General features: G+C 39.2%; 46 protein-coding genes (2 of these 46 running past the window's edge). 19 read left to right on the forward strand and 27 right to left on the reverse strand.

What is annotated here, in order from left to right; genetic code table 11:
- Together upp and H5079_RS05455 are read right to left on the reverse strand one after the other, a co-directional pair.
- On the reverse strand, positions 1 to 212 hold the 5' end (the start) of the coding sequence (upp, locus tag H5079_RS05450; RefSeq protein WP_011330005.1) for a uracil phosphoribosyltransferase. 418 nt of this gene lie to the left of the window's left edge; only the first 212 of its 630 coding nucleotides appear in the window; the start codon lies at positions 210 to 212; its stop codon lies off the left edge, out of view.
- 145 nt (positions 213 to 357) lie between these two features.
- Positions 358 to 1,314, reverse strand: a complete 957-nt coding sequence (locus H5079_RS05455; protein WP_086995787.1) for a phosphotransferase — start codon at positions 1,312 to 1,314, stop codon at positions 358 to 360.
- A gap of 513 nt (positions 1,315 to 1,827) precedes the next feature.
- On the opposite strand from H5079_RS05455, the gene H5079_RS05460 reads away from it, so the two are divergent.
- Entirely contained in the window at positions 1,828 to 2,379 is a 552-nt protein-coding gene (locus H5079_RS05460; RefSeq protein ID WP_011330003.1) for an outer membrane beta-barrel protein, read from the forward strand.
- A gap of 119 nt (positions 2,380 to 2,498) precedes the next feature.
- Here the strand turns inward: H5079_RS05460 and H5079_RS05465 are convergent, their stop codons facing one another.
- The 5 genes from H5079_RS05465 to H5079_RS05485 all read right to left on the reverse strand — a co-directional run bounded on the left by H5079_RS05465 (position 2,499) and on the right by H5079_RS05485 (position 11,831).
- Positions 2,499 to 4,754 (reverse strand): acyl-CoA dehydrogenase, encoded by a 2,256-nt coding sequence (locus H5079_RS05465; RefSeq protein ID WP_182683636.1) that lies wholly within the window; start codon positions 4,752 to 4,754, stop codon positions 2,499 to 2,501.
- Between the two features lie 302 nt (positions 4,755 to 5,056).
- Positions 5,057 to 6,085, reverse strand: coding sequence for a zinc-binding dehydrogenase (locus H5079_RS05470; protein WP_011330001.1), 1,029 nt, complete (start codon positions 6,083 to 6,085; stop codon positions 5,057 to 5,059).
- Between the two features lie 9 nt (positions 6,086 to 6,094).
- Positions 6,095 to 7,507, reverse strand: coding sequence for a TolC family protein (locus H5079_RS05475; RefSeq protein WP_182683637.1), 1,413 nt, complete (start codon positions 7,505 to 7,507; stop codon positions 6,095 to 6,097).
- On the reverse strand, positions 7,500 to 10,652 hold the full coding sequence (locus H5079_RS05480) for an efflux RND transporter permease subunit (protein WP_182683638.1): 3,153 nt from the start codon (positions 10,650 to 10,652) through the stop codon (positions 7,500 to 7,502). The genes H5079_RS05475 and H5079_RS05480 overlap by 8 nt, the downstream gene beginning before the upstream one ends.
- Positions 10,653 to 10,661: 9 nt before the next feature.
- The gene (locus H5079_RS05485; RefSeq protein ID WP_182683639.1) at positions 10,662 to 11,831 is read right to left on the reverse strand and encodes an efflux RND transporter periplasmic adaptor subunit; all 1,170 of its coding nucleotides are present in this window, start codon (positions 11,829 to 11,831) and stop codon (positions 10,662 to 10,664) included.
- Between the two features lie 118 nt (positions 11,832 to 11,949).
- On the opposite strand from H5079_RS05485, the gene H5079_RS05490 reads away from it, so the two are divergent.
- Complete coding sequence (locus H5079_RS05490; RefSeq protein ID WP_011329997.1) at positions 11,950 to 12,888, forward strand: LysR family transcriptional regulator; 939 nt, start codon at positions 11,950 to 11,952, stop codon at positions 12,886 to 12,888.
- Between the two features lie 3 nt (positions 12,889 to 12,891).
- Here H5079_RS05490 and H5079_RS05495 read toward each other — a convergent pair whose 3' ends face one another.
- On the reverse strand, positions 12,892 to 13,923 hold the full coding sequence (locus tag H5079_RS05495; RefSeq protein ID WP_041454926.1) for a GGDEF domain-containing protein: 1,032 nt from the start codon (positions 13,921 to 13,923) through the stop codon (positions 12,892 to 12,894).
- 131 nt (positions 13,924 to 14,054) lie between these two features.
- Positions 14,055 to 14,918, reverse strand: coding sequence for a DUF6279 family lipoprotein (locus H5079_RS05500; protein ID WP_182683640.1), 864 nt, complete (start codon positions 14,916 to 14,918; stop codon positions 14,055 to 14,057).
- A 512-nt stretch (positions 14,919 to 15,430) separates the two neighbouring features.
- Between H5079_RS05500 and H5079_RS05505 the strand changes: the two genes are divergently transcribed.
- Positions 15,431 to 16,156, forward strand: a complete 726-nt coding sequence (locus tag H5079_RS05505; RefSeq protein WP_011329994.1) for a tetratricopeptide repeat protein — start codon at positions 15,431 to 15,433, stop codon at positions 16,154 to 16,156.
- A gap of 118 nt (positions 16,157 to 16,274) precedes the next feature.
- On the opposite strand, the gene H5079_RS05510 is transcribed toward H5079_RS05505, so the two are convergent.
- The 10 genes from H5079_RS05510 to dnaK form a co-directional block, all read right to left on the reverse strand.
- On the reverse strand, positions 16,275 to 17,696 hold the full coding sequence (locus H5079_RS05510) for a coniferyl aldehyde dehydrogenase (protein ID WP_182683641.1): 1,422 nt from the start codon (positions 17,694 to 17,696) through the stop codon (positions 16,275 to 16,277).
- A gap of 178 nt (positions 17,697 to 17,874) precedes the next feature.
- Positions 17,875 to 19,350 carry a DASS family sodium-coupled anion symporter gene (locus H5079_RS05515; protein ID WP_182683642.1) on the reverse strand — a complete coding sequence of 492 codons (1,476 nt, stop codon included), beginning with the start codon at positions 19,348 to 19,350 and terminating at the stop codon, positions 17,875 to 17,877.
- Positions 19,351 to 19,361: 11 nt separating this feature from the next.
- Entirely contained in the window at positions 19,362 to 20,321 is a 960-nt protein-coding gene (locus H5079_RS05520) for a porin (protein WP_182683643.1), read from the reverse strand.
- 187 nt (positions 20,322 to 20,508) lie between these two features.
- Positions 20,509 to 21,873 (reverse strand): sigma-54 dependent transcriptional regulator, encoded by a 1,365-nt coding sequence (locus H5079_RS05525; protein WP_011329990.1) that lies wholly within the window; start codon positions 21,871 to 21,873, stop codon positions 20,509 to 20,511.
- The gene (locus tag H5079_RS05530; RefSeq protein ID WP_182683644.1) at positions 21,866 to 23,596 is read right to left on the reverse strand and encodes an ATP-binding protein; all 1,731 of its coding nucleotides are present in this window, start codon (positions 23,594 to 23,596) and stop codon (positions 21,866 to 21,868) included. Before H5079_RS05530 ends, H5079_RS05525 begins: the two co-directional genes overlap by 8 nt.
- A 149-nt stretch (positions 23,597 to 23,745) precedes the next feature.
- Positions 23,746 to 24,009: a hypothetical protein gene (locus H5079_RS05535; protein ID WP_041454922.1), complete on the reverse strand. Its 264-nt coding sequence runs from the start codon at positions 24,007 to 24,009 to the stop codon at positions 23,746 to 23,748.
- Between the two features lie 164 nt (positions 24,010 to 24,173).
- Complete coding sequence (locus H5079_RS05540; protein WP_041454920.1) at positions 24,174 to 24,425, reverse strand: hypothetical protein; 252 nt, start codon at positions 24,423 to 24,425, stop codon at positions 24,174 to 24,176.
- 56 nt (positions 24,426 to 24,481) lie between these two features.
- A complete protein-coding gene (gene ybaK / locus H5079_RS05545; RefSeq protein ID WP_182683645.1) occupies positions 24,482 to 24,943 on the reverse strand; it encodes a Cys-tRNA(Pro) deacylase in 462 nt (153 codons plus the stop codon).
- Positions 24,944 to 25,020: 77 nt separating this feature from the next.
- Entirely contained in the window at positions 25,021 to 26,163 is a 1,143-nt protein-coding gene (gene dnaJ / locus H5079_RS05550; protein ID WP_182683646.1) for a molecular chaperone DnaJ, read from the reverse strand.
- Positions 26,164 to 26,352: 189 nt separating this feature from the next.
- A complete protein-coding gene (dnaK, locus tag H5079_RS05555) occupies positions 26,353 to 28,269 on the reverse strand; it encodes a molecular chaperone DnaK (RefSeq protein ID WP_011329985.1) in 1,917 nt (638 codons plus the stop codon).
- A gap of 254 nt (positions 28,270 to 28,523) precedes the next feature.
- Between dnaK and H5079_RS05560 the strand changes: the two genes are divergently transcribed.
- The 4 genes from H5079_RS05560 (at position 28,524) to H5079_RS05575 (ending at position 32,992) form a co-directional block, all read left to right on the forward strand.
- Positions 28,524 to 29,339 carry an acyl-CoA thioesterase II gene (locus H5079_RS05560; protein ID WP_182683647.1) on the forward strand — a complete coding sequence of 272 codons (816 nt, stop codon included), beginning with the start codon at positions 28,524 to 28,526 and terminating at the stop codon, positions 29,337 to 29,339.
- Between the two features lie 157 nt (positions 29,340 to 29,496).
- On the forward strand, positions 29,497 to 30,726 hold the full coding sequence (locus H5079_RS05565; RefSeq protein ID WP_182683648.1) for a paraquat-inducible protein A: 1,230 nt from the start codon (positions 29,497 to 29,499) through the stop codon (positions 30,724 to 30,726).
- Entirely contained in the window at positions 30,723 to 32,378 is a 1,656-nt protein-coding gene (pqiB, locus tag H5079_RS05570) for an intermembrane transport protein PqiB (RefSeq protein ID WP_182683649.1), read from the forward strand. Before H5079_RS05565 ends, pqiB begins: the two co-directional genes overlap by 4 nt.
- On the forward strand, positions 32,378 to 32,992 hold the full coding sequence (locus H5079_RS05575) for a PqiC family protein (protein WP_011329981.1): 615 nt from the start codon (positions 32,378 to 32,380) through the stop codon (positions 32,990 to 32,992). Before pqiB ends, H5079_RS05575 begins: the two co-directional genes overlap by 1 nt.
- A gap of 16 nt (positions 32,993 to 33,008) precedes the next feature.
- Here the strand turns inward: H5079_RS05575 and H5079_RS05580 are convergent, their stop codons facing one another.
- Positions 33,009 to 33,515, reverse strand: a complete 507-nt coding sequence (locus H5079_RS05580; protein WP_089369217.1) for a GNAT family N-acetyltransferase — start codon at positions 33,513 to 33,515, stop codon at positions 33,009 to 33,011.
- Between the two features lie 334 nt (positions 33,516 to 33,849).
- On the opposite strand from H5079_RS05580, the gene H5079_RS05585 reads away from it, so the two are divergent.
- Positions 33,850 to 35,232, forward strand: coding sequence for a Na+/H+ antiporter NhaC family protein (locus tag H5079_RS05585; protein WP_011329979.1), 1,383 nt, complete (start codon positions 33,850 to 33,852; stop codon positions 35,230 to 35,232).
- Between the two features lie 89 nt (positions 35,233 to 35,321).
- Here H5079_RS05585 and H5079_RS05590 read toward each other — a convergent pair whose 3' ends face one another.
- On the reverse strand, positions 35,322 to 38,204 hold the full coding sequence (locus H5079_RS05590) for an insulinase family protein (protein ID WP_182683650.1): 2,883 nt from the start codon (positions 38,202 to 38,204) through the stop codon (positions 35,322 to 35,324).
- A 176-nt stretch (positions 38,205 to 38,380) separates the two neighbouring features.
- On the opposite strand from H5079_RS05590, the gene H5079_RS05595 reads away from it, so the two are divergent.
- Positions 38,381 to 38,800: an MAPEG family protein gene (locus H5079_RS05595; RefSeq protein WP_182683651.1), complete on the forward strand. Its 420-nt coding sequence runs from the start codon at positions 38,381 to 38,383 to the stop codon at positions 38,798 to 38,800.
- Between the two features lie 71 nt (positions 38,801 to 38,871).
- Here the strand turns inward: H5079_RS05595 and H5079_RS05600 are convergent, their stop codons facing one another.
- Positions 38,872 to 39,612 carry a peptidylprolyl isomerase gene (locus H5079_RS05600; protein WP_011329976.1) on the reverse strand — a complete coding sequence of 247 codons (741 nt, stop codon included), beginning with the start codon at positions 39,610 to 39,612 and terminating at the stop codon, positions 38,872 to 38,874.
- A gap of 249 nt (positions 39,613 to 39,861) precedes the next feature.
- Here H5079_RS05600 and H5079_RS05605 point away from each other — a divergent pair, with 249 nt between their 5' ends.
- Together H5079_RS05605 and ushA are read left to right on the forward strand one after the other, a co-directional pair.
- Positions 39,862 to 40,041, forward strand: coding sequence for a hypothetical protein (locus tag H5079_RS05605; protein WP_041454917.1), 180 nt, complete (start codon positions 39,862 to 39,864; stop codon positions 40,039 to 40,041).
- 82 nt (positions 40,042 to 40,123) lie between these two features.
- A complete protein-coding gene (gene ushA / locus H5079_RS05610; RefSeq protein WP_182683652.1) occupies positions 40,124 to 41,740 on the forward strand; it encodes a bifunctional UDP-sugar hydrolase/5'-nucleotidase UshA in 1,617 nt (538 codons plus the stop codon).
- Between the two features lie 379 nt (positions 41,741 to 42,119).
- Here ushA and H5079_RS05615 read toward each other — a convergent pair whose 3' ends face one another.
- Together H5079_RS05615 and H5079_RS05620 are read right to left on the reverse strand one after the other, a co-directional pair.
- Complete coding sequence (locus H5079_RS05615) at positions 42,120 to 43,067, reverse strand: hypothetical protein (protein WP_182683653.1); 948 nt, start codon at positions 43,065 to 43,067, stop codon at positions 42,120 to 42,122.
- Positions 43,064 to 43,954, reverse strand: coding sequence for a hypothetical protein (locus tag H5079_RS05620; RefSeq protein ID WP_220488943.1), 891 nt, complete (start codon positions 43,952 to 43,954; stop codon positions 43,064 to 43,066). The genes H5079_RS05615 and H5079_RS05620 overlap by 4 nt, the downstream gene beginning before the upstream one ends.
- A gap of 212 nt (positions 43,955 to 44,166) precedes the next feature.
- On the opposite strand from H5079_RS05620, the gene H5079_RS05625 reads away from it, so the two are divergent.
- The 3 genes from H5079_RS05625 to H5079_RS05635 all read left to right on the forward strand — a co-directional run bounded on the left by H5079_RS05625 (position 44,167) and on the right by H5079_RS05635 (position 51,676).
- A complete protein-coding gene (locus tag H5079_RS05625; RefSeq protein ID WP_182683655.1) occupies positions 44,167 to 45,033 on the forward strand; it encodes a S1/P1 nuclease in 867 nt (288 codons plus the stop codon).
- 28 nt (positions 45,034 to 45,061) lie between these two features.
- Positions 45,062 to 48,268, forward strand: coding sequence for a TonB-dependent receptor (locus H5079_RS05630; protein WP_182683656.1), 3,207 nt, complete (start codon positions 45,062 to 45,064; stop codon positions 48,266 to 48,268).
- A 318-nt stretch (positions 48,269 to 48,586) separates the two neighbouring features.
- Positions 48,587 to 51,676, forward strand: coding sequence for a TonB-dependent receptor (locus H5079_RS05635; RefSeq protein WP_182683657.1), 3,090 nt, complete (start codon positions 48,587 to 48,589; stop codon positions 51,674 to 51,676).
- Between the two features lie 56 nt (positions 51,677 to 51,732).
- Here H5079_RS05635 and H5079_RS05640 read toward each other — a convergent pair whose 3' ends face one another.
- Positions 51,733 to 52,164 (reverse strand): MarR family winged helix-turn-helix transcriptional regulator, encoded by a 432-nt coding sequence (locus H5079_RS05640; protein WP_182683658.1) that lies wholly within the window; start codon positions 52,162 to 52,164, stop codon positions 51,733 to 51,735.
- A gap of 166 nt (positions 52,165 to 52,330) precedes the next feature.
- Between H5079_RS05640 and hmgA the strand changes: the two genes are divergently transcribed.
- The gene (hmgA, locus tag H5079_RS05645) at positions 52,331 to 53,632 is read left to right on the forward strand and encodes a homogentisate 1,2-dioxygenase (RefSeq protein ID WP_182683659.1); all 1,302 of its coding nucleotides are present in this window, start codon (positions 52,331 to 52,333) and stop codon (positions 53,630 to 53,632) included.
- 6 nt (positions 53,633 to 53,638) lie between these two features.
- Positions 53,639 to 54,271 (forward strand): maleylacetoacetate isomerase, encoded by a 633-nt coding sequence (maiA, locus tag H5079_RS05650; RefSeq protein ID WP_182683660.1) that lies wholly within the window; start codon positions 53,639 to 53,641, stop codon positions 54,269 to 54,271.
- Between the two features lie 35 nt (positions 54,272 to 54,306).
- Here maiA and H5079_RS05655 read toward each other — a convergent pair whose 3' ends face one another.
- A complete protein-coding gene (locus H5079_RS05655) occupies positions 54,307 to 54,540 on the reverse strand; it encodes a TIGR02647 family protein (protein WP_011329965.1) in 234 nt (77 codons plus the stop codon).
- 294 nt (positions 54,541 to 54,834) lie between these two features.
- On the opposite strand from H5079_RS05655, the gene H5079_RS18420 reads away from it, so the two are divergent.
- Entirely contained in the window at positions 54,835 to 55,047 is a 213-nt protein-coding gene (locus H5079_RS18420; protein WP_310736333.1) for a DUF1496 domain-containing protein, read from the forward strand.
- A gap of 54 nt (positions 55,048 to 55,101) precedes the next feature.
- Complete coding sequence (locus H5079_RS05665) at positions 55,102 to 55,410, forward strand: VF530 family DNA-binding protein (protein ID WP_011329963.1); 309 nt, start codon at positions 55,102 to 55,104, stop codon at positions 55,408 to 55,410.
- 42 nt (positions 55,411 to 55,452) lie between these two features.
- On the opposite strand, the gene H5079_RS05670 is transcribed toward H5079_RS05665, so the two are convergent.
- Entirely contained in the window at positions 55,453 to 57,081 is a 1,629-nt protein-coding gene (locus H5079_RS05670; RefSeq protein ID WP_011329962.1) for a diacylglycerol kinase family protein, read from the reverse strand.
- Positions 57,082 to 57,435: 354 nt separating this feature from the next.
- On the opposite strand from H5079_RS05670, the gene H5079_RS05675 reads away from it, so the two are divergent.
- Positions 57,436 to 57,671: the 5' end (the start) of a sigma-70 family RNA polymerase sigma factor gene (locus H5079_RS05675; protein WP_011329961.1), read on the forward strand. The gene runs 289 nt beyond the window's last position; 236 of the gene's 525 nt are visible here — the first part of the coding sequence; the start codon lies at positions 57,436 to 57,438; the stop codon falls past the right edge of the window.

Here is a 57,671-nt window from a genome sequence, read left to right on the forward strand (position 1 = left end):
TTTTTACCTTTAATATGCTGCACATTTAACTTTGTGCCATCCCAGCTGGTAATTTCGTTATCTTCTAACGGTAGGTTTTGAGTTGCTTCGTAGGTTAATAAAGTACCTACTTCTGAGCACAATTCACGAAAGCTTTTAGTGCTAATTCCATGGGAGCGCATTAAGCCTAATTTATGTTGAACAAGGGGATGAGTTATAACGTGAATAGCCATATTAAAAAAACCTAGTGATAAAATTTGCGATATTTTATAGTAAAAAAGTGCATTTGGCCTGCAGTTTTCGTTAAGTTTTCACAATTGCTGCCAAATAACATTATTTTGACTGATATTAAGGCAATATATCTAATTCAAGCGTTAATTAAATGTGTTTTTTTAACTCACTATTTACGTGAAGCAACATGTAACTGTTTATTTTTTTATGCTCTGGACTCCACCCTGCTAAAAAACGATAAAAATCGGCCCATGCAACACTCCATAAATTGCGCCAATCGTTAATCACTTTACTTGCCTCTACCTTAGGATGATAAACGCCTAATGCTAACTTCAATTCGCTAAAATACCACTCTAAACAACTATCAGCATGCTGATGCAATTGTGTTTCGTTAAAGCAGCTTGTCATAAAATACATCACGTCTATAACCCCAACACCAGCACCTACATATTGAAAGTCGTACCCTAGCACGTGCTGCTGTTTGTTTATGGCAAAATTTGCCAGCTTGGCATCACCATGAATTACTGTTTTATATGCACTATTGCATAATGTCGTATTTAGCTTAGCTGCAACCTGCTTAATAGCTGATTGCTGGAGCTTTGTAAGCTCATCGGGACGCGTACTTAAATGCCAATAATTGCCCTGTGGCCATAACTTTTCAGCCGCGTGAGTAACAGCTTCAATTGTTAAATTAAACGCATGAAAATTCGCTAACCATTTAATAACCTCGCGATAGTCTTGAGGCAAAGCTTGTACATAGCCCTGCTGGGTAAAATCGTTAAACGCCAGCACATATTGCTGATCATTTTGGATTGCGGCTAAACAGCCAATAGCAGCAGCGTTATTAGGTAACTGCTGGCTGCAATCATTATAAAAGTAGTATTCAACATTATAAGATTTACGCTTACGATTAACAGCAAACGCCGTTTGTTTAATCTTTGGGTGATTTATAACCTCAGGAATATTCACCGCCTTTATAACACACGCCTGTCCGTCAAGCTCACAAGCCACTATGCTGCCACAACCACTCCACAATGAAGTCAGCGTAGCCCCCACTTTTATCTGTTTAAACTGTCGCTGTAATAAAGAAAGGTAAAAAGCCATAGCCGCACTTAATTTTAATAAATTTTAGTTAGTTTAACGCAAAGCGTTGTTATTATAAAAAGTGTTATTTAATAGTAAAAACTACTTAAGTGACAAAGAACAATTTTATTTATAAATTTATTTTCATTAACGTTAGCTATTACCTCTATTCATCTTTAAATCAAAAAACAGAAAACAGAAAACAATTAGCAGCATTGCTTTTGCATTCAATACTGTATTAAATTTACAACTAAAATGAGCTGCAATGCTCAATACACGCTCACATACCGCTCACAATTAGTATGATAAGTATCCCAACCACACCACTATTGCAAATAACTCAATAAATACAATAGCTTAACATTAGACACTTGCTTTTGTATGCGCTATTCTCTCGCCGATTTCATCTCTATAACATCATACATGCTGCTTACTTGGTGTAACGGGCTAAATTTTTTAGTCGTTAAAACCTGAATATGCTTTATGAGAATTATCTTTAAATCGTACTTTTAAAATATCAAAATAGGAAAAATAATGAAAAAAACATTCCAGGGAACTTTGCTGCTATCTTCTTTATTACTAGGCTCTTTTGTACAAGCGAATGAGCTAGAACCAGTACCTCAAAAACATTGGAGTATTGGAGCGGGTGCTTACGCGTTCACATTAGCCAATGACAATAGCTCAAGCGAAGATTTGGATTTTAGTGGTTTTAATATAGCTGCTGGTTATGCTGTTAATAATCACTTTCAAATTAGAACTACCTACTTCTCATTAGAAAATGACGATTTTTCAGCGATAGAAAGTGATGGATTCGACCTAATGGCTTACGGTGGTGTGGGTTTGTCTAAAAAAGGCTTTAGGGGCTATGGCGGTGCTGGTTTCTTTTCAGATAAGTGGAGTGCCTTGGGTGAAAATGAGACTATGTCAGGCTTTCAACTTGGTGGCGGCTTAGGCTACAACTGGGGCCCTGCGGCTTTAGATTTTGTTTTAACTCTACGCCAAGCTGATGAATATGAAGATTTTATGTACCGCACAGGCACCTACGTTGCTGTATCGGGTAACTTAACTATTTCTTATTTATTTTAAATAGCTCCTCATTAAGTTACAAAAAGCCCCTCAATTAACTTTTGGGGGCTTTCTTTAAAAACGTAAAAAGCGCCCAAACTACAGGCGCTTACATTGTTGAATTTATTTACACCGGGTGATTACTGGTTTACAACACTTTTAAGTGGGTTAACCGGTTGTGCGTTGTCGTCAAGTAAGTTCATATCAAAATCGAACTCATCTACACGAATCGCTTTTTCGCGCTTAGTGTTGTAATCAATAAGCTGAGTATGTTCAGCTGCTGTAATTACATTAGCCGCAAGTGCGTTATCAAGTGTGATTGAAAAACGAATACCCGCTTTAATTGTTTTAGCACGCAGTGCTTTTTTAACTTTAGCCAACTCACCAAGCGATGCCATTTTAGCTTTGTACGCTTGCTCGTTAATGTAATGTCCATCACCTTTAACTGGCTTAACTAAATGCGTAATTTGCGCTTTAAAGGTCGTATCTAGCTGAGCTTGCTTAGCTAGTTCACGAATTAAGTCGTCGCTAATTTTTGGCATTTTAGTTGAGTAGTTCATGGTAATAAAACGCATGAACTTACGCGTACCACTTGCAGGGAAGTTATCTAAAAACTTGTGCAGCGCTTCTTCAGCACTTTGTAGTGCAAAGCGAGTAGCATAATGAAAATACGGTGCTGCTTGCTCACGTTCACTACTTGATACTTTTTGCTCGTAGTATTTAATTGACGCCATTGCCGCGTATAAAAAGCTCATTACATCGCCTAAACGTGCCGACAACATTTCTGCTTGCTTAAGCTTACCGCCAAGTACAAGTAGTGAGAAATCTGCATATACCGCTAATTTAGCTGACAGTTTATGTGCTGCTTTTTCGTATTCACGCACCTCTGGTAACGTTGAGCTTGCACCTGCTGTAAATGGTAATACACCTAAGCGGAACGCACGTAAGCTGTTTGCTACGCTGTAACTTACTGTTTTACGTAAAATACGGTTAAATTCTTTATCTGCATTTTTATCTTCGCTATGAATTGATTCAACCATAGATTGTAAGTATGGATGACAACGCATTACACCTTGACCAAAGATCATCAGGTTACGAGTAAGAATATTCGCGCCCTCTACCGTAATAGCAATTGGCTGTGCTACATAACCGCTTGCTAGCGTGTTTTGTGGACCATTTTGAATTGCTTTACCCGCTTGAATATCCATTGCAGAGTCGAGTACATCACGGCCCAACTCAGTCATGTGGTATTTAGCAATTGCAGTTACTACCGATGGTTTTAAGCCCATGCCTAAGCCTTCAGTTGTAAGCACTCGCATTGCTTCTTGTAGGTATGTTTTACCTGCTATATCGGCAAGCTTTTCTTGAATACCTTCAAACTGGCCTATTGCTAAACCAAATTGCTCGCGCACAGCAGCGTACTCAGATGCTGATTTAAATGCAACTTGCGCCGTACTTACACCCAGTGCTGGTAATGAAATACCACGCCCTGCGCCTAAACAACTAACTAGCATTTGCCAACCGCGACCAATGTTTTTCTGGCCACCAATGATAAAGTCCATAGGTACAAATACTTTGTTACCACGCGTAGTACCGTTATAAAAACGAATATTCATAGGATCATGGCGATTACCTAACTCTACACCCGGGTGCTCTTTAGGAATAAGCGCACAGGTAATACCTAGGTTTTCTTTGCCGCCAAGCAAACCATCAGGGTCAACAACTTTAAATGCTAAACCCAACACAGTCGCAATAGGCGCCAGTGTAATGTAACGCTTGTCCCACGTAATTTCTAAACCAAGTACTTCTTCACCGTTGTACATGCCTTTAGTAACTGTACCTAAATCTGGAATGCCACCTGCGTCAGAACCCGCTTCTGGGCTAGTTAATGCAAAACATGGAATGTCTGTACCATTTGCTAAACGTGGTAGGTAGTGTGCTTGTTGCTCTTGCGTACCAAAATGCAGTAATAGCTCACCTGGGCCTAACGAGTTAGGTACCATTACTGTTACCGCTACTGCAGAGCTTTTAGTGGCAATAGTGGCTACAATTGTTGAGTTAGCGTATGGGCTGAACTCTAAACCGCCAAACGATTTAGGAATGATCAGCGAGAAGAAACGCTCTTTCTTTAAAAAGTCTAAAATGTAATCCGGTAAATGAATGCCATTTTGAATTTCGGTGTCATCAATCATACCCAACAAGTCTTGCAGTGGGCCATCAATAAAGGCTTTTTCGTCTGCGCTTAATACTGCAGCTGGCACGGCGCGTAGTGCACTAAAGTCAGGTTTACCTTGATAGATAGACCCTTCTAACCATACATCGCCGGCGTCTAGCGCTTCTTGTTCAGTAATTGAAATACTTGGTAATACTTTTTTTAATTTTGTACGTAAACTCATGATTGAACTCATCCGACCAGATAATAATAACTACATTACGTCATAAAAATTCGATTAGATCAATTACTCTATGCAAATAATTAACAGTTTTTTCAATTTATTTTCTTTACGTGAACGTAAACTGTTTAAACACAAGGGCTTACGGCTATGCGCTGAAAAACATTATTTTTCTTCATTTGGCTAATTAAACAACAAAACTTAGCTAAATCACGCCTTAAAGATAAAGCGACTTTAACGGGCATAAAAAAACGCAGCATAATTATATGCTGCGTTAATTAGTATCCGCTCAATTATAAAATTAACTAAGTGCTTATTTTAACCACTTGTTTGCCGGTAAAACCGCCGTCTAATTGTTTATGCAGTGCTGCTGATACTGCTTGTGCGTTAAAGTCGACAGCTGTAATTTCGGGTGTTTTAATGTCACCACTCAAAGCACCTTCTATTAATAAGTTACCCATAAAACTTAAACGTTGCTGGGCACATAAACTATTTGCTAACCAAGCACCTCCTAAGGATACAACACCAATATTGGGTGCTCGACGATACATTAGCTCTTGTTCAAAATGTGGCAATGGGTTTAAACAAGCAATTCGCCCACAAAAACGCATTAGTTCTATATTGCGTATTGTAGAGGCGCCACCAACGGTGTCTATTACCGCATCAAAGCCTTGTGGGCCAAGCTCTCGGCGAATTTTTTCGCATAAGTCTTTATCCTGGTAAGCAAATACCACATCAGCGCCTAATTGTTTTACCAATTTATGATTACGCTTAGCTGCTGTGGTAAATACGTCGGCACCGCGCTGCTTTGCAAACTGAATGGCAAACTGCCCTACAGCCCCTGCGCCACCGTCAATTAATACGGTATCGCCCTCGGTAATATTAATTTTATCTAGGCTTATAAGTGCAGCCATACCGGCACAAGGTAAAGTAGCCGCCATATCGCCTGCAAGCTCAGCAGGAACAACCGATACAGCATAGTTAGCTACTTTGGTATATTCACTCAACGCCCCTTGATCGCCAATACTGGCATGCCACATTACACGCGTGCCAACGCCCGGGAAAACACCTTTACCAGCCTTTACCACTACGCCAACGGCATCAAGCCCTAAAATATGTGGATATTGCCACTTACAAAAACCCGATTTAGCAAACAAGCCATCAACTGGGTTTAAGCCAACATATTCAACTTTAATAAGCAGCTCGTTGTCTGCACACTCAGGAACAGCGTACTCAACATCGGCTAAACAAATTTTTTCATTAGGCTCAGGCAATACAATTGCTCGCATAGTCTGCGGTAGCGTATATTGCGGTGAAATATCAGTATCAGACATCAAAAAACTCTACTGGTTAGTATTATTTAACGCATAACTCCATCGCCCGTTAAATGATTGGTAAGCATTTACTTTAGCGAGCAGTGATGAAATCGTTGAATCAACAGCATTTTCTTGAGCTATTAGAACATCCCGACGCGCATCTAACAACTCTAAGTAAGGAATTTGCCCTTCTTCGTACATTGCTTGCGCTTGTAAAAATGCATTATTAGCAAACTGATAACGCTGCTCAGCAAAGCTCTTTTGCTGAGCTTGGTTGACCAACAATTGCAAAGAAAGTTCACTTTCGCTCAGCGCTTGGAGTATCACTTGTTGATAATCGCTATAAGCCGCTTGAGTTAAAAATTGCTGTGCATCGCGCTGCGCTATGAGTGCCGGGTAGCTCAGTATTGACCACTGAATTTGCGGAGCCACCTGCCATTGCTGCTGTGTATCACTAAAGCTATTACTACCAATACTAAGCACGCCTGCAAAACCACTTAAGCTTATATCTGGTAATAACGCTTTACTTGCAGCAACACTTAAACTATTTGCTTGGCTAAATGCATAAAGTGCTTGGCTAATATCGGGCCTAAGTGCGATAGATTCATTAGCATCATTTAACGATACGGTAAATTTATGCTCTAAAATGGCTTGCTCATTAGTGAGTTTAACATTTTGTGCTAAACGCCCGCTAAGCACAGCCAGTGTAGATAAATCGCGATATTTAGCGTATTCAATTGCCGGTATTAGTGCTTGTTGTTGCTTAAGTTGTGCCATAGTACGATTTAAATCAAGCTCGTTTGCTACGCCTTCATCAACCTGGGCTTGAAGTACCGCAATACTTTGCTCTAGTGCGTCTATTTGCAACGTAACAATGTGCTGCTTTTGTACATTACCTTGATAGCTCACAAAGCCTTTAACAACCGACGAAACCACTTCAATTTGCAATAAACGCACTTGCTCGGCTTGGCTCATGGCCGATGCATTCGCTGCATCAACCAATGCCGTAATACGACCAAATAAATCGAGCTGCCAATTAAATGCTAAATTAGCACTCGATTGACGACTGTTAGTATCGCCTAAACCACTGCGCTGCGCGCCAATTTCTACCCCGCCTTGCGGTAAATACTGCGCTTGTTGCTCACCTAAGCGCGCCAAGGCGCTTTTAAGTACTAACTGACTGGTTTGTAAGTTGTGGTTATTGGCTAATGCGTCTGTAACCAACTGATTTAACTGAGCTGATTCTAGCTTTTGCCACCAGTTTGTCTCATCAATATTATTAAGCTCGCTGGCTATATTGGCACTAGCTATAAACTCACTAACCACGTTTTGCTCGCTGGCAGCGTCAATTTTAGCGGCGCAGCCCGATAACATAGCAGCAATTAATATAGCGCTTGTGGTAAGCGACGTTTTAAGGTTTTTTTGCACTAATTTAATCATGTGATACCTGCTGTGCTTTTTGCTTTTTATTGGCTACTAACATATAAAATACCGGGGTAAATAATAAGCCGAATACGGTTACTCCTATCATGCCTGCAAATACAGCATTACCCATAGCGTGGCGCATCTCGGCTCCCGCACCCGTTGCTAATACTAATGGTACAACGCCCGCGGTAAAGGCTATTGAGGTCATTAATATGGGGCGTAAGCGCATTCGACATGCCGCTAACATGGCATCTAAATGTGATAAACCGGTTTCGTGTTGATCTTTGGCAAACTCCACCATAAGTATCGCGTTTTTAGAGGCCAAAGCCACCAGCACAATTAATGCAATTTGCGTAAATATGTTGTTGTCTGAGCCCACAAACCACACCCCAATTAGCGCCGAAAATATGGTCATAGGTACAATCATTATAATTGCCAATGGTAAACGTAGGCTTTCGTATTGTGCAGCCAGCACCATAAATACCAGCAGTACCACTAACGGAAATACATACACCATAGTATTACCCGCAAGTACTTGCTGATAGGTTACTTCGGTCCACTCGTATTCAATACCTGAAGGTAGCGTATCGGCAAGTACTTTTTCAATCGCAACTTGCGCTTGGTCTGAGCTATAACCTGGCGCTGGGCTGCCATTAAGTTCTGCACTTGGGTAGCCGTTGTAATGCATTACTCTGTCTGGGCCTATGGTAGGAGTTACCGTTAACACTGATCCTAATGGCACCATATTACCCGCACGATTTCGTACTTTTAAATGCAATATTTGTTCTGGATCAACGCGATAATCGGCGTCAGCTTGCGCATTGACTTGGTAAGTACGGCCAAATAAGTTGAAGTCGTTTACATACACTGAGCCTAAATATATCTGTAGCGCATTAAACACTTCATCCAGTGGTATGCCTTGAATAAGTGCTTGTTCACGGTCTATATCTATATCCATTTGTGGCACTTGAATACGAAAACTTGAGTACAGGCCAACTAATGCAGGGTCTTGTTGCGCTTTGGTTATTACCGCCTGTAGGCTATTAAATAATGCTTCAAAGCCTTTGTTTGCTCTATCTTCAATTTGTAATTTAAAGCCACCTGTGGTGCCTAAACCTTGAATAGGCGGCGGCGGAAATACCGCTACAAATGCTTCGTCAATTGCTGCAAAGCGCTGATTAAGTTGCGCTGCAATTGCCATGGCAGATAGGCTAGGGTCAGTCCGCTCACTAAAAGGAGCTAAGGGCGTAAATACAATACCGCTGTTAGGGCTGTTGGTAAAACCGTTAACCGATAACCCCGGAAAGGCAACCGTATGGGCAACGCCAGGCACTTCTAGCGCTATTTGTTGCATTTGTTTAATAACCGCTTCGGTACGATCTAGGCTCGCAGCATCAGGGAGCTGTGCAATCGCCACTAAATACTGTTTATCTTGCTGAGGAATAAAGCCACCGGGTACAGAGTCAAATAACTTAATAGTACCGCCCACTAAAGCAACGTAAGCAACCATGACCACCACGCTCATGCGGATCAGCTTTTGTACCAGTTTTTCGTAGCCTTTAGCGCCACGATTAAACACGCGATTAAAGGGTGCAAATAACCAACGGCCAAATAGTTTATTTAACAACCGCGTAAAAGCGTCTGGCTTTGCGTCATGGGGTTTTAGTAATAATGCAGCAAGTGCAGGAGATAAAGTCAGCGAGTTAAAAGCTGAAATAATAGTAGAAATAGTAATAGTTAAGGCAAATTGCTTATAAAACTGCCCCGACAACCCGGTAATAAACGCTGTAGGAATAAATACCGCACTAAGTACCAAGGCAATTGCAATAATAGGGCCGGTTACTTCACTCATGGCAACGCGGGTTGCTTCAAGTGGCGACAGACCTTTTTCAATATTACGCTCAACGTTTTCTACCACTACTATGGCATCATCTACCACAATACCTATGGCCAATACTAAACCAAACAGCGACAAGGTATTAATAGACACTCCCAGCAACTGCATCACTGCAAAAGTACCAATGAGTGAAACAGGCACCGCAATCAATGGAATTATAGATGCACGCCATGTTTGTAAAAATACAATCACCACAATAACAACCAATGCGATTGCTTCTAGCAAGGTAGTAATTACCGCATCGATAGAGCCGCGTACAAATACTGTAGGGTCGTACACTATGTCGTATTCAACACCGGTAGGAAAGTCTTTCGCTAAACGCGCCATGGTTTCGCGTACTTGATCAGAGAGCTCAATTGCATTAGAACCCGGGCGTTGGAATATTGGCATAGCCAGTGCTGGTTGATTATCAAGCTCAGCGCGCAGTGCATAAGTGTCTTGCCCTAAATCTACACGAGCTATATCTGATAAACGGGTTAACTGCCCTTGCTCACCTACTTTAATAATAACTTGTTCAAATTCTTCAATACTGTTTAAACGACCTTTAACATTTAACAATATTTGAAACTGGCTGTCGTTCGAAATTGGCTGAGCGCCTAAGCTACCCGCAGCAACCTGCTGGTTTTGTGAGCGCAGTGCACTTATTACATCTGATGCGGTTAACTCGCGCGATGCTAAAGCATCGGGATTAAGCCACACACGCATAGAATATTTACCGCCACCAAACAGGCGAATATCACCTACGCCCGATAAGCGTGCAATTTCATCTTTAATATTTAAATCGGCATAGTTTGATAGATACGCCGTATCGTGGGTGTTTTCAGGAGAATATAAATGCACCACCATGGTTAAGTCGGGCGATGATTTTTCGGCTACCACGCCTAAGCGCTGTACTTCTTGTGGTAAACGCGGCAATGCGCTATTTACTCGGTTTTGTACTTGTACTTGTGCTCGGTCTAAATCGGTGCCAAGCGCAAACGTCACCGTTAAGGTCATACGACCATCACTAGTGGCTTGTGAAAACATATACAACATGTTTTCGGTGCCATTAATTTCTTGCTCTAATGGCGTTGCTACCGTTTGTGCAATAACGGTTGGGTTTGCCCCCGGGTAACTGGCTGTTACCACTACGGTAGGTGGAACAACTTCTGGGTATTCACTTACTGGCAGTTGAAATAATGAAATTCCCCCTGCTATTAAAATGATTAACGACAACATCGCCGCAAATATTGGGCGCTGGATAAAAAAGTGCGAAAACTTCATCAATAAACCTTATTGTTTAGCGACTAACTGGTTGTTGCTATTACCTAAAGTAAATGCAATTCCACTGGTATCAATAGTGACGGTATTAGGAGAAATTGGCATACCAGGTCCGACGCGAGCGGGGCCATTTACAGCAATCACATCACCCTCTGTAAGGCCTGCAGTAATCGCGCGTAATGAGCCATAACGCTCTCCAACGGTTACTAATTTATATTGCAGAATATTGTTTTCGCCGACCGTAAGTACAAAGCGATTTTTTAAATCTGTACCTATAGCTCTATCTGGCACTATCACTGTTTCAGTAATTGCATTAGCGGCTAACTTAATACGCGCAAACGAACCTGCACGTAACTGCCCGCTATTATCTGCAAACACTGCTCGCACGCGTAAAGTACCCGTAGCGGCGTTAATTTGGTTGTCAATAAAGTTGATGTAACCTGAATAAGCAAAATCATCTTGACCTACCTTTTGCATTACCACAGGTTGGCGGCTTGCTGCACTAACATCATTAAACGATGAATTCCAAGTGCGCTCGTCTATATCAAAATAAGCGTACATTTTTTCATTTGAAACAATCGACGTTAATACGCTTTGCCCCGCTAAAATATTATTACCTTTAGTAATATTAGCGCGCGAAATAATGCCATCTATAGGCGATACAACTGAGGTAAATTCTAAATCAAGCTGCGCCGATGTTAACTGTGCTTGTAGCGCCGCTAGTTGCGCTTCGCGTTGGCGCAGTGTTGAAGTACGTGCTTGTGCTTGCTCAGTTGAAATAGCTTTACGCTGCGTTAAGCGTACCGCACGGGTTGCTTCACTGCTTGCTTGTTCAAGCGCTGCTTTTGCACTGTTAACTTGCGCCTCAAGGCTGGCAACCTTGGCTGTAAATGAACGGTTATCTAATTGAAATAACACGTCGCCCTTATTTACCAACTCGCCTTCGTTAAACTCGATGCTGTCGATAACACCCGATACTCGTGGCATTAAAGCAACTTCTTGAGGCGATTCTAAGCGAGTTGTGTAGGTGTGCCAGCTTTGTACCGGTTTAACAATAACCTTGGCAACATCTATTGGCTGATGTTGCGCTGTTGGAGCCGACTGAGCCGTGCTTTCATCGGCACAACTTGTAAGTGTTAAGGATGCTGTAGCCAGTGCTACAGCAATTAAATGTTTGTTCATTACGACGCTCCTTTATAATTAGCGTTGCATGGTACGGAACAATCGTGCTGACAAAAATAATAGATTTCTAAATTCATTAATGCCAAAATGGCATCAATAAACTATTTTAGGTAATATTATGGATACAACTAGTCGACTTTTAATGTTACTTGAAGTGGTTGAACAAGGCTCTTTTGCCAAAGCAGCTGAAATACGTAATATTGACCGCTCCGTTATATCAAAACAAATTAGCCGTTTAGAAGATGAGCTTGGCGTGAGGTTGTTAAACAGAACAACACGTTCTTTTTCGCTTACTGCAGCGGGCGCCGAAATGATAAAAAAAGCAGCCGACCTCAGAGAGCTGCTAGGTGAAACCCTGCGCATGGCCGAAAACTATCACCAAGAGCCGCGTGGATTATTAAAAATAACAGCGTCAACCATTATTGGTCGCCGTTATTTACAACCTGTGATTAATGATTTTCAAAAACGCTTTCCACAAGTAGAAGTAGAATTACGTTTAGATGACCGCTTGGTCGATATAGTATCTGAAGGGTTTGATTTAGCATTTAGAATTGGCGAGCCAAAAGATTCATCGCTCATTGCGCGTAAAATTGCCCGTAATCGTTTATTGATATTAGCAACACCTGAATTTGTAAAAACCTATGGCATGCCTAAAACTATGAGCGATCTGGCTCAATTGCCGGCGGCAAGCTATAAAAGCAATGCATTTAGAGTGGATGCAATAAATTACTATAACGATAAAGGTGAGGCTTGCGAGCAAAAAATAAGGAGTGTGTTTCGGGCTAACGACGCTGAAGTATTGCTAATGAAAACACTCTCTGGCACCAGTTACTTTTTGGCGCCTGCATTTTTACTCGATAACGAAGTTATTGATGGCGAGTTAGTGCCATTACTTACCAATATAAAAATAATGGACCACAGTGCTATGTATGCGTTATATCCGCATCGCGACTTACCGGTCAGAACGCGACTATTTTTTGATGCTGTGCGCGAGTATTTAGGCAAAGATAAACCGATTTGGGAAAACAGTATCCCAAATTTTGATCACATGTATTAATCGTTATATAAGCGCTGTTTTGTCACTTTTAACCGCTGGATAATAAACGCTATTGCGCCCTAAATCTTTGGCTTTATAAAGCTGTTTATCGGCTGCTTTAAGCAATTCATTGAGTGATTGTTGGGGTTTATAATTTGCAACGCCAATACTTGCTGTTAGGTTTATTTTATAGTTATCAACGTTTATGTATTTATTTTCCAGTGCAGCTCTTACTTTTTCGGCAACAGCAAGCGCTGCATGCTCACTATTAAACGAGCTTATAAGTGCAAACTCCTCGCCCCCGACCCTAAAAACATAACCTTTAGCAAAAGTAACTTTTAATAGCGTGGCTACTTCTATCAATACTTTATCGCCCACATCGTGGCCGTATTTATCATTTATTTGCTTAAAATAATCTAAATCAACTAAAAACAAGTAAAGCTGGGCACGCTCACGTAACTCAACCGAAAAATAATGATTCATTGCCAAACGATTACCCGCTCCGGTCAGAGGATCAAGCATAGCAAGTTTTTTAAGTCTTTTTGAAAACTGCGAGCGGCTACTTTCAAATGTATGTGAAATAGCCCAAATAACAATATAAGCAAATAATATATTTAAACATAAATTAAGAGAAGTAAAAGGAGCTAACGAGGATTTATTAATTAATACAATACTTTGCAAGCTGAGCAAAACAATGGAAAAAATAAATCCATAGTTTTTTCCTAGTAATAAATAATACAAAGTAGGCAGCACAAACGCCCAAACAAACACCCCATTACTAGGTGCGGCTATATAAGCTCCAAAAACCACAATAAAAGAAATAAAGGCACACATAACAACAGACTGCCAAACTTGCACCGGGTGTTTACCCAAACGAAAATAAATGCAAAAACAATACAGCGAAAAAACAACTTCAAAATAACCAAGCACACTTAAATTATTCACAGTAAGATTAAAACCTGCAAATACCAACGCCAAGCAACCAAAGCATAAGCTGACCCATTTGAGAACATTTTTCCTTAAAAACTCTGTACTATTAAGTGCTGCTATATCCATTTATGAAACTTGATAAAAAATAAAAAATTAGTTTAACGTGAAACATAAATATAACAAAATAGTTTACCTACAATAGCAGCCCTGCTGGTAAATAATTATATAAAAATTCGTTACTGTACTGCGTAAAAAACCTAATCAGCAATAAGATCGTCCACCGTCTCTATCAACTCAGCAAAGTGCTTATTTACGTGGCGGCGTTGTTTATCCGATAAAGTACTATTTAAACTAACAAGCAAATTTACATGAGCCATTAAATTAGCTTGGTTTTTGGCCGCTAATTCTTCACTAATAAAATATTCACGATCGGTAATTATAATGCTCATTTGCTGCTCAAACTGCTCAACATTACGCAACTCATAATTAAAAGCCTGTTGCAGTGCGTTTAACCTATTTTGCTTATAACGCTGCCAAAGCACAAAGGTATTAATATGCTGCTCGTTAGCTACTGTTATAAGCTGTGTTTGCTGCTTAGTTAATTTCCCTAACCAATCTTTATAATAACTAAGCTGCTCTTTTAGGCGCTCTTCGCTAAGTTGTTGCGTCGTTTGCTCTTGATACTGTTTTAACTCGTCAGCTAAGTTAGCTTGTATGTTAGTTACAAGCTCTTGTTGTTGCTTGGTACTGAGTGTTTTAGCCAATTCTATTAAAGGCGCTTTAACCTGTATTAATAAATTGCTCCAATGCAATTTAGCTACAGTAACCTGCTGTGTTAAATCGCTGATATTAAACTCACTATTAAATGTTTTTTGTAACTTGATAAGATCTTGCTTGTACTTAGGCAGCTCGACCTGACGATGCCAATTACGGGTTTGTTTAATTATAATTTTAAGTTGTTTTGCTTGGCTACTGTTTAGGTCTATGTAGTCATCTACCCAAAATGATGATAGCCAAGGTAAATTGTTATAAGCAAAAGAAGTAGAGCAGCTAGCTAAAAGTACAAAGCTGATGACTACCATTGCATGTATTATTTTTTTTGTATCTATTTTAATTAACATAACTCTCCTGCGCACACACAAACTTGATAATAGTTTTTATTTGCATTTGACTTTGCTTTAAATCTAACTGATAATCACTCGCATAAGTTAAATGTACCGACCTCAGTGCCCAAGGATGAACTTTCAGCACGGATGCTGTTATTTTATTTAAGCACGTAATACTTATGTAGCTCAGGTTTTAATAAACAAAGTTTAGCTTACATCTTCATTTTTCATATTAGTGACGGTTGATATGACCCAAAAGCCCGAAAGGGCTTTTTTTACTGCTTTAAATTTTTTGTAATATCTGTATCTTACACTGCTAAAACAACTCTGCTCGGCTTTAAGCTATAATAAGCGTACTTTGCATTTGCTAATGCGGTGCTTAATACTAAAGCCAGCGTAATGCATAACAAGCAATAAACTTTGCACTTAATTTTTAAACGTTGCATTACCTCATTTAGCGCAAAATTTTAAATAGAATAATGTTTAAATAGTACACATTGCAACTATCACTTATTGGAGACATTCTTATGTCACAGTTTAATTTAAAAACCTTACTACTAGCTGGCATTTTACTTAGTAGCCCTTTCGCTCATGCTGGGTTAGAGGAAGGGATCAAAGCCGCTAATGAAGGCGAATTTGCACAAGCACTAAAAGAGTTTAATTACCTAGCAGATAAAGGCTTTGCCCCTGGTATTTATGAGCTGGGTAAATTATATGAAGGTGGGTATGGTGTAACGCGTGACTACCGTAAAGCTGCTCAACTTTATCAACAAGGGGTAGCAAAAAATCACCCCGATTCTATGTTTGCTTTAGCCGTTTTATACGATGAAGGCAACGGGGTAAAACTCGACAAACAAATGGCAATAAAGTTATTTGAACAAGCGGCAAACAAAAACCTACCCGCTGCACAATTTAACCTAGGCGTTATGTATGCCAATGGTGATGGCGTAAGCGTAGATTATGAACTTGCTAAAACGTGGTATGAAAAAGCTGCAGCCAATAATTATACTTTGGCGCAATTTAATTTAGCTTTAATGTACTTTGAAGGCTTAGGCATGCCTAAGAATTTAGAAAAGTCATATATTTGGAACACCATTGCCGAGTATAACGGCAATATGCAAGCAAGCCATAGTCGCAAGCTCGACGAGCAAAAAATGCTGCCCAAAGAAGTGGAAGAAGCAAAAGAAAAAGCCGACGCTATTTATACCAGAATTTTAGCCGGCACTTACGCTGGTGAAGGGCGGTTGTTTTAATAAACTGCTTTAAACGCTGTTTTAATTAATTGCTCTAAAACAGCGTTTAAATAACAAGGCTAAGCTCGCTAATACTAACTAATGCAGTAAGATGAGTTTAGCCTTTTTGTTATATTCACTACTTTTTAATATAAAGCCACTTTAATAACTTAATTAGTACTTTGCTTTGTTTAAGTAGCATGCCGATACGTGGATTGAATGATCCAGAAACCAGCGTGTTTTTAGCATGGCTAAAGGTTAAAAACCCTTCATTAGCATGATAATGCCCCATTCCAGAATGCCCCACTCCACCAAACGGCGCATCATCGGCAGTTACTTGCACTAAGGTGTCGTTAACCGCAACAGTACCACTTAGTGTTTGCTTTATAATATATTCTTGAATTTGTTTATTTTGCCCTAAAATATACAAGGCTAATGGGTGATGATGCTGCTTTATATAACTTATTGCGTGCTCTAAGTTGGTGTAACTCATTACAGGTAATATTGGGCCAAATAGCTCATCTTTCATTAATTGCATGTCATCGGTTACTTGGGTGACAATATGTAGCCCCATTCGATGTTTATCTGGGTCTTGCTGGTTATCTTCAAGAGGTTTAATTATGGTTGCGCCTAGCTGCTGTGCTTGTTCTAAATAACCAGATAAGCGTGCATAGTGAGCGTCGCTTACAATAGAGGTTAAATTTTTACCTTCTACCCCTTGTTTGTAGTGTTTTTTATATAATTCACACAAGTGTTGCACCAATTGATGCTCAAGCTCTTTGGGTACAAATACATAATCGGGGGCAACACAAATTTGCCCAGCATTGGCCATTTTACCAAAGAGTATTGCTTGCGCCGCTTTTTTAATATCTGCTTTTTCAGTAATAATAACAGGCGATTTACCGCCAAGCTCTAAGGTAACTGGCGTTAAATTAGCACTTGCAGCGCCCATTACTAACTTACCTACCGCAATTGAGCCTGTAAAAAACAGGTGTGCAAATGGCAGCGATGAAAACTCACTAGCAACGTCACTCCCCCCTTGTATTATTTTACAATGCTGCTCTAGTTCACCACTAAATAGCTTTTCAAGCACTTGATTGGTGTGGGGGGTAAACTCACTGAGCTTCAACATTGTACGATTACCCGCTGCCAATGCGGTAATAACAGGCACAATGGCAAGCTGTATTGGGTAATTCCAAGGCGCTATAATGCCAACCACGCCTTTAGGCTGGTATGTTACGCTCACCTTTGAAGGCCATAAGCTTAAACCTACTGATCGCTTGCTTGGTTTAGACCACTTTGGTAGTTTTTTTATGGTGTGCGCTAAGGCTTGCATGGTGGGTAATATATCGCCTAGCAAGGTGTCAAATGCGGTGCGATAACCAAAGTCTTTTGATACTGCGTCTATCAGCTCTTGCTCAAACTCTACAATACGACTGCGCAATTGCTTTAACACTGTGATGCGTTTATTAATCGACAAGTAAGGAGTTTTTATAAAGTACTGTTGTAACTCATCAAATTGTGTAGTTAACGAAGGTGTTTGCGGTGCGTCGATAGTCAAAATAGATTACTCAAATTTTAAAGTTATTTGAGACTATAACCTTGTTCTGTAATACGAGCAATAAAGAGTAATTTTGCATAGTATTGAACTATATACAAAACTACTCTGGTTTTGGTTGGAACTAAGTGGTAACTGTTGCAGCTATTGGCTGTTGTTTAGCAGCCAATAGCTGCGTAATTTAAAAGCCAAATACTTGCGCTGCAATTGTCATTGTTACTAAGGTAATTAAAACAATTGCCACAATATTAAGCACAAAGCCTGCGCGTATCATGTCGCGCATTTGTATTTGCCCTGAGCCAAACACAATTGCGTTTGGCGGAGTGGCTACTGGCATCATAAATGCACAACTACAGGCAATCGCCGCCGGAATAACCCACACAAGTGGTGAGCCTGCAATCGATTCTGCAACGGGGCCAAGTAAGGGTAAAAAACCAGCCGCGGTGGCGGTGTTACTGGTGATTTCGGTTAAAAATGTAATTAATGCAACGACCACTAAAATACTCATAACGAGAGGAATAGCACTCGCGCCTTGAATCATTTGTGCAATATATTGCGCCAAGCCCGATGACTTTATTTGCGAGGCAAGTGTTAAGCCACCACCAAACAATAATAATACGCCCCATGGCACTCTAGCAGCACTTTCCCAATCTAAAATACGCTCGTTAGTGCCTTTATTTGCAGGCAATACAAATAATAATAACGCCGCTGCAATCGCAATAGTGGTGTCTGAAATACTCAAACCACTAAACTCGCCTAGCAAAGGTCTAAATATCCAACACGCGGCAGCAAGCACAAATACAAATAACACGCCTTTTTCGGCGCGTTGCATTTCACCAAGTGCTTTTAATTGTTCAGTAAATACAGCTTTGGTGTCTATTTTTTGATTATTTTTAATACCTGCGTCTACTTTATAAGCAAACTTTGTAAGCCAAATCCAACTAATAAACAGCATACTTACCGCCAGTGGCACACCGACTAGCATCCACTGTGCAAAGCCAATTTCTATTTGGTAGCTATCGGACAAGTAAGCTGCCATTAAAGCATTAGGCGGAGTACCGATTAATGTTGCAATACCACCAATACTGGCACCATAAGCAATAGAAAGTAGTAAAGCTTTTCCAAATCCTTCATTGCTAGGATCTGACTGCTTTACTAAATGTGTAATAGACAAAGCTATTGGTAGCATCATCACTGCAGTGGCTGTATTTGACATCCACATAGATAAAAAAGCCGTAACCAGCATCATAGCTAATATTTGTAAGCTAGGCTTAGTGCCTGCATACAACATGGTGCTCAGTGCTATGCGTTTATGTAACCCCCAGCGCTCCATTGCGATAGAAATTAAAAACCCACCTAAAAATAAAAATATTAATGGATGAGCATAAGGCGCGGCTACACTTTTCATACCTGCTATACCAGCCAGTGGCGATATAACAAGTGGCAATAAAGCAGTCGCCGGAATAGGCACTACTTCGCTTACCCACCACGACGCCATCCAAAATGCTAACCCAGCAGTTTTAAACGCTGCACTGGACATGCCCGTAGGGGGATCGAGTAAACAGGTCAATAGCATTATGCTTGGCCCAAGTAGCAGTAATAACCATTGCTTAAATTGGTTTTTAGGCGCGTTATTTTGCAAAATTTGTTGTGTCATTTATCTAAACCTTAAAATTTGTACCTAAGACCAAGCGCTAAGCTGCTATCGGCGTTTTCTTCTAAGTCTAAGTCTGTATATAAAAGATAAGCCGTGGTTTGTTTATCAAATACATAGTCTAAACCTGTACTCCACTGAGTGGCTTCTGACTCTTGACGCAGTGCTGAGTCATCTTTTGCAAACTGTAATTTAGGAACCCACTTATCTAAGGTATAGCTTGCACTTAGTACATAGCCATTGCCTGATTTAGTGCCATCTATTGACTCTGAGTGTTGATACAAAGCACCTAGCTGTAACTGCTCAAACTTATAAACACCTGCAATCCGACTCGCTTTAATATTATTAAGTGAGTCAACATGGCTTAAAGAAATATAATATGGCGTATTGTTTAAATTACGATCACCGTAAATAAGTGTAGCGGCAAAACCCGCATGGTTATCTTTATTATCGTCTTTGGGGGCATAAGTAAATGAAAACTGAGCATTATGCCAATAGTTTGAAGTGTAAGTGATGGTATCGCCAAGGCGGTCTTGCCCAGCAATAACTTGTGCTATATCGGCTTGTGTTTCGTTAAAATTATCCAGCTTACCTTCTGAGTATTTAAAGCGGGTATCGTTTCTACCGACAACTATTTCACCAAACGCACCTTTTAAACCTAAATAGGTATTACGCGCTGCAAACGGCTCGTTAGTATCGTCATGTTCAAAGCCCTTTACTTGTACTTCGTATTTAAATACTGCGCTAACGTACTCGTTAAGTGTGTGTTGTCCTTTGATCCCTATGCGTGAAAATGGCGCGTCTATTTGTGTGCCTTCATCGGCGTAGCGCATAACGCCTGTATCGGTTTTAGCTATTTGCACTTCTGCTTTACCATACACAGAATATTCAGCAGCTAATACCATATTAGGTAAGGCAGTTATGCTACACAATAAAGTAAGCGCAGAGCGTTTAACGTGTGTGTTGTTTATCATCATGTGTCCTAAAAATTAGAATCTACTTATTGTTGTACACCCATTAAGCAAAATGATGGCCAACTACTAAATAAACATAAATTTCAGCAAGTTAAATGATTAACACTGTTTTTAAAGCAAAAAAGTGTGCGGATATCCGCACACTTTTATTTAAAAACATCACCTTTATCGCACACTACTACATGCCCTAATCAGTAAACATATCCCGATTTAGACCATATTTACTCATTTTGTCGTACAAGGTTTTACGCGCAATTTGCAGCGTGCCCATGGTGTTTTTTATACTGCCATGGTTACGCTCTAACGCTTCTTCTATTAAAGATTGCTCATAATAACTGACCTTTTCGGCCAAACTTAAATCTTGTGATAACACTTGTTGATCAGCTGAATCACTTTGCGCAAATGCTAATTCAGGCCCTAACAATACTGCTCGTTCTGCTTGGTTTCTTAGTTCACGCACGTTACCTGGCCAGTCATAGGCTAATAAACGTTGTTCTAACTCTACATTTAATGCCCCAAGTGGTTTGTAAAACCGCGTTGCCGCAATTGAGCTAAAATGCTTAAATAATAAAGGAATATCAGCTTTTCGATCGCGCAGCGCTGGAATGCTTACTTTGACCAAACTAAGGCGATAATATAAATCGGCTCTAAACCCACCTTCATTCACCAATGCCAGCAAATCAACTTTAGTAGCAGCAACAATGCGAATATCTAAGTTAACGGTATGATTAGCACCAACCGGCGTTACCTTTCGCTCCTCTAGTACACGCAGTAACTTTACTTGTAACGACAACGGGGTGCTTTCTATTTCATCTAAAAAAACAGTGCCACCTTGGGCAAATTCAAATTTACCCTTTCTATTTTTTGTGGCCCCAGTGTATGCACCGCTTACAGCACCAAACAGTTCACTTTCTATGAGCTGCTCTGGCACAGCACCACAGTTAATCGCCACAAATTGACAGCTTGAACGGTTACTGTGGTCGTGTAAGTAACGTGCAACCAGCTCTTTGCCAGTCCCAGTTTCACCTTCAATTAATATATCTGCAGGAGTATCTATCACGGTATTAAGCAGCTTCATCATGTGCTGCATTTTAGGCGTATCACCTAAAATACGCACACCCGGCGCTGAGGTTTTTTCTACCGCGCGTTTAAGAGCGCGGTTTTCCATTACCAGGCTGCGTTTATCGCACGCTCTAGCAATACAATCTATTAAATGCTCGTTAAGGGGTTTTTCAAATAAATCATAAGCGCCTAACTGCATCGCTTTTACCGCCACCGACACATCGGCATACCCAGTTAAAAATATAACCGGTAACTCACTATCAAACGCTTTTATTTGCTCAAGTAACGTAAGCCCGTCCATTGCTGGCATATTAATGTCGCTAAGGACCACGCCGCTATAGCCTCGGCTTAAGCGACTAAGCGCCGTTGCCCCATCACTAAAACATTGAACTTGGTAGCCTTCCAAAGTGAGTAATTGATTTAACGAATCGCGGATCATCGCCTCATCATCAATAACCATTACCTGTTTACAAAGCAGTGGCTCAATCATGTTGTGACTCCGCAGTACTCCAAAGACAAATAATAAACTGCGCCCCCCCTTCTGGGCGATTATGCGCACTTAAACGACCATCAAACGAGTCGATGATTTGCTTAGATATTGATAAACCAAGGCCTAAACCGGTACTCGACTTGGTACTATAAAATGGTTCAAAAATAGAGCCTAAAGTATGGTGTTCTATGCCAGATCCTGTATCTAATATCGATAGTTTTACGCGTCCATCAAAGCATTCAACTTCAAAACTTAATTGCCGCGTTGCGCAGTTACTCATTGCCTGCGATGCATTAGTAATAACGTTAACTAATACTTGTTCAAACTTAAGCGAATCGACCAAAACGGTAATATTTTGCTCAAACTGCGGAGGAATAACGCTAATATCATCTTGTTTTAGTTGTGAATGAGTGATCATTAAAGCGTTATTTAATAATGCCGACAAAGGGTGCGGCCTTAGTTGCATTTTTGAAGGTTTACTAAAGTGTTTTAATTGCGCAACAATTTTATGCACCCGCTCCACTAAGCCCTCAATAATGACTAAGTTCTCGTTTAATGCTGTTAACTTACCTTTATTTAGCAATATTTTTGCACTGGCTAAATAAGCGTTCATGGCACACAAAGGCTGGTTAATTTCATGGTTTATGCCTGCGCTTAATTGCCCTATGGTGGCAAGTTTTGCAGACTGTACTAAAGCGGTTTGAGCTTTTTCAAGTGCTTGGGTACGCTCAATCACTTTTTGCTCTAAACTGTGCCTAGAATAAAGTAGTTTTTTATAACCAGCAAAACGTGCAAGTAAGCTATAAACGATAAAAATAAACACACAATAAAAAATCATCAACCATAACAACCGAGGTAGCTGCATGGCTGCTATGTTAGAAACATCTACTAATACGTTCATTTGGGCATTAAAGTGTTTTAATGGCTTAGAGGCCACTACATATAAACGCTTAGCAATTTTAAATTGTGCAATGTTTTGGCTATTAAATTGTTGTAAAGGAATAAGACCCGGCTGGTAGTCTAAATAAGCACGACGTTGATTTATTTCCCGCCTGGCTGCAATATCCAGCTCTTGAAAACTGTTTAAACGCCAATTAGGCTCATCCGACATAGCAATAACATTATCTGCTAATTGTAAATAAAAATGACTACCTGCTGCCGTATTAAGCAGCGATCTGTCGTCTTCAAATTTAGCAACATTTACTTTTAGCGCCACAACCCCAATTGCTTTACCTTCATGATAAATAGCCTGCGAAAAATATAATCCACGCTCTTTTGAACGCTGACCAAGCGCAAAATAAGCTACCTTTTCACCCGCAAATGCTTGTTTAAAATACGGTCGAAATGAAAAGTTACTACCTAAAAAAGTATAATCGGCCTGCCAATTGCTGCTCGCAACAACCTCGCCCTGAGTATTAAGTATATAAATATCAGATGCGCCACTGGCTTTTTGTATATCCGCTAAGTAGTTGTTAATAGCGCTATAATGCTCTTCTTCGTTATTAGTAAAGCGAATGAGTAAGTTGTTATTGGTGAGTAATTGCGGGATCGCAGCAAATCGAGCAAGCTCATTATCAATGTAGTTATTTAATTGGCTTACTTGTTGGTCGGCTTGTTTTTTTGCTTGCGCTAAGTCATGTATTCGACCAAACCAAAAAGTGACTGTTAACAACAAGAGTAGCAATAAAAATGCGAAAATAATTTTTTTAGGAATGAAGAACATAAACGCCTATAAAACGGGTAATGTTAGCTATTAATAATGGGGTATAGTTTATCTGCATAATGCAAAGAGAGATATAAACTTTTTGTTAACAATTGTATTAAAAACATAAAAACCGTGAAATAAGGCAATTTCACGGTATAAAAGTATAATTAAGCTTTGCCTAGCTTTGGTTTATTTTTAACATATTTATATAAACCAATTAAAGAGGCTGCAATCCAAAATATTTCAATTACAAAACTGGCTAAATTAAAGTTATAACAAAGACTAATAAGCAGCAATATAGCGCCGGTTAAGTTCATCATGTTATAAAGCAAACTCGCTGGTGATACTTTATTTAGTTGTAACAAAAAAAATGAACCCACTACTAAAGCAGTACCCGTCATACCTACAATATCAAATAAAAGTGCAATCACACGTCTATCCTTTTCCATTTTAAAAACCCAATTGACTGGCCCGATCCGTGGGGAGGGTATTTTTCAATCATTGAAACAGCAAAACCGGTTAAGTTTATCAATGTAGCAAATTCAATCAAGGGCTTATGTCCGCCCTAATCGGAATATTGAAATAAACAGATGCCTTATTTAAAAGTAACTTTTCCACCAATCATTTTATATGCAGCTGTGCCTTTAATAATTGCAGGCCGCGCAAATGGGCGTTCGCATTTTGGGCAAATACAAGGCTGCTTAGTATAGTCTTGGCTAATGCGCTCAATAAAACATTTAACTAACGCACCTTTTCCCCCTTTACGGTACTTAAATAAAGGTGCCCTGCAGCTTGAGCAAAATATATCGACCGTTTTAGTTGGCCCTTTTTTATTTGGCTTTGCCATTTGTCCTCCATTTTTGCAGTAATTTAATTAACTAGGCGTTATAAAATCAATGCCGATCAAAATTCCCCCAGCACCGCTGCTGTTAATTTGGTTAACTCATGTGGGTTAATCGCAATGTCTAAGCCTCGTTTACCGGCACTTACATAAATACATGCAAATTGTGCAGCGCTGCTGTGCAAAAAAGTGGCAAGACGTTTTTTTTGTCCCAGTGGGCTCACGCCTCCTAATACATAACCTGTGCTTGCTTGCACTTTTTTTGCCGCAGCCATAGCTACCTTTTTAGCGCCACACAATGAGGCAAGCAGCTTTAAGTTAACTTGCTGAGAAACAGGTGTAATGGCGACTATGAGCTGTCCATCTTGGTTTTCCAGCACTATGGTTTTAAACACCTGATCCCTATTAAGGTTTAGCTTTTGGGCTGCTTCAAGGCCAAAGTTAGTGGTGTTTGGATCGTGCTCATAGCTTAATAATTCAAAGCCAATTTTTTGTTTTTTTAGTAACTCTATTGCTGGTGTCATATGTTGCTACGCTATTATTTTGAGCAAAAAAAACGACGCTCTAAAAAGCGCCGTTTAATATTATAAAACACATTAAATTATTTAGTTAAATCATCAAAAAACTTTTTAACACCGTCAAAAAAGCCTTGCTCTTTAGGACAGTTTTTTGAGCTATCTTTGCCCATGCTTTCTTCTAATTCTTTTAATAATTCACGCTGACGTTCGTTCAGGTTTATTGGTGTTTCAATAACCACTTTACAAATTAAGTCGCCTATTGCACCACTGCGAACAGATTTAACGCCTTTGCCACGCATACGGAACATTTTGCCCGTTTGTGTTTCAGAAGGAATTTTAAGCTTAGCGCGACCATCAAGTGTTGGCACTTCAATTTCGCCACCAAGACCCGCTGTAGTAAAGCTAATAGGAACTTCACAATGTAAGTTATTTGCGTCACGTACAAAAATACGGTGTTCACGAACAGATACTTGCACGTACAAGTCGCCAGAAGGCGCACCATGCATTCCCGCTTCGCCTTCGCCCGTTAAGCGAATACGATCGCCGGTATCAACACCCGCAGGAATTTTAACCGATAAGGTTTTCGTTTTTTCTACGCGGCCTTGTCCATGACAGCTGTCACAAGGGTTAGATATAATCTGACCTTGCCCCTGACACGTAGGACACGTTTGCTGAACAGCAAAAAAGCCTTGGCGCATTTGTACTTGCCCAGCACCATGACACGTAGTACATGTTTTAGGCTTAGAGCCAGCCTTTGCACCGCTGCCATCACATGGATCACAACCTACCCAGGTTGGTATTTTAATTTCGACTTCTTTACCACGAACCGCTTCTTCTAAGCTTAAGTCCATGTTGTAACGCAAATCAGATCCACGTTGCTGACGAGATTGACGTCGACCACCGCCGCCACCAAAAATATCGCCAAAAACATCACCAAAAACATCGCCAAAGTCGCCATGACCGCCGCCAAAACCACCATGACCACCACCGCCGCCACCTTGCTCAAAAGCTGCATGGCCGTATTGGTCGTAAGTTTGACGTTTTTGCGCGTCAGTTAATATCTCGTAAGCTTCTTTTACTTCTTTAAACTTTGTTTCAAGCTCTTTGTCGCCTGAAGTACGATCTGGATGATATTTCATCGCTAAGCGTTTATACGCTTTTTTAATGTCTCGCTCACTCGCATCTTTGCTTACGCCGAGGACTTCGTAATAATCGCGTTTTGACATATCTACCACACTACTCTTTTCTATTTGCAGCTAGGCTGCTTGATAAACCGATAAATCGTATCGATTTACCACCTAATTCTCATGCAAAAGGCGCGTCAAGCTATTGCCTGCGCGCCTCAATCGTTCATTCTAACTTAAACACTTAACTAAGTTACAGTGCTTTGTGTTAGCTAGAAGCGTAAGCAACAATTACTTGTCGTCTTTAACTTCTTCAAACTCTGCATCAACTACGTCGTCATCTTGCTTAGCAGATTGTTGTTGCTCGCCTGCGTCAGCTGAACCTTGTTGAGCTTTAGCTTGTGCAATTTCCATAAGCTTTTGAGACTTTTCAGCAAGCGCTTGAGTTTTAGCTTCAATTTCGTCTTTCTTGTCACTCTTAATAGCAGTTTCAAGGTCAACTACAGCCGCTTCAATCGCTTCTTTGTCTTCACTTGGAAGTGCATCGCCAGCTTCTTCAATTTGCTTGCGTGTACCGTGAACCATTGCATCTGCTTGGTTACGAGTCGCTACTAGCTCTTCGAATTTTTTGTCATCTTCAGCATGCGCTTCAGCATCACGAATCATTTGTTCAACTTCTTCATCACTTAAGCCTGAAGATGCTTGAATCGTAATTTTTTGCTCTTTACCTGTATCTTTATCTTTAGCAGATACATGTAAGATACCATCGGCATCCACATCGAATGTTACTTCGATTTGTGGTGTACCACGTTGTGCTGGACGAATACCTTCTAGGTTAAATTGACCTAGAGATTTGTTGTCGCTTGAACGCTTACGCTCACCTTGCAGTACATGAATTGTTACTGCAGACTGATTATCTTCAGCTGTTGAGAAAGTTTGCGATTTCTTAGTAGGAATCGTGGTGTTCTTCTCAATTAGTGCTGTCATTACCGAGCCCATTGTCTCAATACCTAGAGATAATGGAGAAACGTCTAGTAATAGTACGTCTTTAACGTCACCAGCTAGTACACCACCTTGAATTGCCGCGCCTACTGCAACAGCTTCATCAGGGTTAACATCTTTACGTGGCTCTTTACCAAAGAACTCAGCAACTGTTTTTTGTACTAAAGGCATACGTGTTTGGCCACCAACAAGAATAATGTCGTTGATGTCGCTTACTGATAAATCAGCATCAGCAAGTGCACGTTTTAATGGTTCAATTGACTTAGTTACTAAGTCTTCAACAAGTGACTCAAGCTTAGCACGTGTTAGTTTCACGTTCATGTGCTTAGGACCTGTCGCATCTGCAGTTACATACGGAAGGTTTACTTCTGTAGATTGTGCAGAAGATAGTTCAATCTTCGCTTTTTCAGCTGCTTCTTTAACACGTTGCATTGCAAGTGGGTCAGTTTTTAAGTCTAGACCTTGGTCTTTCTTAAATTCAGCTACTAGGTAGTTGATTACGCGGTTATCGAAATCTTCACCACCTAAGTGCGTGTCACCATTTGTAGCAAGTACTTCAAACGTGTGCTCGCCTTCAACTTCATCAATTTCAATAATTGATAAATCGAAAGTACCGCCACCTAAGTCGTATACTGCAACAATGTTTTCACCACGATTTTTGTCCATACCGTAAGCAAGTGCTGCAGCAGTTGGCTCGTTGATGATACGTTTAACTTCAAGGCCAGCAATACGACCCGCATCTTTTGTAGCTTGACGCTGTGAATCGTTAAAGTATGCCGGTACTGTGATAACTGCTTCAGTTACTGCTTCACCTAAGAAGTCTTCAGCCGTTTTCTTCATTTTTTTCAGGATTTCAGCAGAGATTTGTGGTGCAGCGCGTTTTTCGCCGCCCGCTTCAACCCATGCATCACCGTTATCGGCTTTAACAATTTTAAATGGCATGATGCCGATATCGCGCTGTACTTCTTCGTCTTCAAAACGACGACCAATTAAACGCTTAATAGCAAATACTGTGTTTGTTGGGTTAGTAACCGCTTGACGTTTAGCTGGCTGACCAACTAAAGTTTCACCGTCTTGCGTATAAGCAATAACAGACGGGGTTGTGCGATCGCCTTCCGCGTTTTCAATAACACGTGCTTTGCCACCATCAAGTACTGCAACACAAGAGTTTGTAGTACCTAAGTCTATTCCAATAATTCTACCCATGAAATTTCTCCAACTTCAATATTCGTTAATACGTTCGATGACTAGTTAATAGGGATGCTGCAAACTTAATTCAACTGTAAAAATGAAAAAAATATCATTTTTTTTGATTTTTTTACAAAATAAGCTAAATAAAGTGCAATATTTGCTAGCAACGCTGGTTTTTACGCCGTTTGTATTGAACTTTTATTGCTGGTCTGACAAGTTCGGCTGTGTTATATATTTAGTAATTCGTACTTTTAAGGACACGCTAACTAATGAATTTCGATCATTTGCTGCAACAAGCCGCTAATATTAATAATAAAGACGACACTAATAATGTGGCAAACACCATGCAGTTTGAAGCTAATTGGTGCCAAGGGCGCACCGCTTTTGGTGGGTTATCTGCAGCACTTTTATATCAAGCAATGAGAGCTCAAGTAAATAGTGAGCGCCGGTTATTGTCTTTAAGTACTAACTTTGTTGGCCCGCTGCTTGCCGATACGCCATTTTCTTTATCGGTAGAAATACTGCGTGAAGGCAAAAGTAGTACTCAAGTACTGGCCAAAGCAATTCAAAACGAACAAGTGTGTGTAATTGTACAAGCCTGCTTTGCTAGTAACCGCAACTCAGCTATTAATGTACCCGTTGCAAAGTCGTTAGGCTTACAGGAAGTTAATGAGCGCCATACATTGCCATTTATACAAGGGCAAATGCCGGAGTTTTTTCAACATGTTGATTTATGCCCACAACAAGGTGCTATGCCTTTTAGCAGTGCAGAAACCTCCCATTTAGGCGGGTGGATGCGCTTTAAAGAAACTCCAGCGGCCATTACAGAAGCACATATTATAGCGCTAACCGATGCATGGCCTCCTACTTTATTACAAATGTTTAAACAACCAGCGCCTGCCAGTAGCATGTCGTGGTATTTAGAATTTGTGCAAGCGCCTAACTTAACTCCTGGTCAATGGTTGGGCTTTGAAGCAATTACCCATCATGCAAAAGGTGGTTACGGCTTAGAAGACGGCTGTATTTGGTCGCAATCGGGTGAGCTGATTGCCCTTACTCGCCAAACAGTGGCATTATTTGATTGATGTATAAGCAGTGGTATTAGCTATATATAATGTAGCGAGTGCCACTGCAATGCACTCTTAACTAATAATTAATTACGCTCAACAACAGTTATAACATTTGTATTTAGGCGATAATTATAGCAAAATTTAACTCTTTGTTTAATTCTAAGCGAACACTTTGCAAATAGCGTGTCCTTGTTGCGACTATATTATTGAGGTCCCCCTGGTTGAGGCTAAAAATGTCGCAACGTGCCCCCATTGCGGGCATAAGGTTTCTGACTCAGATACAGATCACGACAGCCGAGTTGTAGCGCTGAGCTTTAGTGCCTTGTTAATGCTACTTAGCAGCATGTTTTATCCTTTTATTTCGTTTAGCAGCAGCGGTATTACGCAAACTATAACCTTGCCCGATGCCGCGCGTATTTTATTTAATTACGATAGTAACTTGTTAGGGCTGTTTATTGATTTAAGTATTATAGCCCTGCCTATGAGCTTACTTATTATACTAATACCATTACATTTAGGCGCGCTTAGAGCGCTACCTCAAGGTATTGCTCGACGATTATTAAAATTTACCCTAGCGCTTGAGCCTTGGATTATGTCGGAGATTTTTCTCATTGGCGTACTTGTTAGTATGGTTAAAATAATGTCTCTCGCGGATATTAGTTTTGGGGTGAGCTTTTGGGCTTATGTGGGCTTTGTTATTTTATATATTAGTGCGTTAACACATTTAAACCGCCCCCGCTTGTGGGCACAAATTGGCCCAGTAGAAAAACTTGAAAATATAAACCTTACTCAGCGCGCCATTGATAACGATATAAAAGCTTGCCATGTGTGCCATCAACTATGCACGCAAAGTGTTTGTAATCGTTGCCATAGTAAAACCTATATTAGAAACCCCAACAGTGTACAAAAAGCTACGGCTTGGTTAATTACCTCTATTATTTGCTATATTCCAGCCAATGTTTTACCCATTATGTATACCACCAGTTTAGGCGATGAAAGCCCTTCAACCTTAATTGCTGGTGTTATTGCGCTGTGGCAAAATGGCTCATACCCTATTGCCATGATTATATTTATTGCCAGTGTTGTAGTCCCACTTGCAAAGGCTTTAGTATTGAGCTTTTTGTGCTTTATGGTTGCCAAACCCGCAAATGATCACACCATAGGGTATACACGTATTTATCAACTTACTGAATTTATTGGGAAATGGTCTATGATTGATGTGTTTGTTGTGGCCATTTTAGTTGCTTTGGTACAATTGGGTAACTTAATGTCGGTAACGCCCGGCTTAGGCGTTGCCTTTTTTACTGTTATGGTACTATGTCAAATGATGGCAGCTCACGCCTTTGACCCACGTTTGCTATGGGATTCACCTAAAAATAATAACGCAGAGAATAATGCATGACCGAAACCGCTAATATTACACAAAAATCAAAAATTTCTGCAATTTGGATTATTCCCGTTATTGCCCTGTTTGTGGGTGTTTGGATGCTTTATCAATACCAAACTAATTTAGGCCCCACTATTTATATAACCATGCCACAAGCGGAGGGGATAGTTGCGGGAAAAACCGAAATTAAAGTACGCAGTGTTAAAATTGGCCAAATAGATCATGTGCGTTTATCCGACTCGCAAGACAGTGTTATTGCCCGCGCTCAAATAGATAAAAACTACGATAACTTACTCACCGAAGATGCCAAAATTTGGGTGGTAAAACCGCGTATAGATGAAACCGGCATTAGTGGCATGAGTACGCTTTTATCAGGTGTATATTTAGAGTTTTCGCCTGGAGAAAGTAAAAAGAAAAAAGAAAAGTTTGAACTACAAGACGAGCCGGCCTTAATCGGTAAAGATGTTAAAGGCGGACGCTTTAAGTTATTGAGCTACAACGCTGAGGTACTTGAAGTAAGTACCGGTATATTTTTCAAAAACTATAAAATTGGGCAAATAGAAACCGCGACATTTGATTGGAAAAACCAAGCCATGAAGTACGGTATTTTTATTAAAGCACCCTACGAAAACCTGATCACCTTAAATTCTATTTTTTGGGTTAACTCAGGTATAGAAATTGACCTTTCTGCTGATGGCATAAACATTAATACCGGATCGCTTAGTAAACTTTTAAAAGGCGGTATATCGGTGGGCTTACCCGATCAACAAGCACCTGGCGATATTGCCCAAAATGAGCATAGCTTTTCGCTTAGTCAAAGCTATAAAGAAGCACTTGAAGAGCGCTTTTACGACTTTGACTACTATCTTATTGAGTTTGAGCAATCAATTCGCGGCCTGCGCGCTGGCGCTCCGGTTGAATACCGAGGAACTCGAATTGGTACAGTAGTAGAAGCCCCTGCCAATGTGATTATTAACGGCAAACCAGCTCACTTTAAAAACCAAAATACGGCTGTACCTGTGCTTATTAAAATAGAATATGGGCGCCTGTACCACGATAACGATTTAGCTAAAGAGTATTGGCAAACGAGTTTAAGTGGCTGGGTAAGCAATGGTATGCGCGCTTCGCTTAAACCGGGTAATTTACTTACCGGTGCTGTGTATGTCGACTTTGACATTTATACCGATGCGCCTGATGCAAAACTAGAAAAACTGGCTCAATATGATGTTTTTCCAAGTATATCTAGCGGTATTACTGTATTAGCCGATCAGGTTTCTGATGTACTTAATAAGGTAAACGAGCTAAAAATCGAAGATAGCCTAGCACAAATGCAAGCCACTTTTAGCGACTACCAAGGGTTGGCCAACGACATGCGCGATTTGCTAAACCAAAAAGACACACAAAATTTACCGGGTGACTTTAATCAAAACTTCAAAAAAATGACCAAGAGTATGGAACAATTTGAAGTCACTATGCGCCAATTTGATAAAACCATGGCCAGCTATCAAGCAGGTTCGCAGTTTAATAATCAGCTACAGCAAACCTTACAAGAGTTTAAACGTTTAAGTGAGCAACTACAGCCGCTAACTAAAGGCCTAAATGAGCAGCCTAATATGTTTATATTTGATAAAGCATTACCCGCAGACCCAAAACCAAGGAAGCAATAATGGTTAAATCATCTTTTTTTGTTATTTTACTCGTTTTACTGCTTAGTGGTTGCAGTTCATCAATTCAAACTGCCATCGCGTATTATCAGTTTGAACAACCTATTGTTGCCTCCTCAAGAGATGTAAGTGCAACTGATGCGCAATTAAGAGTACAAACAGTTGTACTGAGGGGCGCCTTAAATAATCGCGGCATTGCTATGAAAATAGATCACAATCAAATTCATGCTGCAAACTATCACTTATGGGGTGAGTCACCTGATTCGATGCTCACCGTAAGTGCCCAACAAACACTCTTTAATGCCCTACCTAACTGGATGGTAATAAAAGGTTTACCGGTGATCACCGAGCTAGATCAACAAACTTTTTATGAATTAGAATATGAAATTCATCATTTTAATGGCGACCTACAAGGCAACGCAGATATATCTGGGCTATGGCGTTTATATTATACCCATCCCGAAACAGGCCGACGCTTATTAAGTTTGCACAATTTTGCTAATGTAACGCAACTCGACGGTGACGGCTATGATGCGCTAGTAGCAACACTTGAAAAAACCTGGCAAGAAATCAACCTAGCAGTAGCCAAGCAAATTGAACAAACGCGGTTTAAATAATCATTACTAAAATTATTTAATGATATAAAAATAAAGAAACAACGCTGCGGCTTTCTTTATCTATTATTACTTGCCCTTGTGGCTTAAAGCCAAGCTTAATTAACACATTTTGTGATGCGCTATTATCTATTGAGGTAATGGCGCATAATTTATTAATGCCATATATACTTTTATTTTCAACTAACGCTTTTGCAGCTTCGTAAATATACCCTTGTTTTTCAAACGCTGTTAATAACGCAAATCCTATATCGGGGTGCTGCAACATTGCACGGCTATAAAAACCAACAACCCCCACTAACTGCTGATTTTTTAAAGTGATCACATAAGGGCCAAACCCTTGCGATTGGTGCGCCTCACTAAAAGCTTGCTTAATATAGGTTATAGCATCCTCAAGGGTATAAATTTTTTTATCCCCAATGTATTTTATAAAACTTTTTTGATTTACTAACTTTAATAAATCGCCAGCATCTGCTTCAACTGCATGGCGAATAATTAATCGCTCGGTATTAAATTGCCTTCGCATGTATTGTTATCCTTCTGGTTTGTAGCGTTATATTCAGCCAAATAATAAAAATGAGTCAATTAAAGCATTTATTTGTTGACTGAAGATGTAAAGCAGATTACTTTTGCGCCGATGTTTTTATAGGCATAACAAAAGCGGTTGCACTCCTTGCACCGTCTGGCGCCAAGCCAACGCATATTACTGCTGATTATTAATTTAAAATAACAGTTCCCTAGTGATATCGCGTGCAAAAGCAGTGACTTGGAAAGTGATAATACTACTAACTTATCATCTTCTTTGTTTTTGTTAAGCAGTTTAAATTTTTAAATATGCTTTTAATTTTGTGAATACTTAAATGCTTGAACCTTCTGCGTTAAGCTTACTGCCGCCTTTAGTGGTAGTTATTTTGGCTGTAGTACTACGCCGCCCTATTTTATCTTTATTAATTGGTGCCCTTGTTGGGCTCATAATGGCTGATCCCTCGCAGGTATTGGCTAATTTTGCCAGCACCTCACTTAAAGTAATGAGTGACGAAACCATTGGATGGCTAATATTGGTGTGTGGTGGTTTTGGTGCGTTAATCGCCTTATTAGTCCGTACCGGTGGTGCTTCTGCATTTGGTAAGTTGGCACTTAAATACACTAAGGGCAAACGCTCTTCATTATTTATGACCTTTTGCCTTGGATTAGTTATTTTTATTGATGACTATTTAAATGCGCTTACTGTGGGTGAAACCATGAAACGCATTACCGATAAATTTAAAGTAAGCCGTGAAATGCTAGCCTACGTTGTCGACTCAACTGCGGCACCAATTTGCGTACTTGTGCCCCTATCTACGTGGGCGGTATTTTTTGGTGGTTTACTCGTAGATAACGGTATTGCTGAAGAAGGCAAAGGCATTGCTGTTTACATTCAGGCTATTCCGTATATGTTTTACGCATGGTTTGCGGTACTCGTTGTGCTGTTAGTGGTACTTGGTGTGATCCCTGCTTTTGGCCCAATGAAAAAAGCAGAACAGATGGCACAAATTGAGCAAGCACAAGTCGATCCGGCGCAATACAGTGAAGTACAAACAGCAGACGAGTACGCGGTAAAAGCAGTAGAAGAAAACTTTGAAGATGCTGATCCTAAAGGTAAATTACATAACTTTTTATTGCCTATTATTTTATTAGTCGGCTTTACCGTTTACTTTGAGATAGACGTTTATAAAGGTTTACTGGCCACTATGGCTATAATTTTGCCCTTTTATGCACTACAAAAATTAATGTCGTTTAGTGAAATGATTGAACGTATGCTCGATGGATTTAAAAGCATGATACCGGCTATAGGCACGGTTATAGCCGCGTTTATATTTAAAGATGTGTGCGATTTAATTGGCTTGCCGCAATATGTTATTAATAGTTTAAGCCCATACATGACCGCGGGTTACTTGCCTGCAGTGGTATTTATTGCAATGTCTGTTTTAGCATTTGCAACGGGCTCAAGCTGGGGAATATTTGCTGTGTCTATTCCTATTGTTATGCCGCTGGCAACGGCGGTAGATGCTAATATTCCATTAGTCATTGGCGCGTTATTATCAGCATCATCGTTTGGCAGCCAAGCATGTTTTTATTCAGACTCAACGGTATTAGCAGCCCAAGGCGCTGGCTGTAACTTAATGAGCCACGCTGTTACACAATTGCCTTATACGCTTATTGCTGCAGCACTTGCAGTGATAGGCTTTTTACTAATGGCTTAAGTTTTAGTGATGGCTTAAATTAACTGAAATAAATAAAAACCCCAATGTAGCAATACATTGGGGTTTATTTTTAGCTGTAAAAATAAAGCTTATTTTTGTAGTTTAATACCATTGTAATAGGCATCTAGCGTGGTGATTTTTGTTTGATTTGGTAAATCGGCGAAGTCACTTTCTATAAACTTAGTCCCGCGTAATTGCACATTTAAACGTGCCGCATTAGGGTTAAGCATTGTTTGTTGGTAATAGTCTTTAATATCGCTAAGCGTTACTTTCTCAACTTCATTTATTAACTGTTGCTTTGAATCAAAATTAAAGTTTTCACGATACCAATCATTTAATAGTGGGCTCATTTCGTCACTTAAGTTTTTAGGTTGCTCTTTAAGCGATACTAACGTGGCATTTTTAAGCTGTGCAAACGTCTCTTCACTCATGTTGTCGAGCTCAACTGCATACTCTTTTTTAAACAGATCAAAACGCGTTTGTATTTCTTTTGGCCCTTTTACTGGTGTTTGAATAAACAAACCAATCGCTGAGTAATCCTCTATGGGGCGAGCTAACGCACCAACGGCATACGCAAGTTGCTCCTCGGTACGCATTTTATCAAATGCAATGGTTCTAAAATGCCCTTGTAGCACGGCAGCTTGTGCTTTTTGTTTGTAACCCGGTGTTGGATGAACTGTCATATCAACCACAGCTACATCGGCTACATCTATATCTTTTTGTAACACTATGGTTTCACCTGGTTGTGGTAACCATGCTTTACTGCGCGCAAACTCAGTGTGTTTATAGTTACTTGGCAAAATAGCACTCAGCTCGGATGCTATTGCTGCTATGTCTTGCTGGTTATAGTTACCATAACTAAATACGCGTAAATCGTTATTAGCAAAGGTGTTTTGTTTTAAAGCATTAAAATCAGCTAAAGTTAAAGTGTTGGCTGTGCTAATTAAAGTATCAGTATCAAAGCTACCGGTACGGCTTAATTTTGTATATTCAGCAAATGCTTGCGCGTAAGGAAATTGTTTTTGCTGGTTAAGTAAATTACGTTTAAAACGATCTACAGCTTGGTTAAATGCTTGCCCACTTATATCACTGTTTAGCCCACTTAATGCTTGTTTAAGCAGTACATTTTGCTTATCTGTAAAGCCACTCATAGACAAAACTAAACCATTACTTGGTGCAAGGTTTACGCTCATACCTGCAATAGCAGCCTCAGTGCTTAGTTGGCTTTGCTGTATGTTGTACAGATCGGCCCAAACAGAGTATAAAACCTCCGCTTTTACATCGTTTAGCCCCGGCTGGGTATTTATATAAACTTCAACAAGTCCCTTTGGTTGCTCTGCAAATTTTTGACTTGCCTGACGCCATATTTTCACGCCATTTTTATCATAAGCAAGCTCTGGGGAGTTTTGTTGTTTAAATGCTTGGGTTTTAATAGCAAAATTTTCTGGTAATAAGTTATTTACGCTCGGTAGCGCTAAATTAAACTGGCTTTTTTTGTTCCAGCTTGCAACTTCCTGTGCGCTTATGTCACTAATGCGGTATTTACCGTCGTAAAAGTGAAGCTGTGAGTCGGTTTCTTCTTGCTGCGATACATACCAAATGCGTAAAGTGTCGGCATTTAATTGTTTAAGCACTTTATTTACTGAGTCTGCATCAAACTTAGCGTAATAATAAGGCGCATTAATGGCATGATTTAACGGGTAGTCTTGCATGCTTTGAGTCAATGTACTTACATAGTTAAACTCATCACCTTTTTCTAAAAACTTAAATTGATTATTTAACGAGGTACGAATTTCGTTAAAGTATTTACTATCAACGCCCTCTTTTTTAATCAATTCAATATACTGCATTATAGTCGCCACTATCGTTTCACGATTTTGCATGCCTGTATCGGTAAGCTCTACGTTAACGTTTAACGACCCGTAGTTGCCATAGTGGGTTGGCACTGCCGATGCTGACAATTGCGATACCCACCCCTTATCACGTAATATTTGCGCTGGACTGCCAGGCATTTCATTACTTAATAAGTAGGCCACAAAGCGATTAGGCTTGAGTGCAAATTCGTTATTGTTATTGCTAATGGTAAAATCAAGTTGTAACTGTTTTACATCTTCATTAGGGGCATAAAACACGCGCTTACCACCGGCATTATCAAAGTTAAGCTTGGCGGTTACTGTTGGTTTTTCGATGTTTTTATTTTTAATATCAGCAAAGTATTTTTGTGCTTTTTGCTCCATTGCCGCAATTGGCAAATTAGAAATAAGCGCTACTTTCATAATATTTGAAGAGTAGTATTTATTATAAAAATCAACTGTCTCTTTGTGTAATGAGCTGCCTTCTTTGTCACCTAAGGTTTCTAGGTTGCCAATTAAAAAACGGTTAGCTGGGTGGTCACCCATCATTTTACGCGCTAGTTTAAACTGCCCAAAAAAGTCCATTTCGCGGCGCATTGACCACTCTGCATTTACTGCATTTTTTTCTTTGTCTGTGTATTCAGGGTATAACTTAGGGGCTTTAAAAAAGTCAGCAAAACGGTCTAACCCTTCATCAAACGCATCGTTGTTAATTTTAAACATATAGTTGGTAATATCGAGCCAAGTATAGGCGTTGTGCGCGCCACCATTTTTGGTCATAAAGTCAGAGTACCCTTTAGTATCTGGGTAGCGCTCTGTGCCTAAAAACAGCATATGCTCTAAATAATGGGCCATGCCTTGTTGGCTCATTGGGTCATGTAATAAACCCACTCCAACACTTAATGCCGCGGCTGATTTTTCAGCACTGGGGTCTGATACTAAAATAACTTCAATGTCGTTAGCTAATTTAAGCGTTTTATATTCGCGATTATCATTAGGGCTTACAACGAGCGAGTCTGATAATAAAACAGTTTGAGGTGCCTGAGATACAGATGATGTATTTGAACAACCGCTTAGTACAGCAAGTGCAATGGCACTAAAGCCAATAAGTTTTTTCATTTTATTTCCATTAAAAGTATGTCGCAACTGCGATCTACGCTTATTTAAAAAGCTATTTACAGCCTAAATTAACATTTTAGATTAATGTTTTGCCACAATTTATCCGTTAATTGTGTAACACATTGTGAAAAACACCTGCATACTGCAACTAATTCAAATAATAATAAGGAAAAACCATGGAAAAGTTGATCATTTTAGCTATGTTCGCCCAAGTTTTACTCTCACTCATTGTAATGATTATTATGGGTAAAAGACGTTTTGCCGCAGCTAAAAATAAACACATCAATTTAACCGACTTTGCCACTATGCGTTTAGATAATGCAGGTGACAATGTGCGTGTTGCTGATAGAAACTTTACCAATCAATTTGAAATACCCGTGTTGTTTTATGCTGGGTGCTTACTTGCAATGCAACTCAATAGTGCAAGCATTCTGGTGGCTGTTTTAGCTTGGCTGTTTGTGATTTCGCGTATTTTACATAGCATTGTTCACTTAGGCAGTAATAAAATAAGAATACGCTTTAATCTATTCTTAATAGGCTGTGGCAGTGTATTTGCGTTATGGCTGGTAATAATTTGGCGGGTATTACTGTTTTAACTTTTACATTAAACAACTAAAAACCCCGCTATTTAACACCCATAGCGGGGTTTCTTTATTTTAAGTATTTGTTATTTAGCGCGCTTTAAACGTGGTAACACTAATAATAAAGCCCCTAGTAACCAAGCCATACTACCGCTTGAATCTTCTTTTTGCGAAGGTGGCACTACTTGGCTAATTAAAGTGTTTTTAGCCGGTGTAAGGTTCTGCGCTGAATTAGGATCGTCATCTATAACTAATACGCTTTGAATAGTCACTAAATTAGCATTACTAATGGTTACATCACTTTTTAAGCACTGCTCTGTAGTGATACCAACTACCGGTATTTCACCACAATGTACTAAAGCAGCTATTTTATCTAAAGTCGCTTGGCTATCATCCGTAATCTGTCCAAACACAGTAAAACCACTGTTTTGCACATCCAAGTTGGCACTATTATCTTTTAAGTTAAAAAACCACTGGCTAGTTGCGCTGTTTGGGTTTCCACCTAGTTTAGCCATGGCAATCGTGCCTTTAACATTAGAGTAAATAGGTTCGTTAATGACTGCTGGCTTGGTTGTAATTCGATCAAAATCATCTGAGTAGGTAAAACCGCCACCTTGGATTATGAAATCTTTGACTGAGCGATGAATCACTGTTTGGTTATACGCTGCATCATCTAAATAACTCATAAAGTTTTCTACAGTTTTTGGTGTTTTTTGATCAAATAAATTAATTTTAATAACACCTTGGCTGGTACTTACTTCTACAATGGTTGCTGAACTGGCAAAGCTTACTGCGCTAAGTAACGAGGCTAATAAAAGCTTTTTCATCGTTTTTCCCTATTATTATTTTATTTAAGTGTAAAGTTTAGTGATACTTAGAGTAATGCGAGTAAGACTAAAAATCGACTGCAAAATAGCCCCTGATACAATTCAAACCAAGTCGGTTACAACTTAATTACATTTCATCACCTTCCTACTGAACTTATCCTTGTAAAAACGCTGTTTAATGAAAATGCACTTATAAATTGTTTTATTTTTGTTATGATTCCTCTGCAAATTCGTAAATGGAGAATTGTAATGTCAGAAAAAAACAACCAAATTTGTGATTTTGGTTTACATAAGGGAGAGCCCTACACACGCTTACCTGCTAGTTTTTTAATCTGGATGGTAGGTATTAATCATCAAAAAGCCAGATATGCCAGCGAAGAGCTAAAACGTAGAGAGTTAGCTGCTACTAAAAAATTAAAGTGTGATTAAAGAATGTAAAAGTGTGTTTTTGTAGCAAACTAGTTAAACTATGCGCCAATAAACGTAAGTGCTTTTAATCAATAGGTGTTTTATGCGCATAATTTTTTTGTTTGTCATTGCTTTTAGTGTACTTGGGTGTAGTACTACACTCACTAGCCCCGCCCCACAATATTTAACCGTACTGCATACTAACGATAATCATGGTCGCTTTTGGCACAATGAAAAAGGTGAGTATGGCATGGCTGCCCGTAAAACCCTGATTGACTCGCTACGCAATAAAGCAATCGCGCAGGGGCATACAGTACTGCTGCTCTCAGGTGGCGATATAAATACCGGCATTCCAGAGTCAGATTTACAATACGCTGAGCCTGACTTTAAAGGCATGTCGTTAATTGGTTATGATGCGATGGCCCTTGGAAATCATGAATTTGATAACCCGATGAGCGTGCTTAAAAAGCAACAGCAATGGGCTAACTTTCCTTTTTTATCGGCAAATATATTTGAAAAATCGACCGGTAAAAATGTATTTGATAGCTATAAAGTATTTAATAAAAATGGGCTGAGTATTGCTGTTATAGGTTTAACCACCACTGATACAGCCAAAATAGGTAATCCCGAATATATTCGCCAATTAGAGTTTAAAGATCCAATCGAAATCACGGCACAATTAGCACAAAAAATTAAAGCACAATATAACCCCGACATTACTATTGCGCTCACTCATATGGGGCATTATGTGGATGCCAGCCACGCAATTAATGCGCCTGGAGATGTAACACTTGCGCGCTCACTGCCAACTAACACCTTAGATATGATCATCGGTGGTCACTCTCAAGAGCCTGTATGTATGGCGGCTAAAAACGTAAATGACGATAACTTTAAACCCGGCCTAGCCTGCACGCCCGATCAACAAAATGGCACTTGGATAATGCAAGCCCACGAATGGGGTAAATATGTTGGTAAAGCCGAATTTAAACTTGAAAATGGCCAGCTAACCCTCTTAAATTATAAACTGCTACCCGTTAATTTATATGTTGATAAACAACACGCGAATGGCACAACGTCTAGTGTATTAGCTAACGAGTACATTGAGCCTAATCCAGAGTTAAACGCATTTTTAGCCGAGTATCAGGAAAAAGGCGCTAAACAAATTGAAGGTAAAATTGGTTATGTAAATGCCAGACTTGAGGGCGATCGCAATAAAGTACGCTACCAACAAACAAATTTAGCTCGCGTTATTATTCAAGCGCAAATGAACAGTACCGATGCTGACTTTGGTATTATGAGTGGCGGCGGTGTACGCGACAGTATTGCTGCAGGCGAAGTAAGTTATAAAGATATTTTAAAAGCTCAACCGTTTCAAAATCGAGTGGCTTATATCGATATTGCAGGAGAAGATTTATGGCAATATTTAGAAGTTGTAACGCGTTTCCCGCCTGATTCAGGCGCTTACATGCAGTACCACAAATTATCGTTTGAGCATAAAAACAACACCTTAGTAAAGGTATTAATAAATGGGCAAGCATTAGATAAAAGTAAAACTTACCGTATGAGCATTAATAACTTTAACGCCTCAGGTGGTGATGGCTACCCTGCACTAACCACAGCAAAAGGTTTTGTAGTTACTGATGAAACAGACTCTAACGCATTAAAGCGTTTTTTTGCAGAGCACAGCCCGATAGATGCGGCCCAGTTTGCCCCTAAATAATCTATATTTTGGAGATAGTAGGAACGAGGGTCTGTTGACCTTTGCGGATTAAAATTTGTTCAAACTAGGGGCGATTTAATCACGGCGTGAGGTTTGTAACCTAGTGGGCTCGATAACTGCTCCTGCATTATTCTACTGGCTTACATTCATTTAAGAATAAGTAAAAACCAAGCAAAGCTTCCGCGTCCTGCTCACGCCCCTTACCTACATCCATATAGGCATCGCCCCTAGGCAGAACCCTTCGGGCAGCGCATGTTTGGCATTGATGCTACGTTATCGCCTATTTATGGGGAATAACCACATCACATAGGCTCTAACTTGCCTAAATACCAAACACACTGCTGCAAATTCAACCTTGAAAGATAAACAGACCCTAATATTACTTGCCTACTATTTCTAAATCGCCTTTAACAATATTAACTAACCCGTAACTGTGTAGCCGCGAACGAGAACCCTCTCCAAATGCCTTAGGCGGATAAAAAATTTCTTTTTGTTGCGGGTATTCACTCAACACTTCATCTAACGCCGCGCGTATTTCGCTCAATGTTTTTTCAAGGCTATTATTAAAGTTAGGGCGCTTGCGGATCGTGTGTCCCAGCTCTACTAATCGATAAAAATATTTATTAGCTAATTCAATTAGCTCACCAGGTACATCTTTATTATGGCTGAGCACAACATCGCTATTATTGTTACAAAATTCAATAAGCGCTAAATAAAAACTAAGTGGTTTATTTGCTAAACATACTTGGTATTGCGGATTAATATTAACTGACACCGTTTTAGTATTTAGATTAATAACTAACACGGGTGATTTACTTTCCTCAACAGGTTCAGGCTGCAGCGTAGCTAACTGCTTACTTTTTTGCTCTATTGTAATAACCTTTTTCAGCCAGTGGCTAACAAAAGCACTTAACATAAAAATAGCGACATAATAATAAATATAACGCCACGGCCATGGCTGTGGTTTTATATCAAAAACTAAAAAAACAGGGCCAATACTGGTCGTTAAACGCGTAAAAAACTGCGCTCCGGTTAATGTGGTTGATAGCTTTTTATCAGCGACAATATTTAACAATAACAAATTAGTGCCGATTAGTTGCGAATTTAACTGCTCTAAATAACTATTTATATTATCTATATTACTGGAGTACTTAAGCAGGTCATTAGATAGCTCGAGTAAAGGTAAGTCCAGCGCTACCTGCTTTTCTATCGTGGCTATATTAAGCTTTTGCACTTGCTGTTGTTTATAGCTTACTGAGTAATAAAATACGCTACAAAGTAACAAAAAAATGAATAGCGTAATAAATGAAAATAACTGCTTACTCATACTTCATCTCGCTTATAAGTTACAACGTCATTATCACACTGCCAAAATGACTGCGCACCTTTATAGTAATGAAGAGATTGCTCTTGCGACATGGCTAATAAATGCGCCTGTACCGAGCACAATAAATCGGTATTATTGTGTGGCATTTTTAAATACCAACGCGTGCCTGCAATGTTATTTTTTAGTGGTGTAATATAGTTTTTTGAAAAGCGGTTTGTATCACTTTCTTGCCAAAACGAAGCTATAATATCTACTTTTCCGTTAGCCAATAAATCACGTAAGGCATCATGAGAGCTGGCATAAATAATATTTAAGTTTTCGAGGTTAATATCCAACTCTTTAAATACTTGCTTGGGCAATATATGGCCTGAGCGACTGGTTGGATAATCTAATAATCCAATACGCTTACCCAAAAAGTACTCTTTTGTTATTTTAGGTTTTTCTTTAGCCGAAATAAAAAATGCAGTGTAATCAGAAAACCCAACTACAGGCTGGTAGTTATAGGTAGTCTCGGCTTTAAATGCTTCCATAATATTGTTTTTAGTTAAAATAAGATCTGCAATGCCTTTTCCTACAAATTCAAAGCTTTCCGTCGTGTTATAGCGCCAGTAACTTACAACCGAACCGTACTGCTTAGCTACCACCTCATCGGTGCACAAGCTATGTGCTAATGTACCTGCTATTTTTTTTGATGGTGCAAAAATGATTAACTGGTTTTCATTTTTAATTGCAGATGTTTGGCATTCAATTGATGTTTCTATTAATTTTACAAAGCGTAACTCACTGCTATCAACACTTAGTTGACCACACACCCACACCAAAACAATTAACAAATATAAAAATACAATTAACAGCATTTTATTGTAAATGACGCATTTAATGTTCAAACAAAACATCCTAATATTATTATTAGCCTATTTGAACAATTTTAATTACTTATTGCAATAAGTAATTTTACCTATTAACTATAAGCATCTGATTTAATTGATTTACCTACAAGTTAATATAAATATTCTTAACGCCTTCCTATCTTCCAAATAAACAAGGACAATTGACCGGGTTAGTGATTTTGACCCTATAATAATTTGAAGGAAACCAAATGCGTAACAACTTAATGTCCTCAGTTAAAGCAACGCTGGTTGTCAGTGCTGTACTTGTTTGTACTAATGCCCATGCATGGGGTCAAAATGGACACAGGATCATAGCTAAAATAGCAGAGTCTCACTTAAGTGAGACAACAAAAACAAAACTTTTGCCGTTATTAAATAATGAATCTTTAGCACAAGTGTCTACTTGGCCAGATGAAATGCGCTCTGCTCCTGGTGAGTTTTGGCAAAGAAAATCATCACGCTGGCATTATATTAATACATCTGCAAACAAACCTATTTCACTCAATCATTCTCATACAAAAAACAAAGAATCTGTTACCAACATTCTTGAAGGTATTCATTACTCAATTAAAGTACTTCAAGACGAGCAAAGTTCATTAGATGCTAAGCAGTTTAGCTTACGCTTTTTAGTACACCTGGTAGGCGACAGCCATCAGCCTTTTCATGCTGGGCGTGCAGATGACCGTGGTGGTAACAATATTAAAGTGAAGCACTTTGGTCAAGAAACCAACCTACACAGTTTGTGGGACAGTAAGTTAATTGAAGGCGAAAACCTCTCATATACTGAATTTGCTGACTTTATCAATACTAATAATCAAACTTTAATTAGCGAGTACCTAACCAGTACCCCTACTAGTTGGCTAGTAGAATCAAACAACTTAGCAGAATCAATCTATAATAAAAATGAAACAGATATTAGCTATAGTTACATTTTTAACCATATGCCAATAATTAAAATTCGGCTGCAACAAAGCGGAATAAGACTCGCCGGTTTATTAAATAGTTTATTTGATGAATCAGCAACACCGTTAGTCAGTGCACTTAAGATGCAAACTAGCGAAAAAACAACTAACTAAGTAACTTTTAATACGGGAAAACAACATAATGAATAAACTTCGCCTTTCGAAATTAACCGGAGCAATTATTTTAGCTCTTGGTGTTTCTGCAAGTGCTATGGCTGCTGACACGTCATCTGCAATGCGCGGTAAAATCACTACTCCATCTGGTGAAAGTGCTGCAAATGTAAAAATTAAAGTTATTCATGGTCCTACTGGAACTGTAAGTGAACTTACAACCAATTCAAGTGGTACTTTTATAGCTAATGGTTTACGTGTTGGGGGTCCATATACAGTAATAATCGACTCTGATACTTTTAACGACACTACGCTTGAAAACATCTACCTAGAATTAGGTGATACTTATCGCTTAAACTCTCAGCTTAGACCATTAAACATGGAAAAAATTGAAGTTTCTGGCTATAAAATAGTACAACAATCAGGTGGTTCTAGCAGCTCTTTTGGCGAAGATACAATTCAAAACATGCCAAGTTTTAACCGCGATATTAAAGATATTGCTCGCTTAAACCCACTTGCCAGCATTAATGGTAGTGGTGAGCTAACCTTTGCTGGTAATAATCCACGTAGTAATAGCTTAACTGTTGATGGCATTGGCCAAAACGACGATTTTGGTTTGAACTATGGCGGCTACCCTACAGCGCAGCCACCTGTTGCACTTGATGCAATTGAACAAATTTCTGTAGACGTATCTCCTTTTTCAGCAGCTAAAGGCAACTTTGGTGGCGGTACTATAAATGCAGTAACAAAGTCAGGTACTAACGAATTTAAGTTCTCTGGTTTTTACGAAACATCAACCCCAGATATGGCGGGGGATGTAGACAGTATTTCACAAATATACGCAAATGGCAGACCAGCTTTAGATGAAGATGGCCACAGAACATTTGTTACTGAACAAGTAAAGCCAATCCAAACAGAAGCGCGTTACGGTTTTAACTTTGGCGGACCAATACTAGAGGATAAGCTTTTTTACTTTGTAAACTACAATGCATGGAAGAGCGAGTTAGATTTAGACTATGGTTTTGAAGGCTCTGGTGCTGCTAATGAGTATGATGTAACCAAAGAAAGCTTTGATCAGTTTTTATCTATATTAGATAACGTGTACGGTATGCAAGATTCTCTTGGTGGCGACCCTAAAGACACCAATGAGTCATTATTGGTTAAGTTAAGCTGGAACATCAACGATGACCATCGTTTAGACTTTACATACCAATGGCAAGACGATAAAGACGAGCGTAATTTTGGTACTGGTGGCAGTACCGTTTCACTTGCTTCAAATCGTTACACTTACGCGACTAAATTCAACAACTTTGCTACCAAGCTTTACTCAGATTGGAATGAAGACTTCTCTACTGAAATTGGTATTGCTTATAAAGATGTAACATCTGACAGCATCACTAATTCTAAAATTGGTAGTGTTAAAGTTGAAGAATATTTCCGTGGACCAGCTTATCAGTTTGGTACTGATGAATACCGTCATGCCAATAAAGCAGCGACTGAAAATTTAACACTAACTTTTGATGGCACATACTTATTAGACGAACACCAAATTAAGTTTGGTGCTAAGTATGAATCTTTAAATTTATATAATTTATTTGCAGCCAACTCTTTAGGCTCATGGGAGTTTGATAACTTTGCTGGTTTCGAAAACCGCGAAGTAGGTAATTACAAAGGTAAACATGACTTTACTTACAGTAATGCCTATACCAACAACTCAGCAGATACTGCTTACGATGCAACGCGCAGTCAGTTTGCTCTTTACGTAGAAGATACGTTTTATGCTACTGATGATTTAGAAGTAACTGCGGGTGTACGTTATGAGCGTTTGGCATCTGACGATAAACCAACATTGAATGAAAAGTTTTTAGAAACCTATGGTTTTACTAACCAAGAAAACCTTGATGGTGTAGATATTATTTTACCTCGTGTTGGTTTCAAATATTATGCAACAGAGGCTCTTACTATCAATGGTGGCGTAGGTCGTTTCCAAGGCGGTATTCCTAACGTTTGGTATAACAACTCATTCCAAAAAGACGGTCTTACTTTTGTTGACGCACCACAAAGCGTAATTGATGGTTACTATGCAAATAATAACGTCGATTTCACTCAAGTTCCAGACGAAATAAAAGGTTCATTAGTACAAGGTGCGGGTAGCACTAACTATATTGATCCTAACTTTAAATTACCTTCAAGCATCCGTGCGCAAGTTGGTTTTGATTATGAATTTGACTCAGAATTTTTAGGTAATGGCTTTAAATGGCAAGCAGAAATTGCCTACCATAAAAAAGAAAATGAGGCTGTATGGCATAACACAGCAATCAAACCTGTTGGAACAACCGCTGATGGCGATCGTATTATTTATGAAGGTATCTACGAAGGTGACTTAAAAGATAACTTTGATATAGCAATGACCAACTCAGCTGAAGATGGGCGCTCGGTAATCTTCTCTACTGCACTTGCTAAAGAGTGGGATAACGGCCTATATATATCTACCAGTTATGCACATCAAGATATTACAGAAGCTTCAGGTGGTTCATCATCACAAGCACAAAGTAATTATAAACATACAATAACACAAAGCCGTAATGTTGATTTAGCACAGCGTGGTGCTTACGAAGTGGAGCATAGCTTTAAGGTTAATGTGAGCTATAATACTGAGCTTTTTTCTGGCTACCAAACCAAGTTTAACATGTACTTTGAGCGTCGCTCTGGCCGCCCATTTAGCTATACAATGGGTCTTTATGAAAAAGATGATTTAGGCGATACACGTGACTTTTATTCAAACTCGGCTTACCTTGCATACATCCCAACGGGTGCTGATGATGCAAATGTAAACTGGGATGAATCTGGTTTGTCGTGGAGCGAACTTGAAACGCTACTTAACCGTGCTGGTATTTCTGAGCGTGGCCAAATTCTAAACCGTAATACAGGAACTCAACCTTGGGTTACTACTATGGATATTAGTGTTAAACAAGAGATCCCAGGTTTTGCTGAAGGCCATAAAGGTGAGGTTTACTTTATGATTGATAACTTTGCTAACTTACTTAATAGCGACTGGGGTGTTGAAAAGCGTTTAGGCTACTCTGATCAAGCTGTATATGACCTAGCTGGAATAGATGATGAAGGCCGATACATTATCAACAATCGTCATAACGGTGCTGATGTACGCAATTATAGCCAAATTTCTACGTCATCATCTGCATGGCAAGCTAAAATTGGTGTGAGCTATAAGTTTTAATACCTAATAAAACATTACGCTTTATATTAGTTAAACCCATTACAACTTTGTAATGGGTTTTTTCATTTAAACTCCCTTTTTCATCTATTTGTCATAAATAGTATTTACTCTCTTTTACAACACGAACATTTCATTATTAACATTAATAATCCGTAGCATTAATCTATAAACATAAAAAACATTACACTTGTAGCTTATTTGTAAACATAAACTAATGTATAATATGTATAGATTTAGTACTGCATGAATTTGATTCGTTTGTTTAGTGCAAATACTTTATAAATATAAAAAGTTTAATAAACTACATGGGAAAACAAAATGAAAACTCAACTTCGTAAAACAGCTCTATCACTCGCTATTGCAGCCTGTGTAGGCGTAAGTGGTGCTGCAATCGCCAACGAAACGTCATCGTCTGTTAAAGGTCAGATTACGGGTCCAAATGGTAATCCAGCTGTTGATACTCAAATTACAATTATTCATATACCATCAGGTTCAACAAAGACCGCAACAGTTAATGCACAAGGTAACTTCTCGACCAAGGGATTGCGTGTTGGTGGTCCTTATAAAATAATTGTTGATTCTGATACTTATCAAGATACTCAAGTTGAAGATATTTATTTAACGCTAGGACAAACTTACCCTGTAACCGTTGCTCTTCGCTCACAAGAAATGGAACAAATCATTGTAAGCGGCGCACCAATAAGCTCACAATCAGGTAGTACAGGTCCAGCTACATTTTTCACATTAGATGATTTAGAAAACAAACCTGCAATTAATCGTGATTTAAAAGATATTATTCGCGCCGATCCTCGTATTTATATCGACGAAACAAATGCCGGTGCAATTAATTGTGGTGGTGGTAACCCTCGCTTTAATAGCTTAACGGTTGATGGTGTTCGTATGAACGATAACTTTGGCCTTAACTCAAGTGGTTACCCTACCGAAAGAATGCCTTTTTCTTTTGATTCTATTGCACAAGTTGCCGTAGAACTAGCACCATTTGACGTACAATACGGTGGTTTTACCTCTTGTAATATCAATGCAGTGACTAAATCAGGTACCAACGAATTAACTGGTGGCTTCTTCTATGATTATACTAACGACTCAATGTCGGGCGATTCCATTAAAGGTAATAAACAGCAACTTGGTGATTACTCAGAAAAGCGTTATGGTTTTAACGTTGGATTGCCACTAATTGAAGATACACTATTTTTATTTACCTCTTATGAAAAACTTGAAGGCGCACAAATATTTGCATATACCCCATTTGCGAATGGTCGAATTAATCAAGCAACTGTGGATCGTATAACCCAAATAGCTAAAGATAACTATAATTACGATGCTGGCAATATGACGCCTAGCATGCCTGTTGAAGATGAAAAAATATTAGTTAAACTAGATTGGAACATCAACAACGATCATCGTGCTAGTTTTGTGTATAACTATAATGATGGCTTTAGTTTAGCGCAGTCAGATGCTGATGCAAATGAACTCGCATTATCAAGCCACTTTTATGAGCGTGGCGCTGAGCTACAATCTTATGTCACCTCACTTTACTCTGATTGGACAGATAACTTTTCAACAGAAATGCGTATAGGTTACTCAAAATTAGATAACCGCCAAGATTCTTTAGATGCTGCTTCAGGATTTGGTGAATTCCGTATTGATACAGGTGATATAGATGTTTATCTTGGCCCAGATGATTCACGTCAAGCAAATAAACTCAAGTATGATAATTTATCTCTTAAACTAGCCGGTACATACTACTTAGAAGATCATGAGCTTTCATTTGGTTACGAACGTGAAGAGCTAGATGTATTTAACTTATTCGTACAGCATAATGAAGGTGAGTATCGTTTTAACTCTATCGAAGACTTTGAAAATGGTGTAGCGCGTGTTTATTATGGTAATGCTTCAAGTCATAACCCTGATGATGCAGCGGGTGAATTTAAGTACGCACTTAACACTCTTTACGCACAAGACAAGTTTGAGTTAATCGATTACGATGTATCATTCATTGTAGGTCTACGTTACGACTGGTATACCAGCGATGACAAGCCAACTCATAACCAAAATTTTGAAGATCGTTATGGTTTTTCTAATAGCCAAAACTTAGACGGTATAGATTTGTTACAACCGCGTTTAGGCGTTAACTGGATTTATAACGATCAGTTAGAACTTCGTGGTGGTGTCGGCTTATACTCTGGTGGTAACCCTAACGTATGGGTATCTAACAGCTATTCTAATGATGGTGTGCGTAATATTCAGGTAAACCAAAAAAACCTACAAATTTTAGGCCCTAATGCTATTGCATTTAACGGTAATGGTCAGCCTGGTTACGATATCCCACAAGACTTATTTGATAATGTTGGTCAAGGCAGTGCTGATGCAAGCACCAATGTAACAGACCCTAATTTTGAAATCCCTTCTGAGTGGAAATTCTCGCTAGGTGGTACTTATATTACCGAGAGTGAGTATGTATTTAATGTTGATTATCTATATACCGACAAACAAGACTCCGCAATTATTAGCAACCTGGCAAATGTAAAAAGTTCAGTAGCACCTGATGGCCGCCCTGTTTACAGTGATGATTTACATCCTCGTGAGTCTGATCTAATGCTAACTAATGTTAAAGGTGACGACGCATATTCACATGTTTTATCCATAGCAATGAATAAATCTTTTGATAACGGCATTGATTTAGCGCTTTCTTATGCTTATACAGTAGCAAAAGATGTGCATCCAATGACAAGCTCTGTTGCATTTTCTAACTACCATAATATTGCAGTATCAGATACAGAAAACCCAGGGCTTGCTGCATCAAACTACGAAATTCCACATCGCTTTACTATGAGCTTATCTTATAACCATGAAATATTTGATGGTTATGACACTAAGTTCAATCTATTTGGTCAGGCATCGCAAACCAGTCCTTATTCTTATGCGTTTGACTCTCGCTCTGGTGGCTTAGGCTTTAATGACAGCAGTCGTCAATTACTATATGTACCTACCTTAGATGATAGTAAAGTTGTTTACGGCGCTAACTTTGATAAAGCAGCGTTTGATGAGTGGGTTAATAGTGAAGGTTTAGCTCGTGGTCAGATCCAAGAGCGTAATAGTATTGATGGTGATTGGTGGGTGACGCTTGATTTCAAAGTTGAGCAGGAGTTTATGGGCTTTACTGATGATCAAAAAGGCTCAGCTTACTTTGTAATTAAAAACATCGGTAATATGCTGAATGACGATTGGGGCGTGCTAGAAACAGGTAATTCATTTCAAAGTGCTGTTTCTGCAGATATTGTGAATGGACAGTATGTGTTTAACAGCTTTAATAACCCATCGGGTGCAAGCATTGATGTTAAACCATCTCTGTGGGAAATGCGTGTAGGCGTAAAATACACTTTCTAATTAAAATTAGGTAATAATTTTAATTAGTTTAGAGCCCATCTAATGATGGGCTTTTTTTATGGCTGTAACTGATGTTTTAATTTATCAAAAATGCTCATTATTTGCTGGCGCTCATCGTCACTGAGTGTATTTAGGAGCTGCGCTTCCCATGCAAGTGCCTCAGGGGTGATTTTTTTATACAGAGTCTCGCCTTCATCAGATAGCATTAAAAATGCAGCACGTTTATCTTGCTCATTCACTTTGCTGCAAATAAAACCTTTAGTTATCAATGCTTTTACCGCTCTTGATACCGTTGATTTATCCATATCAGCTTGCGTGCATAATTGTTTAGCTGTGCTTTGCCCATATTGCGCTAAGTTAGCGAGTATGCGCCACTGCGGAATATTTAAGCCAAATTCACGTTTATACACTTTGGCAAAATCGTTACTCACAAGCGTAGCTATATTGGTTAATTGATAAGGTAAAAACGTATCTAAATTGATCTTCATCGTTGTAGCACCACTCGTTGGGCCTGCGTTTTAATTCAACTGGAAATGACTGTTCATTATTATTTACAGTGAATTAACTTACGCAATTTGAAATTAGTCTCACTTGAGAGTATCTTAACTTAAATAATAACAAGATTAAACTACCCCACTCTCACAGGAGTTGCTAATGGCTACCGAATTAAAATACATGACTGGTTTTGGTAATGAGTTTGAAACCGAAGCTTTGCCTGGTGCATTGCCTATCGGACAATTTAGTCCGCAAAAAGTAAAGTACGATTTATATGCAGAGCAATTTAGTACAACCGCGTTTACTGCGCCGCGTGCACAAAACCGTCGTAGTTGGCTGTACCGTATTCGTCCCTCTGTTATTCAAGGCGATTATATCGCAATGGATAATGGCTTAATTCGCACTGCGCCTATTACCGAAGTAGTAACTCCACCAACTATGCTGCGCTGGAACCCTATCGATATCCCAGAGCAACCAACTGATTTTATTGATGGCTTAATTACTATGGCCGCTAATGGTAGTGCAAATGGCCAAACCGGTATTGGTATTCATGTTTATGTTGCTAATAAATCGATGGACGGACGTTATTTTTATAATGCCGATGGCGAAATGTTGTTTGTACCGCAGCAAGGTGAATTATTGCTCAAAACTGAGTGTGGTAATTTAACCATAAAAGCGGGCGAAATAGCGGTTATTCCCCGTGGTATAAAGTTTCAGGTACAACTATTAACAGCGACTGCGCGCGGTTATATTTGTGAAAACTATGGCCATCAGTATGAATTAGCTGAGCGTGGCCCGGTCGGCTCTAACGGTTTTGCCAACGATCGTGACTTTCAATACCCAGTTGCTGCTTTTGAAGATATAGAAGGTAAGTTTGAATTAGTGGCTAAATTTAACGGCAACATGTTTCGTTGTGATATCGGCCACTCGCCTCTAGATGTAGTTGCGTGGACCGGTAACAGTGCGCCGTATAAATATGACTTAGCACGTTTTAATGTAATGAATACAGTGAGCTTTGATCACCCAGATCCTTCTATTTTTACCGTACTTACATCGCCATCAGGTACTGAAGGCGTGGCTAATATTGATTTTGCTATTTTTCCTCCACGCTGGATGGTGGCCGAAAACACCTTTCGCCCTCCTTACTTTCATCGCAATATAATGAGTGAATTTATGGGCTTAATAGAAGGCGTTTACGATGCTAAAGAGCATGGCTTTGTTCCTGGGGGTATGAGTCTACACAATTGTATGTCGCCACATGGACCTGAAGCCGACGTGTTCGACAAAGCCTCTAATGCCCAGCTTGAGCCACAACGTTATGATAATACGCTGGCATTTATGTTTGAATCACGTTATATCATATCCCCAACTAAATACGCTCTTGAGGGCAAAGAGCGCCAAACTAACTACACTGATTGCTGGCGCACAATTAAAAAGCAATTTACTGGATCACAAGGATAATAAACCATGAAACTTTATAGTTATTTTCGCTCATCTGCCGCATACCGGGTGCGTATTGCGCTTAACTTAAAAAACATTGATCACGAATTGGTTGGTGTTAATTTACTAAAGTCTGAACAATTAGGTGCAGCCTACTTAGATAAAAATCCACAAGGTTTACTCCCAGCACTTGAAACAGCTGACGGTGTGCTTGGGCAATCTCTGGCTATTTTAGAGTATCTTGAAGAAAGCCATCCAAACACAACGCCATTATTATTTGGTAACGCGTGGCAAAAAGCACAAATCCGTAATTTAAGTTACGCCATAGCCTGCGACATTCATCCGTTAGATAATTTACGCGTACTCAAGTATTTAAGTAACGAACTAGGGGTAGACGATGAGGCTAAAAACACTTGGTATCGCCACTGGGTAGAAGTAGGGTTTGAAAAAGTAGAGCATCTACTTGATCGTAATAACGCTTTTTGTGTGGGTGAGCAACCAAGCCTTGCCGATGTGTGCTTAGTACCGCAGGTATTTAATGCTATTCGTTTTAATGTAAATATGGCCGCATATCCTAAAATAGCAGCCATTTATGAGCGTTGTAATAAGCTCGATGCATTTATTGATGCCGCACCACAAAATCAACCTGATGCAACCTAGTCTAAATAATTAGCCTAGGTAATTAACCCAGAAAATTAGCCTTGTAAGGCACTGTGCACCACAGTTACATGGTCAATTAATTCTAAGCCCAGATCAGTTAAATAACCGCCATCTGGGCTATCTATAATTCCTTTATCAAATAAACGTTGTGCGGCGCTTAACAAGCTAGGCTCTGCGTCTGAATGAAGTTTAATTCCCTGCATTTTACTTTCACGCGGAAATTTAGCTAATAGTGTAAATTCATCGATCATTGTTTGGTTAAATTGCATATATTTTCACCTATTTATTGTTCTGTGTTTTACTAAATATAAATATACCCAAGTCAAGAAAGCGCCTTTTCTATAAGCAGCAGTCTAATGTTAAGGTGCTATAAAATACCCAATTACGCATTTTTATGGTGTTTGTGTATACCTTACCCTAGCATGTTTTTTAGCTTAGTGTATTATTTTTAAACCTGCGACAATTTGAGACTAAAATGCGCCATTTATTAATCTTATGTTTTTATATTAGCTGCTTAAGCTATTCGCTACTCAGCCATGCTAATACAATAAACCCACTCTGTTATCGATGCTAATCAGTTTGTAAATACCGACACAAGTTGTTGGTACGACAATAAACGCTACAGCGAAGGAGCGTTAATACAAATACACTCATTTACGCTTATTTGCGGAGCTAAATTTGTACAACATAACAACAGTCAACTAATTTGGCTTAAACTCGACAAACAAGGCAATGCTATTTACCCTACTAAGCCCGCTACAATTACAGTGAATTAGCCTCTACGAGTGAATTAAGTTACACTATGCGCAGTTTAAATAAGTAGTGTAGCTATGGATAATCAACCTAAAAACCCTTTACATGGGGTAACGTTAGAACAAATACTTGTTGAGTTAGAGCAACGACTTGGCTGGAGAACTTTGGGTGAACAGGTTAAAATTAAATGCTTTACTGATGCACCAAGCATTAAATCGAGCTTAAAATTTTTGCGTAAAACCCCATGGGCACGAGATAAAGTAGAAGCACTTTATATTCATACCATAAATAACAAGCCAATTCGTAGACCCAAAAGTGCACCAAGGCCCACTTCCGATAGAGCACCTGATACATCGGGCTTTGTTTGGCCTTCGATCAAAAAATAAATAATAAAACGGCGTGTAATAACGCCGTTTTATAGCCGTGTATTATTTATCTAGCTGTTCTTTGCAAATAACGTTTAATGATCCAGGTGAAATTGTAATAACTAATTTGTTAGAAGTTTTCACCTCTCCATCTACTACGTATTTAATCTCTTGCTCTGCACTTACTTCCACTCTTTTAGCATTTGTATGATGCGAATTAATAGCTAAATGTGTTTGTGTAATGCTGCTAAACATAAGCTCGGCAATACTCAGTACTGTAGTGCCATTTTCTTTATTGGGTATTAACCAATTCACATCAAGAAGCCCGTCACTATGATCGGGCTGCCCGCCACCTTGAGCTAGCAAAGTAGTAAAGGGTGCGGCATTAGCAACAATAAAACTATTGGTACTTACTTGCGTTGGTTCGTTATCATCAAGCTTTATTGTTAATACTTGTGCTTTTTGTTCACCAAAAGCTTGTAAAAAACCATTTAAATAGGCCAGTTGCCCAGATTTGTTTTTAGCTTCACGGTCGGCTTTTTCAATCATGGAGTGTTCAAAGCCAATTCCTGCCAGTAGTAACATTAGCTCGTCGTTACAATAAGCTGTGTCGATTAAACTTGTTTGCCCATCAATAATTAAATCACAGGCTTGTTCAACAGGAATAAATTTTGATTTTATGCCCATTAACACATGCGCTAATGCGTTAGCCGTGCCTAGCGGAATAATACCCAACCTGCATTTAGTGTGCACTAATACACTGGCCACTTCTGTCACTGTGCCGTCACCACCACAAGCAATAATAATATCTGGCTGCTCTTTTATTGCCTGTTTAGCAAGCGCTACGCCGTTAACTTCTTTTGAGGTTGTTAATACGGTTAAGTCGTAATAAGCCGATAAACTAGCAATAATTAGGTGTTGTTTGTCTTGCCACATTTTTGTGCCCGACACTGGATTTGCAATCAAAAATGCTTTGTTTTTAATTACTAACTCACCTTTTTTATGGCGCTTAGCTAAGTGATGTAATTGGCGTTTATTAAGATTAGCTGTCTCGCGAGTTTCTTTTATTTGTGCCAGTATTTGATGCACATCGGCATCTTTATTTTGGCTAAGCAAGTAGGCCGCCATTACAAACACAGAGCGCCCGCGCCCTAAAGCACAATGCACCACCACACGGCGATCTTTTTGTACATGATGATGGATCCAATTAATTGCTTGGTTTAACTGCGAATGCGTAGGAACGCTATGATCGAGTACCGGAATGTTTAAATAATTAATGTTTTCTTGCGTAGAGCTCCACTCTAAACCGTCAAACTCGCACGTTACATCAAGTATTGCGGTAATACCGTTTTCTTTTAGCGTATCTATGTCAGAGGGAAATAATCGACATGCCAAAAACAAATGTTCATTAATCTTTTGAATAGGCGGCACTTTATCGTGCTTACGAGCCCACGCATTGTATAATTGTGCGCCAAATAAAAAAGGAATAAACGCCCAGCGAATATAAAAAGGGATAACGCCGTTTTCTCGTTTTCTAAACACTTTTGCTATATCGAATATATAAGCGCCCCCCACTAAAAGTAGTGACAATGCACTCCAATAAAATACAATCGAAAAGTAAATTGAGTTAACTTCCCAGCCAATAAATATGAGTATAAATGCCAATAGTAAGTAACTAATTGCAGCCCACATATGTTCTCCTTTTATAATATATGCTCGTTGTTGTTATATTTATTAATCATGCCTTGATATTGTAAGAGCAAATTTCACGCCAGCATTCACTTATTCCTCGTTAGTTATATTATTGATAATTAACATTTTAACTTTTATTTATTAAGCCTTTTTTTAGCCCACTTATAAACCGTAGCTATTTTTACACTATAGTAGGTCAATTGTTCACACTGGTATAAAGTAACAGCAATACTCTTTGTTTACTTGTATTGAGCTGTATTACAGCTAATCTATAAGCACATCTAAGCATGTTTTTGCATCCACAAACAACTCTCACACGTTTATTTAACTAATAATAAAAATATTAAGGTAATCATGGAAAACGACGATTTACTCCCCCTTTTGTGTTCAACCGCTCAAGGCGATAAACACGCATTCGCTAATCTTTATCAGCAAACCAGCGGAAAATTATTTGCTATAACTTTAAATATGTTAACAAACAGAGCGCATGCGGAAGAAGTATTGCAAGAAGCTTTTATTAAAATTTGGCATAACGCATCTGAGTATAATTCATCTAAGGGAACGGTTATTAGCTGGATGATCAGCATTGT

This window comes from Pseudoalteromonas sp. SG44-5, assembly GCF_014164175.1.
Lineage (GTDB): Bacteria > Pseudomonadota > Gammaproteobacteria > Enterobacterales > Alteromonadaceae > Pseudoalteromonas > Pseudoalteromonas nigrifaciens.

What these genes read in the sequence shown, in the direction of transcription:
- H5079_RS05465 (WP_182683636.1), bottom strand. Translation starts at nt 4,754, where the DNA reads ATGAGTTTACGTACAAAATTAAAAAAAGTATTACCAAGTATTTCAATT.
- H5079_RS05595 (WP_182683651.1), top strand. Translation starts at nt 38,381, where the DNA reads ATGGAAAAGTTGATCATTTTAGCTATGTTCGCCCAAGTTTTACTCTCA.
- H5079_RS05655 (WP_011329965.1), bottom strand. Translation starts at nt 54,540, where the DNA reads ATGCAATTTAACCAAACAATGATCGATGAATTTACACTATTAGCTAAA.
- H5079_RS05615 (WP_182683653.1), bottom strand. Translation starts at nt 43,067, where the DNA reads ATGAGTAAGCAGTTATTTTCATTTATTACGCTATTCATTTTTTTGTTA.
- H5079_RS05495 (WP_041454926.1), bottom strand. Translation starts at nt 13,923, where the DNA reads ATGGATATAGCAGCACTTAATAGTACAGAGTTTTTAAGGAAAAATGTT.
- H5079_RS05515 (WP_182683642.1), bottom strand. Translation starts at nt 19,350, where the DNA reads ATGACACAACAAATTTTGCAAAATAACGCGCCTAAAAACCAATTTAAG.
- H5079_RS05640 (WP_182683658.1), bottom strand. Translation starts at nt 52,164, where the DNA reads ATGAAGATCAATTTAGATACGTTTTTACCTTATCAATTAACCAATATA.
- H5079_RS05600 (WP_011329976.1), bottom strand. Translation starts at nt 39,612, where the DNA reads ATGAAAAAGCTTTTATTAGCCTCGTTACTTAGCGCAGTAAGCTTTGCC.
- dnaK (WP_011329985.1), bottom strand. Translation starts at nt 28,269, where the DNA reads ATGGGTAGAATTATTGGAATAGACTTAGGTACTACAAACTCTTGTGTT.
- hmgA (WP_182683659.1), top strand. Translation starts at nt 52,331, where the DNA reads ATGGCTACCGAATTAAAATACATGACTGGTTTTGGTAATGAGTTTGAA.
- H5079_RS05625 (WP_182683655.1), top strand. Translation starts at nt 44,167, where the DNA reads ATGCGTAACAACTTAATGTCCTCAGTTAAAGCAACGCTGGTTGTCAGT.
- H5079_RS05540 (WP_041454920.1), bottom strand. Translation starts at nt 24,425, where the DNA reads ATGGCAAAGCCAAATAAAAAAGGGCCAACTAAAACGGTCGATATATTT.
- H5079_RS05505 (WP_011329994.1), top strand. Translation starts at nt 15,431, where the DNA reads ATGTCACAGTTTAATTTAAAAACCTTACTACTAGCTGGCATTTTACTT.
- H5079_RS05470 (WP_011330001.1), bottom strand. Translation starts at nt 6,085, where the DNA reads ATGTCTGATACTGATATTTCACCGCAATATACGCTACCGCAGACTATG.
- H5079_RS05560 (WP_182683647.1), top strand. Translation starts at nt 28,524, where the DNA reads ATGAATTTCGATCATTTGCTGCAACAAGCCGCTAATATTAATAATAAA.
- H5079_RS05520 (WP_182683643.1), bottom strand. Translation starts at nt 20,321, where the DNA reads ATGATAAACAACACACACGTTAAACGCTCTGCGCTTACTTTATTGTGT.
- maiA (WP_182683660.1), top strand. Translation starts at nt 53,639, where the DNA reads ATGAAACTTTATAGTTATTTTCGCTCATCTGCCGCATACCGGGTGCGT.
- H5079_RS05460 (WP_011330003.1), top strand. Translation starts at nt 1,828, where the DNA reads ATGAAAAAAACATTCCAGGGAACTTTGCTGCTATCTTCTTTATTACTA.
- H5079_RS05500 (WP_182683640.1), bottom strand. Translation starts at nt 14,918, where the DNA reads ATGTTAATTAAAATAGATACAAAAAAAATAATACATGCAATGGTAGTC.
- H5079_RS05490 (WP_011329997.1), top strand. Translation starts at nt 11,950, where the DNA reads ATGGATACAACTAGTCGACTTTTAATGTTACTTGAAGTGGTTGAACAA.
- H5079_RS05575 (WP_011329981.1), top strand. Translation starts at nt 32,378, where the DNA reads ATGGTTAAATCATCTTTTTTTGTTATTTTACTCGTTTTACTGCTTAGT.
- H5079_RS05635 (WP_182683657.1), top strand. Translation starts at nt 48,587, where the DNA reads ATGAAAACTCAACTTCGTAAAACAGCTCTATCACTCGCTATTGCAGCC.
- H5079_RS05485 (WP_182683639.1), bottom strand. Translation starts at nt 11,831, where the DNA reads ATGAACAAACATTTAATTGCTGTAGCACTGGCTACAGCATCCTTAACA.
- H5079_RS05605 (WP_041454917.1), top strand. Translation starts at nt 39,862, where the DNA reads ATGTCAGAAAAAAACAACCAAATTTGTGATTTTGGTTTACATAAGGGA.
- H5079_RS05630 (WP_182683656.1), top strand. Translation starts at nt 45,062, where the DNA reads ATGAATAAACTTCGCCTTTCGAAATTAACCGGAGCAATTATTTTAGCT.
- ushA (WP_182683652.1), top strand. Translation starts at nt 40,124, where the DNA reads ATGCGCATAATTTTTTTGTTTGTCATTGCTTTTAGTGTACTTGGGTGT.
- H5079_RS05455 (WP_086995787.1), bottom strand. Translation starts at nt 1,314, where the DNA reads ATGGCTTTTTACCTTTCTTTATTACAGCGACAGTTTAAACAGATAAAA.
- H5079_RS05525 (WP_011329990.1), bottom strand. Translation starts at nt 21,873, where the DNA reads ATGATTGAGCCACTGCTTTGTAAACAGGTAATGGTTATTGATGATGAG.
- H5079_RS05590 (WP_182683650.1), bottom strand. Translation starts at nt 38,204, where the DNA reads ATGAAAAAACTTATTGGCTTTAGTGCCATTGCACTTGCTGTACTAAGC.
- H5079_RS05665 (WP_011329963.1), top strand. Translation starts at nt 55,102, where the DNA reads ATGGATAATCAACCTAAAAACCCTTTACATGGGGTAACGTTAGAACAA.
- dnaJ (WP_182683646.1), bottom strand. Translation starts at nt 26,163, where the DNA reads ATGTCAAAACGCGATTATTACGAAGTCCTCGGCGTAAGCAAAGATGCG.
- H5079_RS05480 (WP_182683638.1), bottom strand. Translation starts at nt 10,652, where the DNA reads ATGAAGTTTTCGCACTTTTTTATCCAGCGCCCAATATTTGCGGCGATG.
- ybaK (WP_182683645.1), bottom strand. Translation starts at nt 24,943, where the DNA reads ATGACACCAGCAATAGAGTTACTAAAAAAACAAAAAATTGGCTTTGAA.
- H5079_RS05670 (WP_011329962.1), bottom strand. Translation starts at nt 57,081, where the DNA reads ATGTGGGCTGCAATTAGTTACTTACTATTGGCATTTATACTCATATTT.
- H5079_RS05585 (WP_011329979.1), top strand. Translation starts at nt 33,850, where the DNA reads ATGCTTGAACCTTCTGCGTTAAGCTTACTGCCGCCTTTAGTGGTAGTT.
- H5079_RS05530 (WP_182683644.1), bottom strand. Translation starts at nt 23,596, where the DNA reads ATGTTCTTCATTCCTAAAAAAATTATTTTCGCATTTTTATTGCTACTC.
- H5079_RS05580 (WP_089369217.1), bottom strand. Translation starts at nt 33,515, where the DNA reads ATGCGAAGGCAATTTAATACCGAGCGATTAATTATTCGCCATGCAGTT.
- H5079_RS05475 (WP_182683637.1), bottom strand. Translation starts at nt 7,507, where the DNA reads ATGATTAAATTAGTGCAAAAAAACCTTAAAACGTCGCTTACCACAAGC.
- pqiB (WP_182683649.1), top strand. Translation starts at nt 30,723, where the DNA reads ATGACCGAAACCGCTAATATTACACAAAAATCAAAAATTTCTGCAATT.